The organism is Streptomyces sp. NPDC090741 (assembly GCF_044769045.1).
Classification (GTDB): Bacteria; Actinomycetota; Actinomycetes; order Streptomycetales; family Streptomycetaceae; genus Streptomyces.
Genome location: NZ_JBIVXF010000005.1, coordinates 1 through 56892 on the forward strand (window position 1 = coordinate 1; position 56892 = coordinate 56892).

Consider the following 56892-nt stretch of genomic DNA (forward strand, 5'->3'; position numbering starts at 1 on the left):
CCCCCCCCCCCCCCCCCCCCCCCGGCGGCGGCCCCCCCCCCCCCCCCCCCCCCCCCCCCCCCCCCCCCCCCCCCCCCCCCCCGGCCCCCCCCCCGCCCCCCCCGGCGCGCCCCCGCCCCTGTCTTGTATACGAAAAGCGGGTCAGCGCATCTTCCCACCGCGCGGCATCCGCATGCCCTTGGGCATCGGGCCCTTCGGCAGCGGCATGTTGCTCATGAGATCGCCCATGGCCCGCAGCTTGTCGTTGACCTGCGTGATCTGCGGACCGGACAGTACGCGCGGCAGCTTGAGCAGCGTCGTACGGAGCTTCTTCAGCGGAACTTCGCCCTCGCCGGTGCCCACGATGAAGTCGTGCACCGGGATGTCCGGCATGATCCGGGCCAGCTTCTTCTTCTCGGCTGCGAGCATCGGCTTCAGCCGGTTCGCGTTGCCCTCGGCGATCAGCACGACGCCGGCCTTGCCCACGGCCCGGTGGACGATGTCCTGGCTCCGGTTCATCGCGACGGCCGGGGTGGTCGCCCAGCCCCGTCCCACGTTGTCCAGTACGGCCGCGGCCGCGCCCGGCTGTCCCTCCATCTGCCCGAAGGCAGCCCGCTCGGCCCGTCGTCCGAAGACGATCGCCATCGCGAGGAACGCCACCAGGAAGCCCAGGATGCCCAGGTAGGCCGGGTGGTCGATCAGGAAGCCGATCGCAAGAAAGACACCGAAGGTGACGATTCCCACGCCCGCGACGATCAGACCGACCTTCGGGTCGGCCTTGCGCGTCATCTTGTACGTCAGGGCGATCTGCTTCAGTCGCCCGGGGTTCGCAGCAGTCTCTGCGTTTGACTTCCTCGCCATAAAGCGAAGTTTACGTGGCCTGCGAGGTCCGGGTCGCCGCGGCCTCGAGTACGTGCTCGGTTTCGACCCGGTCCTTGGCTCTGCGGCGGTCCTCGAGGACGGCGCTCCATGCGTTGCGGCGGGCGCCGCTCATGAGCAGCGACTCGAAGCCCCGGAAGGCGTCGGTGAACGACGGAATGGCAATGGCGCGTACGGGCGCGGCCTGCATGATGTCGATCCCTTTCACGGTGCTGGGCGGTTCGGGGACGTTCTGGGCGCACGACGGAGCGCGGCAGCGGTGTGCGCCGGCGTGCGCGGTGCGTGGAGCCATCGTCACTGACTGGTGTTACCAGGGCATGACCGGTCGGTCAAACGGTGATGAAACATTTACGCGGCCCGCCGGACTCTCGTTACAGAGAGCCTAGGGGCCGCGTCGATGCGGTGTTACCCGGTGGTAAGACTTTGTGCGTGAGTTCACACAGTCCGGTTGGTAGTGCGCGTCACACCGTGACTCAGACTCGGCTGCGCTTCTCCATCGCCTGCTGGTAGAGGCGCCCGGCCCGGTACGAGGAGCGGACCAGCGGGCCCGACATCACACCGGAGAAGCCGATCTCCTCGGCCTCCTTCGCCAGCTCCACGAACTCGGCCGGCTTCACCCAGCGCTCGACGGGGTGGTGCCGCGGCGAGGGCCGCAGGTACTGGGTGATGGTGATGAGCTCGCAGCCGGCCTCGTGGAGGTCCTTCAGCGCCTGCGTGACCTCTTCGCGCTCCTCGCCCATGCCGAGGATCAGGTTCGACTTGGTGACCAGGCCGTAGGCGCGCGCCCGGGTGATCACGTCGAGCGAGCGCTCGTAGCGGAAGCCGGGGCGGATCCGCTTGAAGATCCGCGGCACCGTCTCCACGTTGTGCGCGAAGACCTCGGGGCGGGAGGCGAAGACCTCCTCCAGCAGCTCCGGAACCGCGTTGAAGTCGGGGGCCAGCAGCTCGACCTTGGTGTGGCCGGTCTCGCGGCCCGCCGTCTGCTCGTGGATCTGGCGCACGGTCTCCGCGTACAGCCAGGCACCGCCGTCGGCCAGGTCGTCGCGCGCGACGCCGGTGATGGTGGCGTAGTTCAGGTCCATCGTGACGACCGACTCGCCGACGCGGCGCGGCTCGTCCCGGTCCAGGGCCTCGGGCTTGCCCGTGTCGATCTGGCAGAAGTCACAGCGCCGGGTGCACTGGTCGCCACCGATGAGGAAGGTGGCCTCGCGGTCCTCCCAGCATTCGTAGATGTTGGGGCAGCCGGCCTCCTGGCACACGGTGTGCAGTCCTTCGCCCTTCACCAGGGCCTGCATCTTCGTGTACTCGGGACCCATCTTCGCCCGGGTCTTGATCCACTCGGGCTTGCGCTCGATGGGGGTCTGGCTGTTACGGACCTCCAGGCGCAGCATCTTGCGTCCGTCGGGTGCGACTGCGGACACGACCGGCTCCCTGTGACTTCGATTCTTCGGCGCCCACCAGGGTACGCCCGTAATTTCATACGCTCTTACGTCGGCCAACCTGGAGGTGACCGGCCGCATTCCCCCGGTCGTCAGCCCGCGGCGGGCTCGGTCTCCCTCGGCCGCAGCTCCGCCTGCTCCAGTACGTCCTTCAGGTGGCGTTCGACGACCGGCAGCAAGTCGCCGATGGTGACCTCGCGGCCCAGTTCGTACGAGAGCGAGGTCACACCGGCGTCGCGGATCCCGCAGGGCACGATCCGGTCGAACCAGGTGTTGTCCGGGTTCACGTTGATCGCGAAGCCGTGCATGGTGACGCCCTTGGCGACGCGGATGCCGATCGCGGCCAGCTTGCGGTCCTCGCGGCGCTGGCCGGCGTTGGAGGGGGCGTACTCGGGGCCGTTCAGACGCGGGTCGAACTCCTCGTCCGTCAGCCGCGGGTCGAGGTCGAGGGAGAGCCCGCCTATCTTCGGGCGGTCCTCGATCGGGTCGCCCAGCACCCAGACCCCGGAGCGGCCCTCGACCCGGGTGGTCTCCAGGCCGAACTCGGCGGCGGTGCGGATCAGCGCCTCCTCCAGCCGGCGCACGTGCGCGACGACGTCGACCGGGCGGGGCAGTTTCATGATCGGGTAGCCGACGAGCTGGCCCGGTCCGTGCCAGGTGATCTTGCCGCCGCGGTCCACGTCCACGACGGGGGTGCCGTCGAGGGGGCGCTCGCTGTCGGCGGTGCGCCGGCCCGCGGTGTAGACGGGCTGGTGCTCCAGCAGGAGGCAGGTGTCGCCGATCTCGTCCGTGAAGCGCGCGGCGTGGACCCGCCGCTGCTCCTCCCAGGCCTGGGTGTACTCGACGTAATCGGGTCCGAAGCCCAGATGGACAAACCCAAGCTCAGCCACCGCAGCGCCTCCTCGTTGAACCTGCCGTGTGCACGTATCGCACCAGCCAAGGGTACGGCGGCCGGTTTCCGCCCCCTCAGTGGCCCGTCGGCGAGGGGTCTGCCGGGCCGGGCGGGGCCTCCTGCGGGCCCGGCGGAAGCGGCCTCGGCCGCCGGGACCGGCCCCGCGCCGCCGGCCGGTCCGGGTCCTCGTCGGCCGTCGGCAGCCGCCGGTGGCCCTCCGAGTGGTCGTTGACCCAGCCGCACACACCGCACGCGTACCGCCCGTCCAGCCCCGCGATGTACGTGCCGCACCTTCGGCACTCGGCCTCGGTCAGCTCGGGCGCGGGCAGCGGTGCGGGCAGTCGTGCGGTGGCGTCGGCGGAGGGCTCCGCCGCGGGGGGCCTGGTCCTGCGGGTCATGTCGCGCAGCGTACGCGGACGGAGGGGGTCAGTCCGTAAAGGGCCCTACCGATTCTGCACACGATCGGATGAATGTGGGACAGAGGGGGCGGCATGAGCGGAGTTCGCCGCTACATTCACGCCGTTCACAGGGCCGGGACTCCGGTCCGTCACGTCAGGAAACCGTGGAGCCGATGACGGAACGACCTGCCCAGCGCGTCCCCAACCGGCAGCTCGCGGCGCTGATCGCGGAAGCCGGGTTCTCCAACGCCGGCCTGGCCCGCCGCGTCGACCAGCTCGGCCTGGAGCACGGTCTCGATCTGCGGTACGACAAAACCTCCGTGACCCGGTGGCTGCGCGGGCAGCAGCCGCGCGGGACCACCCCGGCGCTGATCGCCGAGGTGTTCACCCGGCGCCTGGGCCGGCGGCTCTCCGCACAGGACCTGGGGCTGGACGCCTGCGCGCCCGTCTACGCCGGTCTGGAGTTCGCGGCCACCCCGGAGGAGGCCGTCGACATCGCCAGCGGGCTGTGGCGCAAGGACTCCGGCTCCCACGCCGAGCTGCGGAAGATCGCGTTCACCCCGGCCGGGCTCGTCGTCCCCAGCCGGGACTGGCTGATCGGGCGCGCCGACGAGCGCGTGGGCCGCGGCGCGGATCCGGCGGCGGCCGCCGCCGCGGCCGCCGCCCGCGTCCCGGTCCAGGGGCGCGGCTCCGTGCCCCGGCAGCGGCAGATCGACCGGGGACCCGGCCAGCGGGTGACCAGTGGGGACATCGCTGCGCTGCGCTCGGTCAGCGAGCTGTTCCGGACCCTGGACCACACGTACGGCGGCGGGCACGCCCGGCAGGCCCTGGTGCGCTACCTGGAGCACGAGGCCGAACCGATGCTGCGCGGCACGTACGGGGAGACCACCGGGCGGCGGCTCTTCGCGGCCGCGGCCGACCTGACCCGGCTCGCGGGCTGGACCTCGTACGACATCGCCGCGCACGGGCTCGCCCAGCGCTACTTCGTGCAGGCCCTGCGGCTGGCTCAGGCCGCCGGGGACCGGCCGTACGGCTCGTACGTGCTGGTGACCATGAGCCGGCAGGCGGTCTACCTCGGCCACGGCCGGGAGGCGGTGCAGCTGGCCCGCGTCGCGCAGCAGGGCGTGGGCTCGGGGCCGCCGCCGGTGGTGCAGGCCCTCCTGCACTCGGCGGAGGCGCGCGGGCACGCGGTGCTGGGCGAGGTCCGGGCCGCGACGGCCTCGCTGGTGCGGGCCGAGCGGGCGCTGGGCGCGGCCCGGCCGGGGGACGACGTACCGCACTGGGCCCGGCTGTTCGACGAGGGGCAGCTGGCGGACGAGTTCGGGCACTGCCACCGGGACCTCCAGCAGTACCGGGCCTCGGCGCAGCACGCGGAGCGGTCGCTGCAGCTGAGGGCGCCCGGGTTCGCGCGCTCGCGGCTGTTCTGCCGGGTGGTGCTGGCGACGGCGCGGCTGGGGCTGGGCGAGCTGGACCAGGCGTGCGCGCTGGGCGCGGAGGCGGCGCAGCAGGCGATGGAGATGCGGTCGGTGCGTGCGGTGGAGTACGTACGGGACTTCGAGCGCCGGCTGGAGCCGTACCGGGACGCCTCGGCGGTGCGGACGTACCGGGACCGGGTGGCGGCGCTGTCCTGAGCCGCCCGGGGGTCGGGGCGGGCCCGGTTCCGCGGGGGAACCGGGCCCTGGACCCGTGGTGGTTACGCGTGATGGTTACGGCGTGCCGATTACGGCGTGCCGATTACGCGTGCCGGTTACCTGTGGCGGTTCTCAGGCCACCGCCGCGACGGCGGGCTCCGCGCTCGCCGGGAGCCGGATGCCGAAGTCGCGCAGGGCGGCGGTGGCGGCGCGGCGGGCCGAGTGCAGCGCCCCCTGGACGGTGTTGGAGTCGCGGTGGTCGCCGCACACGTACAGCCCGGCCAGGACCCGGACCGGCCTGCGCAGGTCGTACGGCGGCGGCATCGCGGGGACGGCCTCCGGGGCGTGGTGGACGGCCAGCAGCTCCCAGTCCCGGGTGCCGGTCTCGTACAGCCGGGCCAGGCGCGAGGCGACCGTACGGGCGGGCGGCGGCGGGCCGAGCACGGTGGTGGTGACCAGGCTCCGGCTGGCCGGGGCCCGCGTCGGATCGACCGCGCTCATCACGGCGGTGTGGGCGACGGGCCACCTTGGATCGCCGTCGAGCAGGAGCGAGCCGTCCCACGGGAGCGGGGCCGCGGTGGCGTGGTGAATGACGGTGACCTCGTGGAACGCCGGCACCCGCAGCCCCGGCAGCAGTTCGGCGGCGGCCCGCGCGCCGGTGGCCAGGACGGCGGAGCGGCAGCTGAAGTCGCCGTGCTCCTCGGTGGTGACCAGTTTCGTCGCCACCGACCGGACCCGGACCCCGGTGCGCACCGTGCCGGGCGGCAGGGTCGCGGCGAGGAGTTCGGGCAGGGCGGCGGCCCCGCCCTCGGGCACGGCGAGCCGGCCTCGGGCGAAGGTACGCAGGGCCAGGTCGGCGACCCGGCTGGAGGTGGTGAGCTCCGGATCGCGGAGCAGCGCGGTGAGCAGGGGGCGCAGGGTCGCGCCGAGGGCGCGGGAGCGCAGCGCGGTGAGCGCGGTGCGCTCGGGGCGGGCCAGTACGCGTTCCACCGGCAGTGCGGCCAGCCGGCCGAGGTACGCGCTGAGCCGGGCCTGGTCGAAGGATCCGCTGGCCAGCGCGCGGGCCGGGGTCAGCGCCCCGGCCCGGGACTGCCGGCCGTCGGTGTGGACGAGCACCCCGGGCGCGAAGGGGCGCAGGACCAGGCCGGCCAGGCCGGGGGTCCGGTCGAGCTCCGTGTACGAGGTGTTGAGCAACTGTCCGATCCGGTCCAGCCGGAATCCGTCGACGTGCTCGGTGGCCATCCGGCCGCCGGGATCGCCCGCGGCCTCCAGGACGGTGACCGTGACCCCTGCGGCGATCAGGTGGTGCGCCGCCGCGAGTCCTGAGACCCCGGCTCCTACGATGACGACGTCCGCGTGCTGTGCGGTGCGGTGCGAGTTGGTGAGCACGTGCCCCTCCCCGAGGTCGGCGCGGCTGTGTGGGAATCCTCCTTCCCCCAACGGGCTCCAGGGGAACCCTAGTTCGGTGGGGTATTACGGCCAACTCCGGTCGCACACCGGTCGCATCCGGGTCACAAACGGTCGCACGGGGGCGGGGGCGTGCCGTGGGGCGGTCCGGGCGGGCGCGGGCCTGGCGGGCGGGCTCGGGCGGGCTCGCGGGCGAGTACGGGCTAGCGGGCGAGCGCGGCCCGGATCGAATCGTCGATCCCCGGGTGCCGGAAGGTGAAGCCGGACTCCAACAGCCGGGTGGGGCGCACCCGCTGACTGCCGAGCACGTCCCCGGCGAACTCGCCGAGTACGACGCGCAGGGCGGGGGCCGGTACGGCGAACAGCGTCGGCCGGTGCAGTACGCGGCCCATCGCGGCGGTGACCTCGCGGTTGGTCAGCGGCTCGGGGGCGGTCAGGTTCAGGGGGCCGGACAGCCCGGGGGTGTCGATGGCGTGCCGCAGCGCGGCGATCTCGTCGTGCAGGGAGATGAACGACCAGTACTGGCGGCCGTTGCCGAGCCGGCCGCCGATCCCCGCCTTGAAGAGCGGGAACAGCTTGCCCCAGGCCCCGCCCTCGGCGGCGACGACCAGTCCGGTCCGGGCGAAGACCGTCCGTACGCCGGCCAGCTGTGCGGGGGCGGCTGCCGCCTCCCACTCGATGCACACCTCGGGCAGGAAGCCCTGTCCGGCGGGGGCGTGCTCGTCGACGGCGCGATCGCCGGTGTCGCCGTAGTAGCCGACGGCGGTGCCGCAGACGAAGACGGCGGGCGGCACGTCGAGCGCGGCGATCGCACGGGCCATGGCCGCGGTTCCCGCGACCCGGCTGTCCCGGATCTCCTTCTTGTACGCGGCGGTCCATCGCTGTTCTCCGACCCCGGCCCCGGCGAGGTGGACGACGGCCCCGCAGCCGGCGAGCCCGGCGGGGTCGACGTATCCGCGCCGCGGATCCCACTCGGCCTCGTCGGGCGCGGAGGGCGTACGCCGTACGAACCGCACCACCTCGTGCCCGTCCGCCCGCAGGGACCGTACGAGGGCCTGACCGATGAGCCCGCTCGCCCCGGTGATCGCAATTCGCATGCCCCCATGATGCAGCTCCGCCACCGCGCCCCACCCGCTCCCGCCCCGGCTGCCCGCGGCGCGGCGCGGCGCGGCGCGGTCAGGACGTGCCGAGCCAGGTGCCGGCCGCGTAGGTGACGGCCATCGCCAGGGCGCCGCCGGTGACGTTGCGCAGGATCGCCCGGGCGGCCGGGGCTCCGCCCAGGCGGGCGCTGATCACCCCGCACAGCGTCAGCGCCGCCAGTACCGCCGCCACCGTCACCGGCACCCGCTCCGACGGCCCCGGCAGCGCGATCGCCAGCAGCGGCAGCAGCGCCCCCACCGTGAACGCGACCAGGCTCGCGAACGCCGCGTGCCAGGGGTTCACCAGCTCGTCGGGGTTGATCCCGAGCTCCACCCGCGCGTGCGCCTTCAGCGCGTCCCGCTCCGTCAGCTGCACCGCCGCCTCCCGCGCGAGGTCGTGGCCCAGTCCCCTGGCCTCCAGCAGCCCGGTCAGTTCCGCCAGCTCCTCCTCCGGCTCCTCCGCCAGCTCCCGCCGCTCCGTCTCCAGCGCGGCCCGTTCCGAATCCCGCTGGGAGCTCACCGAGACGTACTCCCCCGCCGCCATCGACAGCGCCCCCGCCAGCAGTCCGGCCACCCCCGCCGCCAGGATCGACGCACGCGAGGTGGTCGCCCCGGCCACGCCCACCACCAGGCCGGCGGTGGAGATGATCCCGTCGTTCGCGCCGAGCACCCCCGCCCGCAGCCAGTTCAGCCGCGAGCCGATCTCCGCGCTCTGCTCCGCGCCGCCCGCTCCCGCACCGCCCGCTCCCGCACCGCCCGCATCCGCATCCGTCACGGGACCACTGTCGGCGTCCGGCCCCCGCACGGCCACCCGGCGGGCCGGTCCGGCGTGCGCGCCCCCCGCCCGCGTACCAGGGTGGAGGGGTGAGACGCCGACGGGAGGAGCCTGGCTGGCTGCACGGGAAGCCGCCACCGCGCTGGGCGCGGCTCGCGCCCCCCGTGGCCCTGGTGGGGCTGGTGTTCGCGCAGGCCGCCACCCCGGGCGACATCGAGCTGGGCTACTTCCTGGCCGGCCTGCCCCCGGTCGCGGCCTTCGCGTACGGGGCGGCCGGCACCGCCGTCTTCGCCGGGATCGTGCTGCTGCTGCTCGGCGTGTCGTCCCTCGGGGTCGGGCACGCGCAGGGCGCAGACCTGGCCACGGTGGCCGTGGTCGCGCTGCTGAGCGTGGTCATCGCCTGGGTCCGGCGGCGCCGCGACGCGCAGCTGGTGAGCGTACGGACCGTCGCGGAGGCGGCCCAGCTGGCGGTGTTGCCGCCGGTACCGGACCGGGTCGGCCCGGTGCGCTGCGCCGGGCTGTACCGGGCCGCCCAGCGCGGCACTCTGGTCGGCGGCGACCTGTACGACGTACGGGTCGGGCCGTACGGGGTGCGGGCGCTGGTCGGGGACGTGCAGGGGCACGGCCTGGCGGCGGTCGGCACGGTGGCCGCGCTGCTCGGCGCCTTCCGGGAGGCGGTGCTGGACGATCCGGAGCTCGTTGGGGTGGCGGCCCGGCTGGACCGCAGGCTGCTGGCGGACACGGCGGACACTGCGGGCCCGGCGTCCCCGGCCGGCTCGGCAGACGGGTCCGGGGAGCATCCGGAGTTGTTCGCGACGGCGCTGCTGCTGGAGTTCCCGCCCGGGCTGGACCTCGTACGGATCCTCTCGTGCGGGCATCCGCCGGCGCTGCTGCTCCGTGCTTCCACGGTGTCGGAGGTGTCGGTGGAACCGGGCCCTCCGTTGGGGCTCGGGCTCGCCGGTCCGGACCTGGCGGTGGTGGCCGACGTACCGCTGCTGCCGGGAGACCGGCTGCTGGCGCACACGGACGGGGTGACGGAGGCCCGGGACGCGGCGGGCGAGTTCTACCCTCTGGCGGCCCGGGTCCCGGCTCTGGAGCGGGACCCGGCGGGGCTGGTCGAGGCGGTGTGGCAGGACCTGGTGGAGTTCACCGCCGGCGGCCCCCGCGACGACGTGGCCCTGCTGGTCCTGTCCCTTCCGGAGGCCTGATCGGCCTGATCGGCCTGATCTGCGGGCGCGGGGACCTACCCCCGACGGGTGTCCGCCGGACACCGGTCGGGGGCGGGGGCGGGGGTGGGGCTCAGGCTCCGTTGCTGACGATGAAGGCGCGGACCAGCTTGCACGTCACGTTCGACGGGCGGTGGACGCCCGTGCGGACCGCCATCGTGCGGATCTTCCGGTTGGTGGCGCGGCGGGCGTCGTACGTCCCCGAGTCGAGCAGGGATATCGCCAGCCGCATCGCCTTCAGACGGCGGTTGTGGCTCTCGTACCACTCGCGGGGCAGGCCCGCCGGCAGCGGCTTCTTCTTGACGGGCTCAATGGTCATGGCAGTGGCCATCTACAGCCTCCCAAACGGTAGTTGGCTTCCTGTCGTTCTCCCTCGATTTTACCGGGGACCACTGACAAAAGCCCCTGGCCAGACCGGCCTTGGCTAGGCTGGCGGCCATGGAGATCTGGATCAATCCCGCCTGTTCGAAGTGCCGTGGCGCGCTGACCCTGCTGGACGCGGAGGGGGCCGAGTACACGGTGCGCCGCTACCTGGAGGACGTGCCGTCCGAGGCCGAGATCCGGGAGGTCCTGGGCAGGCTCGGCCTGGAGCCGTGGGACATCACGCGCACCTCGGACCCGCTCGCGAAGGAGACCGGCGTACGGGACCTGCCGCGCGAGGAGACGGACGCGGCCCGGGGGCGCTGGATCGCCCACCTGGCGGCGCACCCGAAGCTCATCCAGCGCCCGATCATCACGGCGGACGACGGCACGGCGGTGGTCGCCCGCTCGGAGGAAGCGGTCCGCGAGGCCCTGTCCCGCCGCCCCTGAGCGGCGAGCGGCGCCCGTTCCTCATCTCGGCCTCACCCCCTCACCCCATAAGGTGTGAAACCAAGCAAAGGGGATGTACCTCAGCAAAGGACCGCGCCAAAGGACAGCGATGACCGACGAGCAGACCCGGCCGGACCAGCCGGACAAGCCGGACCGGCAGGACCGGCAGGACCAGCCCGACCCGCAGGACGCACAGCACCCGCAGCAGCTCCCCCGGCCCCACCTGCCCCCGCCGCGCCGGGGTGCCGACTGGATGTTCGGCGGGGTCTACGGGACCGTGCTCGCGTCCGGCCTGCTGGCCGCGCTCGACCAGGCGGGCGGCGAGTCCACCCCGTTCTACGACGCCAGCTGGGTACTGGTCACCGCCGGCGCGGCCGCGCTCGCGCACGGCTACTCGCACCACATGACCAGCCATCAGGCCGGCTCCGCCGCCCACCGGTGGCGGGTGCTCTCGCGGGCGCTGTGGAACGAGTGGCCGATGATCGTGGCCACTCTGCCCACCGTCCTGCTGCTGGTCATCGCCGGGGTCACCCACTTGGACTCCCACACGGTGACCGCCGTCGGACTCGGCCTGAACACCGCGCTGCTGTTCGCGTGGGGCTCCTTCGTGGCTCTGCGCGTCGGCTACCGGCTCGGCTCTGCCCTGCTCATCGGCATGGCGGACGCCACCATCGGCCTCGCCATCATCGTGGCCAACGCGGTCATCAAGTAGCCGGCGAACAGCCCCGCCGGCGCCCGGACCCTCAAGCCGGGAGTTGGGACTCCGCCTCCGACAGGATCTCCGTCAGGCGGGCCGCGAACCGTGCGTCGCGGGGGTCCGGCACACCGGAGCGGGCGGCGGCGAGCAGCGCGTCCAGGGCGCGGCCGTACGCGCCCGGTACGTCGGTCCAGTTGGGCAGAGAGAAGACGCCCTCGGCTCCGCGCAGCTCCAGCCCCACCCCGGCCGCCGCCGTCGGCGCGCCCAGGCTGAGTACGGCCGTGCTCGCGGCGCCCGAGGCGTGGCGCAGGGCGAGCTGGACCACGTCGGAGGGCCCGCGGGTGGCGGAGACGGACGTGACGTCGCCGAGGACCGGGATCAGGACGGACAGGGCGTGCGGGCCGACGTCCCACAGCCCGCCCTTGGCCTTGCGCCAGGGCGAGGCGGCGTACGCGCTGGGCGTGCCGTCGGGCGGGAACACGGCGCCGAGCCAGTGGGCGCTCGCCGTGAACCACCCCGAGCGGGCGGCCTGCTCGGCGACCCAGCCGGCGGCCGGCTCGGCGAAGCGGAGGGTGAGGAAGACGACAGAGGCGACGCCGTGCCGGGCGACGGCGTCGGCCACGGCGCGGGCGTCCTCCACGGTCGTGGCGACGGGCTTGTCCAGCAGCAGCTGGCAGCCCGCGGCGGCGGCGCGCACCGCCAGCGGGGCCTGTACGTCCGGCGGCAGGGCGAAGGCCACGACGTCGCAGTCGGCGAACAGCGCGTCGGGGTCTTCGTACACCTTCACGCCGTACTCGTCGGCCAGCTCGGTGGCGGCTTCGGGGCGTCGGCCCCACACTCCGGCGAACTCGGAGCCGGCGTGCGCGGCGAGGGCGGGGGCGTGGGTGCGGTGGGCCCAGGGGCCGGTGCCCAGCAGGCCGACCCGGGGACGGGCCGGCGGGCGGGGGGAGTCGGTGGGATCATCGGCCGAGGTCAAATCGTACGAAATGCTCACCTGCTCAGTCTGCCCCACTCGGACGGGCGTGCTGCCACCAACCCGCACAACCCGCCCGACCTGCGGCGTAAACCCCGGTAACACGGGGTTCACACACGGGCAACGGAAGAGAAATCGCGAGCGGGCACGCTGCGGTCCACACCGCAACGCACCGCAGTACGACAAACACAGCGGCACGAACACCGCAGTACGAACACAGCACGACCGACGCAGCACCCGCAGAGTCTGTGCCGGAGCGACGCACCGAAGGATGGGGCCCGTGAGCTACAAGGCTGAGTACATCTGGATCGACGGCACCGAGCCGACGGCGAAGCTGCGCTCCAAGACGAAGATCCTGGCCGACGGCGAGGCGCTGTCGATCTGGGGCTTCGACGGATCGAGCACCAACCAGGCCGAGGGCCACGCCTCCGACCGTGTGCTCCAGCCGGTGTTCTCCTGCCCGGACCCGATCCGCGGCGGCGCCAACCTCCTCGTGCTGTGCGAGGTCATGAACATCGACATGACCCCGCACGAGTCGAACACCCGCGCACTGCTGCGCCCGGTCGCCGAGCGGTTCGGCGACCAGGAGCCGATCTTCGGCATCGAGCAGGAGTACACCTTCTTCGACGGCATCCGGCCGCTCGGCTTCCCGGTGGGCGGCTTCCCGGCCGCGCAGGGCGGCTACTACTGCGGTGTCGGCTCGGACGAGATCTTCGGCCGCGAGATCGTCGAGAAGCACCTGGACCACTGCCTCGCGGCGGGTCTGGCCATCTCCGGCATCAACGCCGAGGTCATGCCCGGCCAGTGGGAGTTCCAGGTGGGCCCGGTCGGCCCGCTGGAGGTCTCGGACCAGCTGTGGATCGCGCGCTGGCTGCTGTACCGCATCGCCGAGGACTTCAACGTCTCGGCGACGCTGAACCCGAAGCCGGTGAAGGGCGACTGGAACGGCGCGGGCGCACACACCAACTTCTCCACGAAGGCGATGCGCGAGGACTACCGCGCCATCATCACGGCGTGCGAGGCGCTGGGCGAGGGCTCGAAGCCGCTGGACCACGTCAAGAACTACGGCGCCGGCATCGACGAGCGCCTGACGGGCCTGCACGAGACCGCCCCGTGGAACGAGTTCAGCTACGGCGTCTCCGACCGCGGCGCCTCGGTCCGCATCCCGTGGCAGGTGGAGAAGGACGGCAAGGGCTACATCGAGGACCGCCGCCCGAACGCGAACGTGGACCCGTACGTGGTGACCCGCCTCATCGTGGACACCTGCTGCACGAGCCTGAAGAAGGAGGGCCTGGTCTGAGGACCGGCCCGCAGTGCTCCTGCGACCCGACGCCCGTCGAGCCCCTGTGGCCCGGCGGGCGTTGCGCGTTGCGCGGCGCTCGTTGCTGGTTGCGCGTTGCGCGTTGCGCGGCGCGCGGCCACGGTCCCGGTGGTTACCGGAGGTCCACTGGAGAGCCCATCGCGGAATTTGAGATTCCGCTCCATCAGGTGAGACGGGATCTGCCCTGGGCCCCCCACATCTGCTTCAATGGCGCTCATGGCCAGCCACTCACACACCTCGAACGGTCGCAGCGACCTCGAGCCGTTCTGGCCCTCCCGTCAGGATCACGATTTCGACCGGGTGTGTTGCCGCACGGAGAACGCGCCGGCCCTCTAAAGCCTTTCGGGATCCGCCAAGAGAGCTTCCCCGAGGCCTTCGGTCTGCGCGGTACGCGATGACGTACGTACGTCTCCTGCCGGCCACTTCGCGTGAAAGAGCTGACCACTCATGTCTCACACCCGTTCCCTGACCTCTGCCGCCTCCGCCGCGACCGCTGCGACCGTGCCCCTCGCCTATCCGCCCAGTCCCCGCCACCGGCTGCGCGCCGTGGACCGAAGCGAGGTCGCCCGCGTGGTCGACCTCCTGCCGCCCGGCGCCACCTGGCTGCCCGCGCCGCAGCACGCCGTCCCGACGCTGCCGGGCCAGCCGCCGATGGTCGGATACCTGGTCCTCGTACCGGCCGGGTCGGACGATCTGCAGCCGCCGATCGCCTTCGCCCCGCAGTCCGTTCCCCGGCCCGCGGCCCCCGCCCCCGCCCCCGCGACCTCCGCCGGGGACGGGCTCGTCCGTATCGACGCCGCCCAGCGCACCGCCGAGGTCGACGGACGGGTACTCGACCTCACGTACCTGGAGTTCGAGCTGCTGGCCCACCTGGTGGCGCACCCGCACCGCGTGCACAGCCGGGACCAGCTGGTGACCACGGTCTGGGGCTACGGCCACGTCGGCGACGGCCGGACCGTGGACGTCCACGTCGCCCGCCTGCGCCGCAAGCTGGGCGCGGCGCACCGCGGCGCGATCCAGACCGTGCGCCGCGTGGGCTACAAGTACGCGCCCTGAGCAGCAGACGGACGGTGGGCCCGTACTCCTGCACGGAGTACGGGCCCACCACACCACCCTCCGACTAGGCCGCGCGGCGCGCCGCGACCGCCCCCAGCAGCACGTCGATCGCCAGGAACGCGACCAGGCTGATGCCGAGCAGCGGTACGAACCAGCCGACCACGGCGGTCAGGGCGGCGAGCGGGAGCAGCATCGTCAGCGGCACCTTGCGCCAGGCGCCGCGCGGCTGGGCGCGGCCGGCCGACAGGGCGCGGTCCTTGGTGGGACGGCGCAGCCACCACATCCGGTAGCCCCAGAAGACCAGGAGCATCACCGCGACCGCGAGCGCGCCGAGCGCGATCTGGTTGGCGAGGCCGAAGGTCTTGCCCATGTGCAGGTCGATGCCGAAGCGCGTGAGCTGCGCGAGGACGGGGTAGTCGGCGAAGCGCAGTTCGTCCATGATCCGGCCGTCGGCGGGGTCGACGGCGACCGAGTCGAGGTGGACCGGCAGCTGCTTGTCCTGCTCCTTGATCACGTAGCCGTTGCCCTTGGCGGGCAGGGTGACGCGCAGCTCGTGGGTGACCCCGGCGGCGCGGGCGGCGGCCACGGCCTTGTCGATGCCGATGTCCGCGGTGGGCGGCGCCGCGGGCATCTCCATGCCCTCGGTCATGACGTGCCCGGTGTGCCCGGCGTGCTCGTCGGAGCCGGCGCCGGAGCCGGGGGCGAGGGCCGCGGACACCGAGGGGGTGGCGCCGCCGAGTTCGTCCTGGAGCTGCCCGATGTTCTCGCCCGCGTACTTCGACCAGGTCAGGCCGGTGGCGGAGAGCGCGACGAGTCCGGTGACGGCCCAGAGGCCGACGGCCCCGTGCCACGAGAGGGTCTTGCGGCGGCCGGTGGCGGCGCGGTCGGGCAGGACGAGCAGGGCCTTGCGGGAGCGGTGGCGGCCGATCCACAGGGCGAGTCCGCCGAGTGCGACGACCCAGAGCCAGCTCGCGGCGAGCTCGCTGTAGTTCCGGCCGAACTCGCCGAGCTGGAGGCTGGAGTGGAACTCGCTGAGCCAGGCGCGCAGCGGCAGCGCGTCGCCTTCGGTGGTCAGCTGTCCGTTGACGTGGGCCGTGTACGGATCCACGAACACGGTACGGGTCTGGCCCTCCTCCAGCCCCGGCACCTCCATGATCACGCGGGTGGTCGCCTCGGGGTCGGGCGCGGGCCACACGCCCACGACCTTCCCCTCCGGCACGGTGGCCCGGGCGGCCGTGAGCTGGGCGCTGAGCGGCACGGTGCTCTCGCCGACCCCGGTGACGGTCAGTTCATCGGCATAGATGATCTTCTCGGCCTGCCAGGAGGCGGCGTACAGCAGGCCGGTGGCGGCCGCGAGGAAGAGCAGCGGGGCTATCAGGATTCCGGCGTAGAAGTGCATGCGCAGGAGCAGCGGCCGCAGGGCGGCCCAGGCTCCGGGCTTCGAGGATGTGGCGGGTATGGCGGGTATGGCGGGTGTGATGGGTGTGACTGGTGTGGCGGCTTTTGCGGCGGCGTCCGGGGTGCGGACGTCCTGAACCTCGTCAAGGGACATGTGGGTCCTAGGTATTGGCGCGTTGGCGCAGACATGGGTGAACCGGCCCCAGGTCTCGCCCCCTCGCCAATGCAGGAGGTGCGCCGGCCGGTCAGGCGGCGCGGGCAGGACGGCCGGGGGCCGTGGCGCGGGTGTCCCGCCACCCGGGCGGACCGCGGCGCACGAGGGCGTGGGCGGGCACCGCTCCGCGCAGCCCGCGCGGGGGTTCGCACGAGGGCCGGGGCGCGGGCGGCGCCGGTACGGGGGCCACCCGGGCCCGGAGCAGCGCGAACGCGCGGGCGAGCGGCCGGGTCGCCAGCAGCGCGGCGGCACCGAGGACCGGGGCCAGCCGGAACACGGCGGCCTCCCCCCACGCCAGCCAGGCGGCGCAGAACAGACCGGCGAGCACGTGCGCGGCGATCATGCCGAGGCCGCCGTGCCCGGCCATGTCGGCCATCCTGCCCGTCCCGCCCATCCCGCTCATGTCGGCGAGGCCGTGCGCGTCCGCCATGCCGCTCGTTCCGGCCATGCCGTTCATGTCGGCCATCGGGGCCATGTGGTGGTGCCCGGGCATGGGCGTGGCGAGCGGGGCACCCTTCGTGGAGTGGCCGCCGTGCCCCGTCTGACTGCCCGAGAAGACCAGGTGCAGTACCCCCTGCACGGCGAGCAGCGCCGCGCTGATCCCGACGGGCCCGCGGCGGCGCCCGGCGCCGAGCCATGCGAGCCCGCCCGTCACCCCGAAAGCACCCAGAAGGCCTATCAGGGGAATATCTACGCCAGACATGTATGAATGCCCCACAGCACCCAATGCGGTGCACACCGCCGCGAACATCGCGGCCCGTGCGGCGCGCAACGGCGCGGGGGATTCGAACATGGCGGGAACATGCTCGCACGGGCCCCGGCTCCGCCCGCCGGGGGGCCGTATCCGATCATGACCGGATGAATCCATTGCCATGGCCGCCGCCGTCCGTCGGCGCGCTGTACGCGGGCGGGGTCCAGCTCGGCGCGTACGCGCTGGAGCGACGGGGCGCGGCGGAGCGGGAGCGCGTGCTGCGGGGCTGCTCGACGAATGTCGACAATCTCGCCGCCGGCCGCTGGGAAACCCTGCTGAGCAGCGCCTTCGTCGTCGAGGAGCCCATGCCGCTGCCGTACGCGCTGCTGCTCGTCGCGGCCCTCGGGTACGCGGAGTACGCGTACGGGGCCTGGTGGACGGTCGGGGTGTTCCTCTTCGGGCACGCCACGGCAACGCTCCTCGTGTTCGGCTCCCTGCGCGGGACGGCCGACGCGCCGACCCGGCGGGCCCTGGACGTGGGCACCAGCTACGGCTTCAACGCCGTGCTCGGCACGCTGACCTCCGTACTGCCGCGCGGCCCGGTCCGTACGGCCGCCCGGGTGGGGCTGCTGGCGCTCGCCGTACGGCCGGTGCTCAAGCGGGAGCGGACCTTCACGGACGCCGGGCATCTGGCGGCGCTGGGGATCGGGGTCGGGCTCTCGCTCGCCCTCGATTACCTATCCGGGACGAAACATCTGAAAATCGGGTGAATGCACATCATCCGCACCACCCGCACCACCCACTCCGTACGCACACCGCTGGAGCCGCCACGATGACCACGACCACCCCCTCCACCACCGTCGCCAATCTCCGCGACCTCGGCGGCACCCCCCTCTCCGGCGGCCGCACCGTCCGCCCCGGCCTGGTCCTGCGCTCCGGCCAGCTCGACCGCCTCGACGTGGACGCCGACCCGGTCGTGGCCGCGCTGGGCCTGCGTACGGTCATCGACTTCCGCACCGACGCCGAGCGCGCCGCCCACCCGGACCGGATACCGCAGGGCGTCCGCCTCCTGGTCGGCGACGTCCTCGCCGACAAGCTGAGCTCCGGGAAGATCCCGGCCGCCACGCAGCTCAAGGACCTGCTGTCCGACCCGGCGATGGCGGAGGAGCACCTGGGCGGCGGCAAGGTGCAGGCACTGTTCGCCGACACCTACCGGTCCTTCGTGTCCACCGCTTCCGCGCAGGCCGCGTACCGGACCCTGCTCACCGAGCTCGCGGACCCGCAGGCCGGCCCGCTGCTGTTCCACTGCACCGCCGGCAAGGACCGTACGGGCTGGGGCGCGACCGTCGTCCTGTCGCTGCTCGGCGCGGACGACGAGACCCTGATGGCCGAGTACCTCTCGGTCAATCCGGCGGTCAAGCAGGCGTTCGCACCGATGATCGAGGGCTTCACCGTCGCCGGCGGCAACCCGGACATCGCGCTGGGCCTGATCGGGGTGTTCCCCGAGTACCTGGAGGCGGCGCTCGAAGAGGTCGGCACGCGCTACGGCTCGATGGAGAAGTACGTGCGCGAGGGTCTCGGCGTCCCCGACGAGGCGGTCGAGGCGCTCCGCGCCCGCCTCACGGCGTGACGGTCCCACCCGGACCCGACCCGGACCCGACCCGGACCTGACTCGGGTCCGACCCGGATCCGACCCGAACGTGCGACCTGGGGACGGGTGACCATCCGACGATTCGCTCGTTCTGCTGAACGTGACTGCGCCGGACACCGCCACCCGCCACCCGTCTCCCGTGCCGCCCGACGTCGAGCTGGCCGAGGCCGCCATCGTCGAGCACTACCCGCGGCTGGTGCGGCTCGCCTATCTGGTGCTGCCGCCCGCCCTCGGCCGCAACCGGCGGGTGCTCACCGCCCATTCGCTGGCCCAGCGGGCGCTCCCGCGGGGGCGGCGCGGTGCCGGTGCGGAAGCCGCCGCCGCAGCCGTACAGGGCGGGGTCCCGGGCCAGCGCGGGACCCCGGGCGCCGATTCGGGGTACGCGTACGTGCGGCTGAGGGTGCTGCGCGCCGCCCTGGAGGCCGGGATTGCGCTGACCTTCCGGGCGCTGCCCCGGCGGGCGCAACTGCCTCCGCTGCTCCCCCAGGTGTGGGGGCTGCGGCTGTTCCCCCGGTCCGGCGGGGCCGAGGAGCTGGCCCTGGACCAGTGGCTGGCCACGCTCGACGGGCCCGGCCGGGCGGCCTGCGTACTGCGCGCCCTGGAGCGGCTGCCGGAGCCGGAGGTGCTCCGGGTGCTCGCCGAGGCCGGGGTCGCGAACCCCGCCGCCGCCGTCGCGGAATCGGGGGATCCGGCCAACGACGCCCTGTTCGCGTCCCCCGAGTTCGACCCGTGCGTACTCCAGGCGCGCCCCACCGACCTGCTGCGCCGGCGCCGGTTCTCGCGGGCCGCGCTGGCCGCCGCGGCCGCCCTCGCCGTGTGCGGGGCGCTGCTCGCGCTGCCCGGCGGCGGCTGGGGCGCGGACGGGGCCGCGGCCCCGCCGTACGCCCTCAACGCGGCGGCGGAGCAGGCCCTGGATCCGGGCAAGCTGGTCCGGGTCGCGCCCACCGCCTGGCGTACGTCCTCCCGTACGGGCTTCTCCACCTGGCCCGCCCGCGGCGACCGCACCGACGACGCCGAACTGCTGCGCCGGGCGCTGGCCGTGTGGGCCCGGCCCGGTCCGACGGTGGTCGCCTCGGCCACCCCCGGCACCCCGCCCGGTCCGCCGATGGGCCCGCCGCAGCTGCTGTTCGCGGGCACCGTCGACCAGGCGGTCGTGGTCCTGCTGTACGACGGACTGCGCGTGGTCCGGTACGCCGAACCCCGCACCGGGACCTCGGTCGCCGCCCTCGACTTCGCCCGGACCGACGCCGCCTCGGCGGAGTCCGCGACCGCGCTGGTGCTGAGCCGGGTCGACGGCAACGTCCGCTACCTGACCGCGCCGTGGGTCACCGGCGCGGGGCTGCGGGACCTGCTCAAGCCCGGTGAGGCCCCGGCGACGCTGAAGCTGGGCCAGGACGGGATCACCCCACCGGTGGCGAGCCCGGCCCCGGCGGGCAACTGCACCGGCTGGAACGCCCTGGCCCTGACCGGCGGCGGCGCCACCCGGCTGATCACCGACCTCGGCGAGCTGACCCCGGCCCGGCTGACCTCGGGCGCGCCGGGTGCGGAGCGCGACGTGGCGGAGGGGGCGGAGCTCGGCGACTGGTCACGGATCGCGTGCCTGCTGCCGTCGGTCCGCTCGCACGGCGTCCGCAGCGTCAACGCCTGGACGTACGCGAAGCAGCCGCTGCCCGAGGGCGACGGCACGGCGACCTGGCTGTGCACCCGGGCCGAGACCTGGGCGGGTACGGAGGACCGGGTGCAGGCGCAGTTCCTGGCTCCGGGCGCGCCGCTGGCGGCGCAGGCGGCGAAGGCGGAGGGCTCCCCGGCGTGCGGGGCGCGGGAGCCGCGGGTGCTGGCGGGCGTGCTGTGGAAGTCGAAGGCCGGCCAGTGGTACGTGCTGGCGGCGGGCAGTGCGCAGTTCGCCTCGCTGTCGGTGTCGGGCGGCGGGGTGAACGGGTCGGGGAACGGCAACCGGCTGGCGGTGAAGGCACCGGCGGGCGCGCAGGTGGAGCTGGCGGGCAAGCTGACGGACGGTACGAAGGCGGGGGTGCTCCGGTAGCCCCACCAGGACGTGGGTGAATCTTCAACCGTCAGGAACGGTCGGGGAGTTGGCGGAATCCGGACATGACTGCCACCGGGCACACATGGCATGATCGGATTCCGGTTACCTCTCGGTAACCCGCCCACACCCCTCACGTACTGAAGGTTCCCCCACGTGCGCATGCTCGCCCGACGGCTCCTGCTCCCCGGCCTGACCACACTCGCGCTCACCGCCACCGGCTGCTCCTCCACTCCCCACACCGGCGCCGCAGACGCGGCCGCCCCCGCCACCCTCGCGCCCTCGGGCGACGGCACGTCGCAGCAGCTCGACGTCGCCGCTGCGCCGCAGGGGACGCCGACACCGGCGGCCGTGGCCCGCGCCGGCGGGAAGGGCAGGACGGAGCAGTCGTCGCTGAAGGTCGCCTCGTACGACCAGGCGACCGGACGGGCCGTCATAGCCAAGGCCCCGCAGGGGCCCGCCCCGTCCTCCTCGCCGAGCAAGAAGCCGGAGCCGGGCAAGACCCCCGGCACGGGCAAGTCCCCGGAGCCGGGCAAGTCCCCCGAGACCGACAAGCCCGTCGCGGTCGGCGACGTCATCGCCAGCGCGCCGGCGCCCGGCGCCCCCAACGGCCTGCTGGCCAAGGTCACCGAGGTCGTCGGGAAGACCGACCGCGGCACCGAGGTCAAGACCGCCTCCACGACGCTGGCCTCCGTCCTGAACGACGACAAGGCCGACGGCAAGGTCCCCGTCGACCCGTCCTCGGTCACCGTCGAGCCCCTGATGAAGGGCGTCACCTTCTCCTGGGCCAAGACCGGGGGCGTGAAGTTCGGCCCCGAGGGCGCGAAGCTGCCCCTGGGCAACCTGCGGCTCGACGTGAACGCCGCCGTGGACACCGCCCCGGACGCCCCCGCCTCGGCCGGCGCCTCGGTCTCCGGCTTCGTCCAGCTCGCCCCCCAGGTGGAGTTCTCGTACGACGGCAGCGCGGGCGGCGGCTCCGGGCCGCACGGCGCCTTCCTCGGCATGAGCGGCGACTGGTCCTCGCAGTGGAAGCTCCAGGGCCGCGCCGCCGCGAGCACCGGAGCGCCCAAGCGGATCCCGTTCGCCAAGCTGCACAGCGCTCCGGTCATCCAGGTCGGCCCGGTGCCGGTCGTGGTCAACCTCGACCTGACCTGCTACGTCCAGGTGGAGGCCGACGGCCACGTGACCCTCGACGTCCAGCAGGACGTCAAGGGCGACTTCAAGGTCGGCGGCAGCTACGCCCTGGGCAAGGGCTGGACGCCGGTCAGCCAGTCCAACGTCAAGAGCACGCCGGTCACCGCGACCGTCACCGCCTCCGGCAAGGTCAAGGGCGCGCTCGGCGCCGAGGCCTCCGTCGGCCTGTACGGGGCCGTCGGCGTCAGCGCGGACTTCGCCCCGTACCTGCGCGGCGAGGCCGAAGCCAAGGCGAGCGCGTCCAGCGACGGCAAGACCTCCCTCAGCGGCGACTGGGCGCTGTACGGCGGCTTCGACCTGAGCGGGAACCTGCACCTCCAGCTCTCCCTGTTCGGCACGCCGCTCTTCGAGCGCAAGATCCCGCTGGGCGCCCTCAACCGCGAGTGGGCACTCGCGAGCGGGCACGCCGGGCGGTAACCCGGATCCTGGAGTCCCCCGGGCGCGGCATGCCCGCCCGGGGGACTTCTGCATGCCCGGGGGTCCTCGGGCCGGAACTTGATGGCCGCAGAGGGGTTTTCCTCTCCCCTACCCCTCAGTACATTGACACCATGTCTAATACGCCGCACGCGCCCGCCCCCGTGGCGGCGGAACACATGGAGCTCAAGGCCCGGAACGTGTCCTTCGGCTGGGAGGACACCCCGCTCCACTGGCTGCCCGGAGACCCGTTCGCCACGCACACCATCAACGTGCTGCACCTGCTGCTGCCCGCGGGCGAGCGCTGGTTCGTGCACGTCTACAAGCAGGTGCTCCCGTACATCAAGGACGAGCAACTGCGTGCGGACGTCGTCGGGTTCATCGGCCAGGAGGCCATGCACGCCGCCGCCCACGACGACGTGCTCCCCCATCTGAAGCGGCTGGGCCTGGACCCGACCCCCTACACGGCGCAGGTGGACTGGCTCTTCGAGAAGCTGCTCGGCGACCGGACGCTGCCCCCCGGCAAGGCCCGCCACTGGTGGCTCATGGAGCGGGTCGCGCTGATCGCGGCGATCGAGCACTACACGGCGTTCCTGGGGAACTGGGTCCTCAACGCCGACGAATTGGACCGCCGGGGCGCGGACCCCGTGATGCTGGACCTGCTGCGCTGGCACGGCGCGGAGGAGGTGGAGCACCGCTCGGTGGCCTTCGACCTCTTCATGCACGTGGACGGCGGCTACCACCGGCGGGCCCGGACCTGGGCCACCGCGTTCACGGCGCTCGTCTTCCTGTGGCAGCGGGGCGCCCGCTTCTTCATGGAGAACGACCCGGAGCTGACCGCCGCCAAGGCCTCCCTCGGCCAGTTCTTCCGGGCGGGCCGGCAGGGCACGCTGCCCTCGGCGGGCGCGATGCTCAAGTCGATCCCGACGTACCTCTCCCGTACGTACCACCCCTCCCAGGAGGGATCGACGGCCCAGGCCGTGGCCTACCTGGCCTCCTCCCCCGGCGCGAACGGCGGTGCCACGGCATGAGCCGCGCCCTGAAGCTGGCGGCGGTGGCCGGCGCGGCGCTGCTGGCCCGGCGCGCCCTGCGGGGGCGCATCGCCCGCTCCCCGCTGTGGCCCCTGCCGGCGCTGGAGACCCCGATCTCGGGCCACTCCCCGCGCCGTTGGCTGCCCGCCCTGATCGTGTCCCGTACGGAGCCCGCGGACGGGGTCCTGATGCTGACCCTCGAATCGGCGGAGCTCCCGCCGTGGAGCCCGGGCGCGCACGTGGACGTACAGCTCCCCTCGGGCCTGGTCCGCCAGTACAGCCTCTGCGGCGACCCGGCGGACGCGGGCCGCTACACGATCGCGATCCGGCTGGTCGAGGACGGCCGCGGCGGCTCCCGCGAGGCGCACGCCCAGCTGCTGGAAGGAGCGGAACTCCCCGTACGCCCGCCCCGCAACCGCTTCGCGCTGGAGCCGTCCTCCTCGTACCTCTTCGTGGCGGGAGGAATCGGCATCACGCCCGTCCTCCCGATGCTGGGGGCGGCCACCGCGGCGGGCGCGGACTGGACCCTCCTCTACGGCGGCCGCAGCCGCGCCTCCATGCCGTTCCTCGCCGAACTGGAGTCGTACGGCTCCCGGGTCACCCTCACCCCGCAGGACGAGGCGGGCCTCCCCGACCTGGCCGCACTCGCCGCGGCGGGCCCCGACACCCTGGTCTACTGCTGCGGCCCGGCCCCCCTGATGGCGGCGGTCGAAGCGGCAGCCCCGCCCGGCACCCCGGTCCACCTGGAGCGCTTCACCGCGACCCCCGCGACCGGCGCCTCCCACCCCTTCACGGTCGAACTCCACCGCTCGGGCCGCACGATCGAGGTCGCGGCGGAGGAATCCACCCTGGCCGCGGTCCGCCGGGAGCTCCCCGACACCCCGTACTCCTGCGGACAGGGCTTCTGCGGCACCTGCCAACACCGCGTCCTCGCAGGCCGGGTCGACCACCGCGACACCCTCCTCACGGACCGGGAGCGCGCGGACTCGATGCTCCTGTGCGTCTCCCGCGCCCAGGGCGATCACCTGGTCCTCGACCTCTGAGCGTTGCCGCAGGCCCAGTAGGGTGTGGCGCATGACTACCGGGACGCGGCGCAGGATGGGTGTCGAGGAGCGGCGGCAGCAGCTGATCGGGGTGGCCCTGGAGCTGTTCAGCCTCAGGTCGCCCGACGACGTGTCGATCGACGAGATCGCGGCGGCCGCGGGGATATCGCGGCCGCTCGTCTACCACTACTTCCCTGGCAAGTTGAGCCTGTACGAGGCCGCACTGCGGCGGGCCGCCGACGAGCTCGCCCAGCGGTTCGTGGAGCCTCGGGAGGGGCCGCTCGGGGCGCGTCTGCTGCGCGTCATGGGCCGGTTCTTCGCGTTCGTCGACGACCACGGGCCCGGTTTCTCGGCGCTGATGCGCGGCGGCCCGGCCGTCGGGAGCAACCGGACCAACGCGATGATCGACGACGTCCGGCAGGCCGCGTACGAGCAGATCGTCACGCACATCGGCATCGAGAACCCGCCCGCGCGGCTGGAGCTCGTGGTGCGGTCCTGGGTGTCGCTCGCGGAGTCCACCGCGCTGATCTGGCTGGAGGGGCGGAAGATCCCGCGGGCCGAGCTGGAGCTGCAGCTCGTGCACGACTTCGCCGCGCTGGCCGCCGTGAGCGCCGCGTACGACGCGGAGATGGCCGCCATCCTCGGCCGGATCCTCGCGGACGAGCCGGCCGACGGGCCGTTCGGGGAGCTGGTGGGGCGGCTCGTGGGACTGGTGCCCCCGAGCGTGGAGCCCGCCGTTCCCAACTCTCGGTGATCATCCGCGTGATAATGCGCCCGTGATCATTAATGACGGGATCTTGTTCCGGCGTGCCGCGGAGAAGGACGCCGCCACGTTGGTGGCCCTGTACGACCAGGCCGCCCGGTGGATGCGCAAGCACGGGATCGACCAGTGGAAGCCCGGGGACAAGGACGCCGCGCACTTCCTGGCGAAGATGCGCGAGGGCGAGGTGTGGCTCGCCGGGGACGCCGACGGGCGGATCATCGGCGGGTACGAGCTGTGGTGGTCCGACGAGGAGGCCTGGGGCGTGCAGCCGCCGGTCGCCGGCTACGTGCACCGGCTGATGGTGGACCGCGAGAGCGCGCCCGCGGCGGCCGGACGGCGGATGCTCGAACATGCCGAGCGCCGGATCGCCGGTTCCGGGCTGCCGCGGGCGCGGCTGGACTGCGTCTCCACCAACCCCCGGCTGCTCGCGTACTACCGGGGTGCGGGCTACCGGGTGGTCGGGGAGTTCCCCCACAAGGAGGACAAGGCCGGTCGCGTGTACGGGGTGATCCTGCTGGAGAAGCGGCTCGATCAGCTCACCGTCGTGTGAAGACCGCGACCGTGCGGGGCGGGGTCGTGAACTCTCCCGTCCTCGCGTCGTACGCCGCCTGCTTGACCGCGGGGTCGGAGCCGGCCGCCTGGACCGGGTGCAGGGCGTATGCGGTGCCCGCGAGGGCCGGGATGCGCTGGGCCCGGGCGGCGGGGGTGGCGTTGAAGACCACCACCAGGTCCCCGAGGGTCATCGTGATCACTCCCGGGGTCTCGTCCGTGCCGGAGAGCGGGAAGGCCAGCGCCGCCTGGACCGCCTCGGGCGTGGTGAGGGCGAAGGCCGGTTCCGTCGTACGGATCCGCAGCAGGTCGCGGTAGGCGGCGGATGCGCCCGTGATCTCGGCGCAGCCCGCTGCCTTGGCGCCGGCCAGCAGCGGCTTCGCATAGAGCCACTTGGCGCCGTTGTCGGCGGCCGGGGGCAGACCGCGCCCGAAGCCGTTGCCCTCGCGGCAGTCCCAGGGGATGGCGTTGAACCAGTCGCCGCTGTCGTACGAGTTGCGGTCCAGCGACTTCGAGCGGAGCAGGTCCGTACCCGCCTGGGACAGCGAGGGGCCCTGCGAGAGGGTGCCGACGGCCATCGCCAGGACCTGCATCCGGGCCTGGTCCGCGGCCGAAGTGCCCTGCGGCAGCTTGTACGCCAGGGCGTCGGCCAGGGTCTCGTTGTCGTGGGCGTCCGCGTACGCCAGGGCGTCGCCGGGAGCCGCCGCGTACCCGGCCGGGGAGCCGTTGTAGTCGACCTCGGATCCCTTGGTGTGCCGCCCCGCGCTGTCGGTGAAGGCGTACGAGGCGAGGTTGCCGGACAGTCCGACCTTGATCAGGTCCTGGGCGTGCAGCAGTCGCGCCCGCTGCTGGTCCGCGGTGCCGTTCGCGGGCGAGGCGTTCGGGGCCGTGAACAGGCCGGAGGCGAAGCCCTGGACGCGCGGGTCCTCGTCGAAGGGGCCGCCGCCGCGGACCGCGTCGCGCGAGCGGTCCGAGAAGGTGGCGATGCCGGTGCCGGCCATGTTCTTCTGCGTGGCCTGGACGAAGCGGGCGTCGTCCGCGACCTCGCCGAAGTTCCAGCCCTCCCCGTACAGGATGATCTTCTTGCCGTCGACGCCGTCCTTGGCGACGGTCAGCGCGTCGAGGGCCTGGCGGACGGCCAGGATGTTCGCCTTCGGGTGGTGGCCCATCAGGTCGAAGCGGAAGCCGTCGACCTTGTACTCCTTCGCCCAGGTGACGATCGAGTCCACGACGAGCCGGCCCATCATGGCGTTCTCGGGAGCCGTGTTGGCGCAGCAGGTGGAGTTGGCGACCGAGCCGTCCGCCAGCAGCCGCTGGTAGTAGCCCGGCACGATGCGGTCGAGGACCGACTTGTCGGACTGGCCGGACGCCACGGTGTGGTTGTAGACCACGTCCATGACGGTCCGCAGGCCGGCGCCGTTCAGCGACTGGACCATCCTGCGGAACTCGACCGTACGGGCCGTGCCGTTCGGGTCGCTCGCGTACGAGCCTTCCGGGACGGTGTAGTGCAGCGGGTCGTAGCCCCAGTTGTACGCGTCCTTCGCGGCGGCGGCGGCCACGCAGGCCTGCTGCTCGGGCGAGTCCGGCGCGTACACCTTCAGGTCGCAGGCGGGTTCGGTGCGGTCGGAGGCCTTCTCCGGGATCGTGCCGATGTCGAAGGCGGGCAGGAGGTGGACGTACGAGGCGCCGGACGCGGCCAGCGCGCGCAGGTGCTGCATGCCCGCCGAGCCGGTGTCCGTGAAGGCCAGGTACTGGCCGGGGTGGGTGCTCGTACGGTCCGCGACCGAGAAGTCGCGGATGTGGAGCTCCTGGATCTGCGCCGAGGTGAAGGGGACGGGCGCGGGCTTGTGCAGGGCGCGCCAGCCGGGCGGGGCCAGCTTCGGGTCGGCCAGGTCGACGGCCAGGCTGTACGTGGAATCCGTGGTCAGGGCGGTGGAGTACGGGTCGGTGACGAGGTTGCGGACCATCTGGCGGGTGCTCGGGGCCCACACCGTCACGTCGTAGCGGTAGGGCTTGCCGGTCCAGCCGCGCTCGCCGCGCACCGACCAGACGCCGGTGGTGTCGTCGCGGCGCATGGGGACGGTGCGGCCGTCGAGTTCGAGGGCGACCTGACGGGCGGTGGGGGCCCAGACGGAGAGGGTGGGGCGGCCGTCCTTGAAGACCGGGCCGAGGGCCGCGGTGTTCGCGTACAGGTCGTCGAGTACGCCGGCGAGCTGGACGCCGGTCGCGGCGAGTACGGCGCCATTGGCGGCGCGGGCGCTCGCGACGAGCTGGCCGCGCAGGGCCTCGCGTACGCGGTCGCGGTCGCGGGGGTCGACGGAGTAGGCGGAGTACGTCGCGAGGTGCGGGAACTTCTGCTTCTGGGCGGGGGTGAGTTCGGTCCTGGCCAGGCGCAGCCACGCGGCGCCGTCCGCGTGCAGGACGCCGTCCCCGGCGGTGACGGTGCCTTCGCGGGAGGCGAGGAGCTGGACGGAGGCGGCGGCTGCGGGGGCGTTCCAGGCGAGGGTGGAGCGGTCGATCCAGACGGCCTCGGACTTGGTGAGGTCGAGGGCGGCGGAGGAGCCGGCGGGCTGCGGCAGGAGGTACGGGGCCCGGCCGCCCAGCATCCAGACCTCGTGGCCGGTGGCCTTCAGATCGAGGGACTGGTCGGAGGGGAGGTCCTTCTCGTCGCCCTTGTGGAGGATGTAGCTGAGGCTGGTGGCGCCGGCCGCGAGCGGGACCTCGTACACGGCGCCGTAGGAGTCGGTGCGGGTGGGCGGCAGCGGCTTCGACCAGTCGGTCGGGGTCGCGGCGCCGGTCCAGACGTGCAGGCCCCAGCCGTCGTAGGCGCCGTCGGCACGCTGGTAGTGGAGGACGGCCTTGGCCTGGTCCTGGGGCGGGTAGGCGGGGCGGTCGGTGGTGGCCGCCTCCTTGCCCTGCTCCAGCCAGACCTCCCCGCTCCTCGTCACGTCGAGGGTGCGGTCGGTGGCGACGTCCTTGTTGCCGTCCTTGTCGATGACGAGGTAGCCGAGGGAGGAGGCGCCTGGCTTGAGGCGGACGTACGCGAAGGCCCCGTACGCGTCGCGGCCGGTGAAGTCGTGCCCGGCGGGCCAGGGCGTGGCTTCGCCGTCCGCGAGGTCGCCCCAGGCGTAGAGCCGCCAGTTGGTGTAGTCGCCGTCGGGGCGGCGGTAGTGGACGACGGCGTAGTCGCGCTGGGTGGCGGTGGGGACCGGGATGGGCGGGGCCTGGCCGGCGACGGACTCGGCGAGGGCGCTCGCGGTGCGGCCGCAGGAGTCGACGGCGACGGCTTTGTAGCGGAGGGCGGTGCCGGCCGGGGCCGTGACGTGCTGGGTGACCTTGTACGGGGCGTGGTCGGCGGAGCCGAGGACCTGCCATTTCCCGGTGCCGGTCTGGGCGGCGAAGACGACCCGGTTCAGGCCGCCGCCGGTGACGTCGGCGGAGAGCTCGACGGCGCCGGTGGCTGCCGCCGGGGCTTTGAGGGTGATACCCGGAGCCGTGGCGGGTGTGGCGAGCGGCGCGAGCGCGCGCAGTACGACGGAACCGAGGGCCGGGACGACCACGCGGATACCGGCTGCCGTGGCCTGTGACGAACCCGAACCACCGTACAGGGCACGGAATTCGGTACCTGCCGCGCTGCCGACCGGCATGTCGATGGTGACCGGCTCGGGAGCGTTGTTCACCGCGACCGCGTACTCGGCCTTGGAGCGGGCGTCGGTGCGCGTGAACGCGTAGACCGAGTCGTGGGCGAGGCGCTCGGTCTGCACGCCGTCCCGCAGGGCCGGGTGGTCCTTCGTCAGCTTCGAGAGAGCACTGATCTGCTTGTAGAGCGGGTGTCCCGGATCGTAGGCATCGCTCGCGTGTGTGCGCACCGTTCCGAGCTGGTCGTCGTCCAGGTAGTCGGCGACCCGCGTGCCGAACAGCGGCTGCCGGGCGTCCTTGTCGCCGCCCGCGCCCGTGAAGCCCTGCTCGTCGCCGGAGTAGACCACCGGGTTGCCCCGGGAGAAGAACATCAGCTCGTTGGCGAGCCGGTACCGGTCCAGCAGCTCCTGCTCCCCCGCCCCCGGCCGGTCCTGCTTCAGGAAGCTCCCGAAGCGGCCCATGTCGTGGTTGCCGAGGAAGGTGACCTGCTCGTACGCGTTCGCCTTGTCCGTGGTGTACCGGTAGTCGTCGGCCAGTACGGAGCCCAGCCGCGAGGCCCCCGCGCCCTGGGAGGCGTACGCGCGGATCGCGTCCTGGAGCGGGAAGTCGAGGGTGGCGTCGAGGCGGCCCTGCGTGACGTACGGGGAGGTGACGGCGGTGTCGGCGGAGTAGACCTCGCCGAACATGAAGAAGTTCTTCCGGCCATGCTGGGCGGCGTACTTGTCGAGGGCGGTGGCCCACTGCGTCCAGAACCCGGTGTCGACGTGCTTGACCGTGTCGATGCGGAAGCCGTCGATCGAGAAGTCCTTGACCCACTTCTCGTAGATCTTCTCCATCCCGCTGACGACCTCGGGCCGCTCGGTCCACAGGTCGTCGAGGCCGAAGAAGTCACCCTGGCCGGAGGATTCCCCGGCGAAGGTGGAATCGCCCCGGTTGTGGTACATCGTCGGGTCGTTGAGCCAGGCGGGAGCCTTCAGGTTCTTCTTCGCGTCGGGCACGAAGGGGGTCCGCGGGAAGGACTCGGCATCGACCCGCGGGAACTTCCGCTTCCCGTCCGCGTAGTCGGAGTCCTCGAACGGCACCCCGTCCTTCGTCAGATAGGGGAAGGCCCCCTTCGACAGGTAGGAGTACGACTGCTCCCGGTAGTCCACGACATCGGCGGTGTGGTTGGTGATGACGTCGAAGAAGACCTTCATCCCCTTCGCGTGCGCCTTGTCGATCAGCCGCTCCAGGTCGGCGTTGGTGCCGAAGTGCGGGTCGACCTGCGTGAAGTCGGTGATCCAGTACCCGTGGTACCCGGCGGAGACGTCGGCCCCCTTCCCCTGCACCGGCTGGTTCTTGAAGATCGGCGCCATCCAGATGGCGGTGGTCCCGAGCCCCTTGATGTAGTCGAGCCGGTCGGTCAGCCCCTTGAGGTCGCCGCCCTGGTAGAAGCCCTTGTCCGTCGGGTCCAGCCCGGTCTCCAGCCGGCTGCCCGTCAGGCCGCCGGTGTCGTTGCGCGGATCGCCGTTCGCGAACCGGTCCGGGAGGACGAAGTAGAACTGCTCCCGGGTCAGGTCGTGCCGCGCGGGCTCGGCGGCCAGTTTCGCGTCCGACGGCGGGGCGGGCGGCGCGGCGGCCGTGGCCGGGAGGGCGGGCAGGAGCGTCACGGCCAGGGCGGCGGCGAGCACTCCTGCGGCGGGGCGTATCAAGGCGGGTCTCCTTGGTTACGTGTCGCGTGGATGAGGGCCGCCCGGCGGATGGCGGGGTTTGTGAACGCCGGGCGACCCTGGTCGGTGGGGTGGGTGTGCGGGGTCAGTTGCGCCAGGTGTCGCTGAGCACGGCCTTGCCGCCCGCCGGGACGGTCGCGGTGCGGTTGGCGCCGCTCTCCCAGGTGACGTTCCCCGCGGCGTCCTTGCGCACGTACTTGTACGAGAACGCGGTCCCGGCCGGGAGCGACACGTCCAGCTTCCAGACGGGGTAGGCCGCCGGGTCGAGCTTGAGGGCGCCGGCGGTGTTCCAGGCGCCGAGCTCGGCGCGGTCCCCGGTGACGTAGACGTTCTGTCCGGGGACGGTGGTGGCGTTGACGGCGAAGGCGGCGCCGGCCGCGGCCGTACCACCCGTACACGTACGGGCGTTGACGTGCAGGGCGAGTGCGGTACCGGCCCCGAGGGTGGCGGTGAACTGCCCGGCGGAGTTCACGCTGACGGTGCGCCCGCTCTGGACGTCGCAGTAGTCGCCCGCCGGGAGCGAGCTCTGGAAGGTCCGGGTGAGGGCCGCGCCCTCGTGGTTGATGGCGACGTACGCCTTGGCCCCGCGCCCGAAGGCGATCTGGTCGGCGCCGTTGTCCCACCAGTTGGTGACGGCCTGGCCGCGGGCCGCGTTGCGCAGGCCCACCATGGAGGAGATCTCCCGCCAGGCGTGCTGGCACTTCCACCCGTCGGAGTAACAGGCGCTCACCGAGCCGCCGTTCGGCGGGCCGGCGTCCTTGTCGGTCCACTCGTACCCGGAGTGCACGTCGGGGGACCCGTACGGCCAGGCCAGCATGAAGACGCTCGCCAGGGTGTAGGCGGAGCCGTCCTTGTAGTTGAGGGTGTCGCCGACCCGCTCGGTGTCGTGGTTGTCGACGAAGACGGCGGACTGCCCGCTCGGCATGTACCCCCAGGCCTCGCCGAAGTTCTTCAGGTGGGCGAGGTTCTCGTTCTGGAAGACCCGCTTGAGGTCCCGGGCGTAGCGGAACTCCTGCACGTCGCCGTTGCCGAGGTACTCGGAGGGCGAGACGGCCTCACCGGCGCCGTATATCGCCTCCTGCTTCCAGTAGGCGGAGGGGTTCGTCAGGCGGGACTTGATGTTGGCGAGGTCGGCGGCGGGCATGTGCTTGGCGGCGTCGATCCGGAAGCCGTCGACGCCGAGGGACAGCAGGTCGTTCAGGTACCCGGCGATCCGCCCGCGTACGTAGTCCTCGCCGGTGTCCAGGTCGGCGAGCTGCACGAGCTCGCAGTTCTGGACGTTGGCCCGGTCCTGGTAGTTGGAGATGGTGGCCCGGCAGTCGTCCATGTCGGAACCCGAGTAGGTCCCCGGGTACCCGTACTTCGTGTACGAAGACCCACCGGTCCCCACACCGTCGCCGGCGGCCATGTGGTTGATCACGGAGTCGGCGACGACCTTCACCCCGGCGGCGTGGCAGGTGTCGACCATGGCCTTGAAAGCGGCCCGGTCGCCGAGCCGCCCGGCGATCTTGTAGCTGACGGGCTGGTACGAGGTCCACCACTGGGGGCCCTGGATGTGCTCCTGGGGCGGCGAGACCTGGACGTACCCGTACCCGGCGGGCCCGAGCGCATCGGTGCAGGCCTTGGCTACGGAGTCGAAGCGCCACTCGAAGAGGACGGCCGTGACGTCCCTGTCGCCGGGCGTCGCAGCGGCGGCCTGCGGCGCCGGGCCGGTGAGGGCGGCTGCGGCAAGTGCGGTGGTGGTGAAAAGAGTTGCAGCTCTGACGGCTCTGGCAGGCATGTGGGGGGCCTCCTGGCGGGAGAGGTGGGGATTGCAGAGACCGTAGGGGCCAGGTAAGAGCCCTGCAAGAGTTTGCGCAAGAGATTGCAGAATTGTTTCCGGGGCGTGTCCTGCCGGACAGGTGGGTCAACTAGACCCGACCCGCACCCGCACCCGCACCCACACCCACACCCACACCCGCGCACTCCCGCGAGAGCGGCGCGTCCTCGGCAGCGGCACATCCCCGCCACTTCCCGACCACCCCCGGCCCCGTACCCGCTCCGGGACCACCGATCCGGCCACAGCGGACGCCCCGCGCCGCCGGGGGACAGGGCGGTCCGACCCTCAGCGAAAAGGCAATCCCCGCAGGTGGAAGGGGGGTTGTCCGATTTTCACCCCATGGCCATTTCCGCTCGATGATCATCTTGCACCGGCCGCGTAGTTTCACCATGCACCGGAAAGATCATCATTTCCGCGACTCAGGGAGACCTCAGGTACATGTCGGAGAAAAGCGCGAAGAGTGATGTGGGCAAGGCCTATATCAACGACGTGTTCATGCGCCACCCGCTCACCACGCGGAACCAGGACGAGCTCGAAATCCCGGCCAAGGCCGAAGCCATCCTGGAGCGGAACAAGCAGCGGGGCGCGCTGAAGAGGACTCCCGAAGGCGGGGGAGAGCCGATCAGCCCCATCGGGTTCTCGTTGAACAAGAAGCGCTACGGCGAGTTTCCCGAGGACGAGAAGACGGCGCAGGAGCGCGGGTGGCGCGCGTTCATGAACATGGGCGTACCGGTCGTCGAGGAGCGGAGCGACATCACGCAGCCCCCGCCGGACATGATCTCCAAGCAGACGTACATCAACGGAACCGACCCCGTCAAAATAACCGTCACGGACACGGTCGAGTTCTCCATATCGAACACCGTCAGCTGGTCGCTCCAAGGCGAGGTGAAGCTCACCTTCGGGGCGAAATCCATCGCATCGCTGCAGCAGGAGATGCAGAAGAGCATGGCGATGCAGCAGTACCAGAAGACCACCCTGAAGAACAGCAAGGACAATCAGGGCGTCGACCAGGAGTCCCAGACGGAGGCGACGAGCACGACGCAGGCCACGACCACCGCCACGGGCACCGGTGAGCTGTGGGCGGACCTGCTGCTCGGCGTCACCGCCTCCGTCAGCGGTTCGCTCACCACCGAATGGAAACACCAGTCGTCGGTCAGCCTGGAAGTGATGAGCCGGGCGGACGTCATGGCCACGACCCGCCGCCAGGTGAGGCAGTTCGACTACGAATTCCCGGTCACCTTCGGCGGTTGGGTCGCCCTGTACTACCCGAAGCCGGTGGAGGTCAGGGGAACTCCCCCGCAGGCCAAGGAGCCGAAGTACTCCCGGGTCGTCGCATGGAAACTCGGCGACTCCGTCGAGGACCGCAGCAACTTCGATCTGGCCGATGAAGGCAAGAGGTTCATGCAGAAGGGGTCGGCCGAAATCGTGGCCGTCCGCACCGGGGAACACCGGGTCTTCCAGCCCGAGACACTCGACTACGAGAGCCAGAAACAGCCTCTCTGAAAAGGCGACCACCCACCGGGCAGGCCAGAACAGCCACATCAGGAGGAACTCTCGTGTCATTCGGAAACATCTTCGACGGCGGCGGCAGCGGAGCCGACTCCGCCAAACAGTCCGGTGAAGCACTGGGCAAGGACACCCCCGGCGCCGGCGACGTCTCGGAAGCCGTGCGCAAAATGGAGAGCGAGCGCGACCCGTGGCTCGTGCGCCAGACGGCGCACGGGGCGTTCGACGTCATGGGTTTCCTGGGTCCCCTCTTCCAGAAATTCCATGACGCGTCCGCCGATCAGCGTCAGGTCGCCGAGAACCCCGGTTCGACGTCCGCCATGGCCTCGTCGACCCTGAAGGCGGCCGGACCGCCGAAGGTGAGCATCGGCGAGGACGACATGCCGAAGCTCGAAGACCTGTCGAAGCTCATGGCCACCAGGCGGAGCTTCGCCCTCATCGCAACGGGCCTGGGCGCTTCCGAGGGCCTCGCGGTGGACCCCTCGCAGAACACGGCGTACGTCGCCGACCGGGGCGGCCAGAAGCTGTCCGCGGTGAAGATCGCCACCGGCGCGCAGCGCGTGGTCGCGAGCGGCCTGGGCGACATCAACGATGTGAAGCTGGACGGGAAGGGCAAGGCCTACGCCACCGACTACGCAGGCGCGCGCCTGCTCGCGGTGGACCTGTCCACCGGCACCTCCAGCACGGTCGCCAGCGTCCCGGGCGCGTACGGCCTCGCGCTGGACGGGGCGGGCAAGGCCTACGTCGTCAGCCACAGCGAAGGGAAGCTGATCGCGGTCGACCTGCAGAACGGGCAGAAGACCACGGTCGCCACCGGCCTGCCGGTCGGCGCCGGCGCAGTCGCGCTGGACGGCAAGGGCAAGGCGTACGTCGGCCAGAAGGACTACGGCTACAACCTGTACGAGGTCAAGCTGGCCGACGGTGCGAAACGCCTCCTGACCACCCTCCCCGGGGCGAGCGCCATGCGCGTGGAGCTCACCGGCGACGGCAAGGCGTTCACCCTCGACCACGTGAACGGCCGCCTGTACGAGATCACCCTGGCCGACGGCTCGCAGCGCGTGGTGGCCAGCGGCCTGGCGAACTGCCAAGGCCTCGCACTGGACACCGCCAACGGCCAGATCTACGTCAGCAACCGTGAGACCCAGCTGTGGCAGATCACCCAACGCGACACCCAGCCCATGGGCGGCGTAGGCAAGGTCGCGGGGTAGCCGAGCGGGCATGAGCGGCCCCGGCCACGTGGCCCGTCAGGGGTCGCTCATGCCCATAGAGGGTCAGCTGTTCAGGAAGGCGGCCGCCTCGGCGGCGTTGTCGGCGACGCCCACCGGCACCCAGGCCCCGGTGTCGTCGCGCTCCAAGAGCAACCGCGGTGCCTCGGGCGTGAGATGCGCCGCGTTGGCACCGGGAGCAAGCGGAACGACGCGGCGTCGGCCGGTGATCTGCTGGTTTGACGCCCGCCTGCGGTCGCGGCGGTCTGTCCAGTCGGCGAGCGATTCGTCTCCCATACCCGGTCCCCTATCGCCACTGACCTCCGGGCAACACGTGCCCGGGGTCGTCCAACCACGGTGTAGCAGTCTGCGGTGTGACGGTGAGACCAAACCGGCCGACAGCCGGCGCACCTTGCTCCTGCCACCACTGCACCGCGGCCTCCACCGCGCCCCACAGCAGGCGGGGACCGTGCTGGTACACGATGCCCGGCCCATACTCCGTCGGCCAACGTACAGCCGCCCATGAGCGGTCCGTAAGGCTGTAGAACCATGCGGCCAGGGATCCGTCCTCCTCCCTGAACAAGGTATGGGTGACACCGGAAACAGCGAGGCCGATGCAGAATCCGGCGTCAGTGAGCTGATCGGGCTGCACGACCGTGCCCGTCGGCCCGGGCCACTCGCTCACGTAGTCGGCGTGGTCGGGCCAGACGGTGCGCTGCGCGCGGGCCTTCATGAATTCCACCCCCGTGACGAACCGTCCCGAGGCGGCGCAGTCTCCGTCGACGGTCAGGCGCAGCACGGCGTCCCGTGAGTCGTAGTGGGTGCCATACGGGGCGACGATGATCCCGCCCGTCCGCACTCTGTCCAGCATCGCTGCGGGGATGCTCCGGACGCCGAAGGTGAACAGGACTCGGTCGTACGGAACGTCAGACGAGCAGCCGTTCAAGGCGTCACCAACGGCGACGTCCGCATACAAGCCGTGGCGGTACAACCGTTCACGGGCCTGGGCGGCCACTGTCGGGTCGACGTCGATGGTGGTCACCATCCGGGCGCCGCAGCGGTGAGTGAGGAGTGCGGCGGTCTCCCCGGTCCCGGTACCCGCGTCCAGCACCTGCATCCCGGCCTGGGCGTCCAACTCCCGCAGGAGCGTGAACAGGGTGGTGGGCTGCGATGACGACGACGTGGCCAGGGTGCCGGGCCCGGGTCCCGCGTGCCGGCCGTCGTCCCACTGGGTCACGAGGGACACGTCCGAATCGGCGTACTCGTACCAGGCGGCAGAGTCAGTGCGGCGGTCGACGACCACGGCGGTCCTGGTACCACTGTCATACGGCCACATCAGGTCGGGGAGGAACGCGGCCCTGTCGACGGCAGCGAACGCCGGCACCCAGTCGGACGTGAGAGCGCCTGAGTCCATGAGGCAGCGCCCCAGCTCGGTACGGCCGGGGCGCTCCTGACGTGCGGACGGGATCATCGCTACTTGCCGTGCTTCCCGCCACCGGGAGGTGTGGACGTGTCGGGGCTGGGAGTGGTCGGCGGCGCCGGGACGGAGATGGGGGCGCTCCCACCACCGTGGCCGCCACCGCTGCTGCCGCCGGAGCTTCCGCCACTCCCGCTCCCGGATCCACCGTTCTTCGACATGATCGTTTTCCTCTCGTCGGTGGTGCAGTGTCCGGCCGGGCGGGTCGCCGGGCCTCGTGCCCTTGCCAGTTACGGGGTCGGACGCAGTGACCGGGCCGGCACCGTCCGGTACCCGACGCAGCGCGCGCAGTCACACGGCGGGAATCGCTCGGGGGAAGCCAGGACGACCACCGGATCGCCCTCATGCACCGCGGACTCCTGCCCCCACGTCCGCCCTGCATCCCGAGACACTCGCACCGTCATCAACACGCGCGGCTCATCGCCGAACGAGTTCTGGACCGAGTTGCTGCTCATTGCCGGGCGCACCCCTCTCGCCGCTCCCGGCCCTCTCCGGACCAGGCACGAAACGATGTTCCGTTCCTCGTCGGAGCGTTGCTACCGCGTTCTCGGGACGTTTGGGACGCCTCATCGCTACCGTTCGATCCGTCCCCTACGGCCGATGGAGACGAACTGTGAACCATGCACTCCGCCGCGCGATGGCGAATGCCAAGATGACCGAGAACCAGCTCGCAGAGGTTTGCGGGGTCGACGCGAAGACGGTTGGCCGGTGGATCACCGAGCCGAACCGCGTCCCCCATGCCCGACACCGATGGGTGGCCTGCGAGGCATTAGGCGAGGAGGAGACTGCCTTGTGGCCCAACGCCATCCGGTCAGCACTCGGCAGCGGACCGGACCGGGAGATAGTCCAAGTCTTCCCCTACCGCTCGGCGGCGCCGGCCAGTCTGTGGCGCTCCCTCGTGACGAAAACCCAGCGCGACCTCCTCTTCGCCGGGTACACCAACTACTTCCTGTGGCTGGAACAGGCGAACCTGGCCGGCGCCCTGCGCCGCAAGGCTGAGAACGGGTGCCGCGTACGCTTCCTGATCGGCGACCCAGACAGCCCGGTTACGGCCGCGCGTGAAGCCGAGGAAGGCGTGCCGCTCACGCTGTCCACACGCATCGCCGTCACTCTGAACGAGCTTGAGAAGCTGCGAGACGTCAGCACCATCGAAGGCCGTTTCGAGACCGGCCACGTGAATCTCTCCGTCTTCCGCTTCGATGACGAGATGATCGTCACCCCGATTCTGGCCCGCAGAGTGGGGCACGATTCACCGATGATGCATCTGCGACGCAGGCAGGCTGACGGGATGTTCGACCGCTTCGCGGCCCACGTCGAGGAGTTGTGGAGCCGAGGACGCGAGATCCGGGAGGTCAGGAGCGATGGCGAGGCGTGACTACGAGGACGACCCCGGCGCGCCCGAGGCCAACAGCCTGGTGCCGGCCGCTTCGGCCGTCGTCGTCGACGGCGACGGCCGGGTCCTGCTCCAACGCCGCACGGACAACGGGATGTGGGCCCTCCCCGGCGGCAAGATGGAACTCGGTGAGTCGATCGGCGACTGCGCCATCCGGGAGACCTACGAGGAAACCGGAGTAACGGTCGAGATCATGGGCATCGTCGGCACTTACACCAACCCCGGCCATGTCTTCGCATACGACGACGGCGAGGTGCGGCAGGAATTCTCGATCTGCCTTCTCGCCCGCCCCGTCAGCGGCTCTCTCCACACCTCGGACGAGTCCATCGAGGTCGCATGGTTCACGCCGGATGAAACGGACGCTCTTCCCATGGTCTCGAGCATCCGCAAGCGCATCAACGACTGGCGAAGCGGACACGGCCCGGTCGTGAGCTGACTGGTTGGTCATGGCACGTTCCTGTGCGTGATCGATGTACGGAACGACGGCTGGTCGTTCGCAACAGCGCGAGTGCCGGCCCGCTGGCCCGAAAGGGGGGCGCGAATGGGGCGCGGAGTGCCGAAACGATACAGCTGCGGGCATTGGGGTGAACGCCCGTTCCCAGTGGGGCTCACGGATGGTTGGGCCGGGCGGCGCGCGGACCGAACAGCGCGTCCTTCCGATGATCCTAAGGGGAGTCATGCGCATTCGTTCTGCTGTCACCGCGTCCGTCCTGGCCGCCGGCATCCTGCTCGGCGGGGCCGGTAGCGCCCTGGCCGGCGGGGTCGACGGGGTCGACGTCGACTACTTCACCGGCGGCCGCGCGGGCCACGCGTCGAACTGCTCCACGTTCGCCGCGGTGCCGCACAACCTCCCGGCGTTCGCCGGCCCGGTCTACAACTCGTCCTGCGAGAAGAACGGCGAGAAGGAGTGGCTGACGGGGCAGCACATCGGCGCCTGATCCCGCGCCCCGCGCCGCAGGGGCGGCCCGACGGCAACGTCGGCCGCCCCCGCGGCGTCCCGGTGGCCGGTGCCCGGCCCTACTCCTGCGGGACCTGGGCCGTTGAGCCCCTCACCACCAGTTCCGGTTGGAAGATGTACTCCGTGCGTTGGACCGGGGTGCCGGCGACCGCCTCCAGGAGGGCTCCCACCGCCGCCGTGGCCATGGCGCGGACCGGCTGGCGGACCGTCGTCAGCGGGGGGTCCGTGAAGGCGATCAGCGGCGAGTCGTCGAAGCCGACCACCGAGACGTCCTCGGGCACGCGCAGGCCCCGCTCGCGGACCGCGCGGATCACGCCGAGCGCCATCGGGTCGCTGCCGCACACGATGCCCGTGCAGCCGCGGTCCAGCAGGGCGCCGCCCGCCGCGTGGCCGCCCTCCACCGTGAACAGCGTCCGCTGAATCCGGCCTTCGGCCAGAGCCTGCGGCACCGCGGCGACGAACCCCGCCTCCTTGCGGGCCGACGGGACGTACCGCGTCGGCCCTATGGCCAGGCCGATCCGCCGGTGGCCCAGGTCCGCCAGGTGACGTACCGCCATGTCCGCCGCCGCCCGGTCGTCCGGCGAGATGAACGGCGCGTTGATCTGTTCGTTGAAGCCGTTGATCAGGACGAACGGGATGCCCCGCGACGACAGTCGCTGGTAGCGGGACGGGTCCAGCGACGAGTCCGCGTGCAGGCCCGACAGGAAGACGATCCCCGTGACCCCCCGCTCCTCCAGCTGCTCCACCAGCTCGTCCTCGGTGGCCCCGCCCGGCGTCTGCGTGCACAGCACCGGCGTGTACCCGTGGCCGGCCAGCGCCTGCTCGATGACCTGCGCGAACGCCGGGAAGATGGGGTTGGTCAGCTCCGGGATCAGCAGCCCCACCAGCCCGTTGCTGCGGCGGCGCAGCCGTACGGGCCGCTCGTAGCCGAGCAGGTCCATGGCGGCCAGCACCTTGTGCCGGGTGCCGGCCGCCACGCCCGCCTTGCCGTTGAGCACACGGCTGACCGTCGCCTCGCTGACCTGGGCCTGCGCGGCGATGTCCGTCAGCCGGAGCGGGGAGGTCACCCCTGCCACCACACCGCCGTGTCGGCGCCCAGGACTCCCGGGTCCGCCGGATCCGCCGCGTCGCCGCTGGCCAGCAGCACCGTCCCGGGCGGGGACATCCGTACGGGCTCCCCCGTCGTGTTGACCGTGCAGACGAAGTCGCCGCGCCGGAACGCCAGCACGCCCTCCGGCGCCTCCAGCCACTCCACCGCGTCACCCGCGCCCAGGTCGCCGCGCTCCCGGCGGATCCGCAGCGCCGCCCGGTACAGCTCCAGGGTGGAGGCCGGGTCGCCCGTCTGGGCCTCGACGCTCAGCCCCGCCCACTCGGCCGGCTGCGGCAGCCAGCTGCCACCGTCACCGAAGCCGTACGGGGCCCGGTCGCCCGACCACGGGATCGGCACGCGGCAGCCGTCGCGCAGCCCCTCCTGGCCGTTCTCCTTGAAGAAGGAGGGGTCCTGACGCACCTCGTCCGGGAGGTCGGTCACCTCCGGCAGGCCGAGCTCCTCGCCCTGGTAGACGTACGCCGAACCCGGCAGCGCCAGCATCAGCAGCGCGGCGGCGCGCGCCCGCTCCAGGCTGCCGAAGCGCGTGCGGTGGCGTACGACGTCGTGGTTGGACAGCACCCACGTCGTCGGCGCCCCCACCGGACGCATCGAGTCGAGCGAGTCGTCGATGGTGGCGCGCAGCGCGGCCGCGTCCCATCCCGTGCTCAGGTAGTGGAAGTTGAACGCCTGGTGCAGCTCGTCGGGGCGCAGGTACAGGGCTGTCCGGTCCGCGCTCGGGGTCCAGGCCTCGGCGACGCCGATGCGGTCGCCGGCGTACTCGTCCAGCACCTTGCGCCAGGAGCGGTAGATCTCGTGGACCCCGTCCTGGTCGAAGAAGGGCAGCACCTGGTTGCCGAGCAGCTTGAGCTGCTCGTCGCGGCCGAGGTCGGGCAGGCCGGGGGCCTTGACCAGGCCGTGGGCGACGTCGATCCGGAAGCCGTCCGCCCCGAGGTCGAGCCAGAAGCGCAGGATCGAGCGGAACTCGTCCTGGACGGCGGGGTGTTCCCAGTTGAAGTCGGGCTGCTCGGGGGCGAAGAGGTGCAGGTACCACTCGCCGTCCGGCACCCGGGTCCACGCCGGGCCGCCGAAGATCGACTCCCAGTCGTTCGGAGGCTCCGAGCCGTCGGCCCCCTGCCCCGGGCGGAAGTGGAAGCGCTCGCGCAGCGGGGTGCCGGGGCCTTCCCGCAGCGCCTGCTTGAACCATTCGTGCTGGTCGGAGCAGTGGTTCGGGACGAGGTCCACGATGATCCGCAGGCCCAGCCCGTGCGCCTCGCGGATCACGGCGTCGGCGTCGTGCAGGGTGCCGAACATGGGGTCGATGGCCCGGTAGTCGGCGACGTCGTAGCCGGCGTCGGCCTGCGGGGAGGCGTAGAAGGGGCTGAGCCAGACGGCGTCGACGCCCAGCTCCTTGAGGTAGGGCAGACGGCTGCGGATGCCTTCGAGGTCCCCCATGCCGTCCCCGTTGGAGTCGGCGAAGCTGCGCGGATAGACCTGGTAGATCACCGCTTCTCTCCACCAGCCGGGCCGGGTGCCGGTGGTGGTGGGAAGGCCACTGTCCGAAGTCAGTGCGTCGGCGAGGTGCTGGGTCATGTCGTCCTTGGAGAGATCGGGCCGGGGGTGAGAGGGGGCAGGCAGGGAGGTCAGCCCTGGGTCGCGGGAGGGGCGTCAGCCCTTGGTCGCGCCTGCCGTCATCCCGGCGACGAGGTGACGCTGGGCGAAGAGGAAGAAGATGGCCGCCGGGATGGCGATGAGCACGGAAGCGGCGCTCATCGCACCCCAGTTGGAGGTGTACTGCGTGACGAAGGTCTGCAGGCCGCCGGCGAGGGTGAGGTGTTCGTCGCCGACCATGAAGGCGGAGGCGTACGCGACCTCGCCCCAGGCGGTGATGAACGAGTAGAAGCCGGTGACGGCGAGGCCGGGCTTGGCCAGCGGCAGGATCAGGCGCCAGAAGGTGCCGAAGGGGTTCAGCCCGTCGACGCGGCCGGATTCGTCGATCTCGATCGGGATGGTGTCGAAGAACCCCTTCATCATCCAGGCGCAGAACGGCACGGCGATGGTGAGGTACGTGATGATCAGCCCGAGCGGCTGGTTGAGCAGTCCGAGCTGTCCCATGAGGTCGTAGAGCGGGACGATCAGGATGGCCATCGGGAACATCTGCGTGATGAGCAGGGTCCACATCAGCGGCTTCATGCCGGGGAACTTGAACCGGCTGACGGCGTAGCCGGTCGTGGCGGCGATGAACACACCGAGGACGGTGGTGATGCCCGCCACGAGCACGGAGTTGCCGAACCAGGTGAAGAAGGAGGTCGACTCCACCAGGTAGCGGTAGTTGTCGAGGGTCGGTTCCTTCACGAAGTCCGTGGAGATGGCGTGCTTCGCGGGCTTGATCGAGGTCAGCAGGACCCACAGCACCGGGAAGACGGCGATCACGGACGCCACGATCAGGGTGACGTGCAGTCCGGCGGAGGCGAGCGGGGAGCGCTCGCCCCGCTTGCGTACGGGAACGTTGGTCGTCGTCACGGTCACCACACCTCTCCCTGCTTGCGCAGCGAGCGCCGGTAGACCAGCGCGAAGATCATGAGCAGGGCGAGGATGAGCACGCCCCAGGTGGCGGAGCCCGCGAAATCGCGCGGGCTGGACACGAAGGCCTCCCGGAAGGCCTGGGTCACCAGGATCTCGGTGGAGTCGCCCGGTCCGCCCCGCGTCAGCAGGAAGATCACCGGGAACATGTTGAAGGTCCAGATGGTGGAGAGCAGGATCACCGTCATGCTCACCGACCGCAGCCCGGGCAGGGTGATGTGCCGGAACCGCTGCCAGGCCGTGGCGCCGTCCATCTCGGCGGCCTCGTACAGCTCCGCCGGGATCGACTGCAACCCGCCGAGCAGGGCGACCATCATGAAGGGGACGCCGAGCCAGACGTTGACGGCGACGACCGAGAACTTCGCCCACGTCGGGTCGTCGAGCCACGGAATCGCCGAAATGCCGCCACCGTCGAGGATCTTGTTCAGGATGCCGCTGTCGCGGTTGAACAGGAACCGCCAGGCGAAGACGGAGACGAAGCCGGGGACGGCCCAGGGCAGGATGAGCGCCATCCGGTAGGCGGCGCGGCCCCGGAACTCCCGGTTCAGCATGTTGGCCAGGGCCAGTCCGAGCGTGAAGGTGATCGACACGCACAGGACGGTCCACACCACCGTCCACACCAGCCGCTGCAGGAACACCGGGTCGGCCAGGACGTCCGCGTAGTTGTCGAGGCCGACGAACTTGTACGTGGCCTCGATGTGGTTGGCGCCGATGGTACGGGCGACGTTGCGCTCGTTGGCGTCGGTCAGCGACAGGTAGACGCCGCGGGCGAGCGGCCAGCCGATGATCACGCCGAGGACGAGCACCACCGGGGCGATCATGGCCCAGGCGTACCAGTGGGTGGCGAGGGCGCGCCCCAGGCCACCGTGCTTCGCGCTGTCAGTCCTGCGGCTCCGGCCGCGGGCCGCGACGGAGTCTTCCCCGTCGCCGCCCGCGGCCTTCGCCACCGACTGGCTGGTGTGAGCAGCCATCGTCTTGTCTACTTCCAGCCCTTGAGGATCTTGCGGAACTCGACGCCGGCCGCCTTGGCCGCGTCCTCCGGGCTGGAGGCCCCGGTGATCGCCTTGGTGTATTCGACCTTCAGCGGCTCGAAGAGGGAGCCGTTCTCCGGGATCCAGGCGCGCTCGACGGCCTTGTCCACGGCCGGCTTGAAGAACTGGACCATCTCGCTGGACTTGACGTCCGGCTGCTCGTACGCGGCGGTCCGGGTCGGGAGCAGGCTGAGCTCCTTGGTGGACTGCACCTGCACGTCCTGCGAGGTCATGTACTCGACGAAGGCGTGCGCGGCGGCGCGGTTCTTGGAACCGGCGTAGACGGCGAGGTCGTGGCCGCCCTGCGGGGCGCCGGCCTTGGCGGAGCCGGCCGGGACGGCGGCGACGCCGAGGTTGGCCTTGTCCTTGAACTGGTCGCCGGCGTAGGTGTCGGCGACGGCCCACGGACCGTTGATCATCATCGCGGCTTCGCCCGACTTGAAGGCGGTCTGCATGTTGGTCCAGCCGTCGGTGGCGTTGGTGATCGCCGCACCCGAGGTGACCAGGTCGCGGGCGGTCTTGAACGCCTTGACGCCGGCCGGGTTGTCGACGGTGACCGTCTTGTTCTTCGCGTCGACGAGGTCGCCGCCCTCGCCGTAGATGAGCGGCAGGAACCAGTACGAGTCGTCGCCGCGCAGGTAGAGGCCGGCCTTGCCGCTCTTCGCCTTGATCGCGGCGGAGGCGGTCTTCAGCTCCTCCAGGGTCTTGGGGGGCTGGACGCCGGCGTCGGCGAGCATCTTCTTGTTGTAGAAGAGGCCGAGGGTGTCGATGACCTGCGGGACGGCGTAGGTCTTGCCCTCGTACTTGCCGCTGGCCGCGGCCTGCGGCAGGAACTCGGCGTCGACCTTCTTGGCCGTCTCGGCCGGGACCTCGTCGAGGTAGCCGAGCGAGGCGAAGTCGGCGACCCAGCCGACGTCGGCACGGATCACGTCGGGGGCTTCGGAACCGCTGCTGAAGGCGTTCTTGACCTTGTTCTGCGCGTCGCCGTACGGGACGTTGACGTACTTGACGGTGACCTTCGGGTGCTTCGCTGTGAACGCCTCGGCGATCTTCTGGAAGCTGGCCTTCTCGGCGTCGTTCGAGGTGTCCCACCACGTGACCGTGCCGGAGAGCTCCCCGCCGGCCTTGGTCTCGCCGCCGTCCTTGGTGTCACCGCCGCAAGCCGTCGCCGCGAGCGCCAGGGTCGCGACCAGCGCGGTGGCCGCTATGCCACGCCGCATATGAACTCCTTCGATGATCCCGGCCGCGCCCTCGCGGTCCCGAGTTGCAGGGAACGTAACAAGCCTGAAAGCTGACCGAAAGACCTTGCGGCAATTTTCTGCAAGAGATGGTGATCGTTACATCCGTGTGTCCGGACGGTTGCCGCAGCTTGCTGTTCGTTCGAACGTCCTTCGGGTGGGCAGGCCCGCAACCAGGCCGCAACCAGGGGGCATGTACGCGCGTTGACCCCGATATGACCCATGAGCTGACCGCCTCCCGGCTTGCAAGCGCTTCCAGCAACGCCACCGCAAGCGGACGCTGGTGGCGCGATGCCGTCATCTACCAGGTATACGTGCGGTCCTTCGCGGACAGCGACGGCGACGGCATCGGCGACCTCCAGGGGGTGCGCTCGCGCCTGCCCCACCTGGCCCGGCTCGGGGTCGACGCCGTGTGGCTCACCCCCTTCTACGTCTCCCCGCAGGCCGACGGCGGCTACGACGTCGCCGACTACCGCGCCGTCGACCCCCTCTTCGGGGACCTCTCCGACGCCGACGAGCTCGTCCGGGCCGCCCACGCGCTGGGCCTGCGGGTCATCGTGGACGTGGTGCCCAACCACACCTCCGACCGGCACGCCTGGTTCCGGGAGGCCCTCGCCCACCCCGCGGCCGAGGCCCGGGCCCGGTACCACTTCCGCCCCGGCCGCGGACCCGGCGGGGAGCGCCCGCCCAACGACTGGGAGTCCGTCTTCGGCGGCCCCGCCTGGACCCGCACCCCCGACGGCGCCTGGTACCTGCACCTCTTCGCGCCCGAGCAGCCCGACCTGAACTGGGAGCACCCCGAGGTCACGGAGGAGTTCGCCTCCGTCCTGCGCTTCTGGCTCGACCTCGGCGTCGACGGGTTCCGCATCGACGTCGCCCACGGCATGGTCAAGGCCCCCGGCATGCCAGACATCGGGCGCGGCGCCCAGGCCACCCTGATCGGCACCGAGCCGCTCCCCTTCTTCGACCAGGACGGCGTGCACGCGATCCACCGTTCCTGGCGGCGGCTGCTCGACTCCTACGACGGCCCGCGCATCGGCGTCGCCGAGGCCTGGGCGCCGACCTCCGAGCGGCTCGCGCTGTACGTGCGGCCCGACGAGCTGCACCAGGCCTTCAACTTCCGCTTCCTGAACTGTCCGTGGGACACCCGCGCGATGCGGACCGTCATCGACGAGTCCCTGGCCGCCACCGCCTCCGTCGGAGCCCCCACCACCTGGGTGCTGTCCAACCACGACGTCGTACGCCATGTCACGCGGTACGGCGGCGGCCCACAGGGCCTGGCCCGCGCCCGGGCCGCCGCGCTGCTGATGCTCGCCCTGCCCGGGTCCGCGTACCTCTACCAGGGCGAGGAGCTCGGCCTGCCCGAGGTCGCCGACCTCCCCGACGCCGTGCGCCAGGACCCCGCCTTCCTCCGCTCCGCCGGGCAGGACGGGCTGCGCGACGGATGCCGGATCCCGCTGCCCTGGTCCGGCGAGCAGCCCCCGTACGGGTTCGGGCCGGCCGGCAGCTGGCTCCCGCAGCCCGCCGACTGGGCCCCCATCAGCGTCGCCGCCCAGACCGGCGACCCGCACTCCACCCTGGAGCTGTACCGCGCCGCCCTTGAGCTGCGCCGCGCGCTGCCCGGCCTCGGCTCCCCCGACGCGGGCCCGCTGACCTGGCTGCCCGCGCCCGAGGGCGTGCTCCTCTTCACCCGGCCCGGGTTCGCCTGCACCCTCAACAGCCGCTCCGAGCCGCTGGAACTCCCCTCGCCGGGACGCCCCGTACTCTCCAGCGCGCCGGTCGAGACGGACGGCCGGACCGTGCTCCTGCCGGCCGATACGTGCACGTGGTGGGCGTTTTGACGTCCTCTCCCTCGTGCGACGAGGGGGATTCCTGACTCACGCTGCCTGACGGACCGGCGGTCCGTCAGGTCTTCCGCGATCGGCGCCAGCCGGGTTGAGACCAGCCCGGACGAGCATGACGCGTGCGGAGTTCTCATCTCTCGGCGAGACAGCTCCGCACGCGGTGCACGTGTAGATGCGTGTCCTGCCGCTGCCGGGCGATCTTCTTGTGCGCCTTCGCAGCCTGCCGCTTCGCCTTGCGGTAGCCCTTCGAGGCGTCCTGCCCACGCCTGGGTTTCCGGCGGGCCATCATCCGCTGGTACCCGGCCAGCTTCCCGGCTGCCCTCTTGCCGTACTCGGAGTGCGGGAGGTCGTGATCGTCGCTGCAGGTGGTCGCGGTCTCCTTCACGCCCCAGTCGACACCGATCGCCGCGCCGGTCGAGGGCAATGGCCGTACCTCTGCCCGGACGACGAAGGAGGCGTACCAGTGGCCGAGGCTGTCACGGTAGACGCGGACGCTGGACGGGTTGAACCGGGGCGTCCCCGTCCGCTGCCTGACCGGCAGCCGGGCCTTGATGTCCTTCAATCCCTTGGCACGGGCCTTCGCGAAGTCCTTGACTGTCTGCTGTTGCGGCACGCTGCCGCCCTCACGCAGCCACTCATGCTCTGCGCGCCAGCCTGTCAGCAGCTTGTCCAGCCGCGCGGAGCCACACTCATCTCCGCTCTTATGTGCTGCCCGCGACTTGGCAACGCACTGGTTCCACACCCAGCGGCACCGGTCCCACTCCCCCAGGAGGGCTGATAAAGCGGCGGACGACAGGCGAAGCCGGAAGCCGTACCGGGCGTACCCGGCCTCGCTGGCTTCCTCCGGTACCGTCACAGCGCCAACGTAGACGCGCCGTCCTGTTCGCTCCCGGGAACGCCCGCGCCTCATTCGAATGAGTGAACGCCTCATAGTGGCCGCCGTTTCGTCAACTCCGAGATCCTGCATCGCTCGGGGGTGCTCGCAGCAGTCCCAGTCGCCCCCCTCCCCGGCCTGGAGGCGGGGGCGCATCTGCTCGCTTCAGTGACGTGGGACCGGTACAGTCCAATCCCGTGACCGCACGGCTAGCCGACATCGCAGCCCAGGCGGGGGTCAGCGAAGCCACAGTCAGCCGCGTGCTCAACGGCAAGCCCGGTGTGGCCGCGGGCACCCGTGAATCGGTGCTGGCCGCCCTCGACGTACTCGGCTACGAACGCCCGGTGCGGCTGCGCCAGCGCAGCGCGGGACTCGTCGGTCTGATAACCCCCGAGCTGGACAACCCCATCTTCCCGGCGCTCGCGCAGGTCATCGGCCAGGCGCTGACCCGGCAGGGGTACACCCCGGTGCTGGCCACGCAGACGCCCGGCGGGTCCACCGAGGACGAGCTCACCGAGATGCTGGTCGACCGCGGGGTCTCCGGCATCATCTTCGTCTCCGGGCTGCACGCCGACACCACCGCCGACATGGGCCGCTACGACCAACTCCGCGGGCAGGGCGTCCCGTACGTCCTCATCAACGGGTTCTCCGACAAGGTGCAGGCCCCCTTCGTCTCCCCCGACGACCGCGCCGCGATGCAGCTCGCCGTGACCCACCTGACCGCGCTCGGGCACACCCGGATCGGGCTCGCGGTCGGACCGAAGCGGTTCGTGCCCGTCCTGCGGAAGATCGAGGGCTTCCGGCTCGGGATGAAGGAGCGGCTCGGCCTCGGCGAGGCCGAGGTCGAAGAACTCATCCAGCACTCGCTGTACACGCTGGAGGGCGGGCAGGCCGCGGCCGCCGCGCTCATCGCGCGCGGCTGCACCGCCATCGTGTGCGCCAGCGACATGATGGCGCTCGGGGCGATCCGGGCGGCCCGGCAGCAGGGGCTGCGCGTGCCGCAGGACGTCTCGGTCGTCGGCTTCGACGACTCCCCTCTCATAGCGTTCACCGATCCGCCGCTCACCACCATCCGGCAGCCGGTGCAGGCCATGGGGCAAGCGGCGGTCCGTACGCTCCTGGAGGAGATCGGCGGTACGCCGGCCCCGCACAGCGAGTTCGTCTTCCTGCCCGAGCTGGTGGTCCGCGGATCCACCGCCTCCGGTCCGCAGCAACGTAGGGGACCGTCTACTCCCCAGGGGTGAGCGGCTGCGCCCGAGACCGTCCCGAGGGATGATCGGAGGCGAGAACGCATCTGGCAGACTCTTTCCCCATGGGTGAATCGAGCGTGAAGACACTGGAAACCCGGACGGAAGTCTCATCACCCCACGTGACCGAGAGTGATACCCGTCCGGGGGCTCAGCGCGCTCTCCTGTCCCGGCTGCGCGCCGCGCGCCGGCCGCGCATCTGGTTCGAGATCCTGCTCATCGGGGTCAGTTACTGGACCTACTCGCTCATCCGCAACGCGGTGCCCGAGCAGAAGGCGGCCGCCCTCGCGAACGCCGACTGGCTGTGGGACCTCGAACGGACCCTCGGCATCGCGGTGGAGCGGTCGGTCAACCACGCCGTCAACTCGGTGACGTGGCTGATCGTCGGCATGAACTACTACTACGCCACGCTCCACTTCATCGTGACCATCGGCGTCCTGGTGTGGATCTACCGCTTCCATCCGGGGCGTTACGCGGCCACGCGGATGGTCCTCTTCGCCACCACGGGCGTCGCCCTGCTCGGCTACTACTTCTTCCCGCTCGCGCCGCCCCGGCTGATGAACGGGCAGAGCTTCGTGGACACCGTGCTGGTCCACCACACCTGGGGCTCCATGGCCTCCGGCAACCTCAAGCACATGTCGAACCAGTACGCGGCCATGCCCTCCATGCACATAGGGTGGTCGCTCTGGTGCGGACTGACGATCTTCGCGGTCGCCTCCGCCCCCTGGGCCCGGATCCTGGGCCTGCTCTACCCGGCGGCCACCCTCGTGGTCATCGTGGCCACCGCCAACCACTTCTGGCTGGACGCCGCGGGCGGCATGCTCTGCCTCGCGTTCGGCTACACGGTCTCGCGCGCCTGGTACGGCTCGATGCCGCACCGCCTGCCGCGCGAGCCCGAGGAGACGGGCCCGCATCCGGCTTCGGCCGCCCTGCTGAACCGGTTCCGCAGGGCCTAGAGCTCCCTGCCGTACGTGATCCGGCCGCCCGACATCGTGAGCCGGATCGGGGCCTCGGCCAGTTCGTCCGGGGCCGTGTCCACCGGGTCCAGCGCGAAGGCGGTCAGGTCCGCCCGGAAACCGGCCGCGATCCGGCCCGCCACCCGCTGCTCCCCGGCCGCGAGCGCGGCGTGCGAGGTCATGCCCTCCAGGGCCATCAGCCCCGTCAGGGCGGGCCCGGCGGCGGCCGCGCCGAGCGGGCTGCGGGCGATGGCCAGGACCCGGCGGGCGTCGTGGTGGGCGATGGGCCAGTCGGAGCCCAGCGCCAGCACGGCCCCCGCGTCGCGCAGGTCCCGGCAGCGCCAGGCCCGGGCCGCCCGGTCCGCGCCCAGCCGCTTCGACCACTCGTCGCTGTGGTCGGCCCGGGTGTACGCGGTGTGCGGCGGCTGCATCGAGGCGATCACCCCGAGCTTCGCGAACCGCTTCAGCTGGTCGTCGGGGACGGTCTCGATGTGCTCGATCCGGTGCCGCATCCGGGCCTCTGCGCCCAGCGAGGCCACCGTGTCCAGGACGTGGCGGACCGCCGCGTCGCCGATGGCGTGGGTCGCGGTGCGCACCCCGGCCGCGTCGAGGGTCCGTACGGCCGCCGAGTAGGCCTCGGGATCGGGCCAGAAGGCGTCCGTGCCCCGGCCGTGGCAGTCGGCGTGCTCCAGCCAGGCGGTGCCGCCCTCGACGGTGCCGTCCATGAAGAACTTCACGCCGCCGACCTGCCAGTGGCGGCCGCGCAGCCCCTGGATCCCGATCAGCTCCGCCAGCTCCCGCGGTGTGGCGCCAGGCATGCACCAGGGCGCCAGGTTCAGCCGCAGCGGCAGCTCGCCCTCGTATTCGACGCCGGTGAGCAGGGCCGGTACGTCGCCGTCGCCGAGGTCCATGACGTGGGCCCCGGTGAGTCCGGTGGCGGCCATCTCGCCGAGCAGGGCGGTGAGCCGGGTGCGCCGCTCGGCGGCCGAGGGCTTCGGGGCGAGGGCGCCGACCAGGGCCATCGCGGCGTGCTCGACGAGGTGGCCGGTCGGGCGGCCGTCCGGATCGCAGACGATCTCCGAGCGCTGGTCGAACGTACGCGGGCCGGTGACGCCCGCGGCGTCCAGGGCGGCGCCGGAGGCGAGGGCGGAGTGGCCGTCGTACAGGCGCAGGAAGGCGGGGGCGCCGGCCAGGGCCTCCTCGATCAGCGCCCTTGTCGACGGGGCGGCCGCCGAAGGCGTTGTGGTCGAGGCCGTGGCCGAGGACCCAGCCGGCCGGGCGCGGGGCGGTGCGCAGGGCGGCCCGGAGCTGGTCGAGGTCCCGGACGGCCGAGAGGTCGGTTCCGGTGGCCATCTCGATGCCCCAGACGGGGTGGCTGTGGGCGTCGGTCAGGCCGGAGGTGAGGGTGGCGCCGCCGAGGTCGAGCACCTCTGTGGCGGGGCCGCGCCAGTCGCGTACGTCGGCTTCGTCGCCGACGGCGAGGATCTCGCCGCCGCGGACGGCCACCGCGCGGGCCTCGGGGCGGCCGGGGTCGAGGGTACGGACGCGGGCTCCGGTGAGGACGGTGTCGGCAGCGGGCACGGGGCTTCTCCTCGGGGTCGCGGTGAAGCCCGGTCAGTGCGGGGTGGGCCAGGCCTTCAGGAGCTCGCGGGCGGCTCCGCTGTTTCCGAGCTGGTAGACGGCGACGGCGGACGGGCGGACGGTGAAGGCGTCGAACGGCTCGGCCTCGATGGCCTTGAGGTCGTCGAGGGTGGCGAAGCCGACGGTGATGTGGGCGGTGTACCGGCCGGGCCCGATCTGGGCGGGGACGTAGCCGTCGACCCAGTCGAGGGTGCTCCGGCTGATGGACTCGCCGGGGTCGGTGACGAAGGCGGCGGGCGTGCCGCCGGACCCGGTGAACGGGGTGATCGCGGCCAGCAGCGCGGCCTGGAAGGCGAGGACCTGCGGACCGGGTCGCAGCAGGATGACCGCGAGGCCTTGGCCGGGCACGCCCCAGTCGGCGTGTCCGATGGCGACGGCCCGGTAGGAGAGGGTGCTCGTGTCGGTCGCGGCCAGGGTCCGGTGGACGGCGTCGTACGCGTGGTCCAGGTCGGTGGTGGGACGTAGCGCTGGAGGGTGGTGACGTGCGGCCGGTGGGAGGCGTCCAGCGCGAACCCGTCCGGGACGCTCTCGCGCATGCGGGCGTTCCAGGCGTGGGCGCGGCGCAGGGTCGTCTCGTCCGGGTCGACGAGCACGTCGACGGCGGTCAGGTCGTTCAACGCGTCCTCCGGGTCAGAACAGGGTCGTCCAGTCGTTCTTCATGCTCACGACGGTCCAGCCGAGCTGTTCGGCCGTGGCGAGCGAGGCCTCGGCGCCCTTGGTGTAGGCGTACTCGCGCTGGTCGTCGTCGTGGCGGACCAGCAGGGCGAACGCGGCGCTGGCGAGCATCTCGATGTCGACGCCGGCGTTGCCGCCCGCGAAGGCGGGCAGCCGGCCGGTGTGGGCGAAGATGTGCTCGGGCTTGCCCGGCCCCAGGTCCAGGCCGCCCAGGAGCTCGCGGGAGCGGACGATCCTGCCGCCGGTGTAGGTGTAGGCGGCCGCCGAGCCGATCACGTTCTCCTTCGGGATCCCCCAGGTCTCCTCGGCGAAGACGCGCATGAAGTCGCGGCCGCCGCCCGAGCACACGAACACCCTGAACCCGTGGCCCCGCAGGAGGTCGAACAGCTCCGGCATCGGCCGGTAGACCAGCTCCACGTAGGGGACGCCGAACCGCGGGTCCCGCACCGTCCGGGTCCACTCCCGCACCCGCGCGTCGAACTCCTCGGGCGTCGTGCCCGCCCACGAGCGGGCGAACGCCTCCAGCAGGGTCGCCACCGTCCCGGGCTCCTGCGTCGCCAGGCGCTCGAAGAACCCCTCGTCCCGTTCCGCCAGCGCCTTGTACGGCTGCCGCTCCGCGAGCGAAGGATCGGCTCTCACCTCCTCCTCCCAGGTACGGAAGACGAAGTCGAACTGCGGGGGCAACGGCTGCTCGACCCACAGCGTGCCGTCGTTGTCGAACGTGGCGATCCGGTCCGCCGGCTCGACGAACGCAGCACCCGGTGTCGTCGCCCTGTGGACGTAGTCCACGACCGCCTGCCTGGCCGGGCCCTCGTTCCAGCTCGCCAGCACCTGCTCCGTCACGGACCACTCCTCGGCTCGGACTCGGAGATCGCGTCGTTTGCGAACGCCGACGCGACGGCGTCCGTGAGGCAATGGTCGCTCCGGACGGCGGCGGGCGCTTTTCAGGAGCGGGGACGACCTGCCGTGCGCGGCCCCCGCCATCGCTCCAGCAGCCCGCGCCGGGCAGGGGTCACGGCCGCCGCGGATGCCGGTACGGGGCCCGCGCTCGCGTCGATCCGGTCCAGGGCCTCGGTGAGGGTGCGGACGTAAGCCTCGTCGGCGAGGATCCGCACGCTGTCGTAGGGGTGGCTGAGACGTTCCTCCGCTGACAGGATCCGGCGCAGCAGGGGCGCCGCCGCGGCGGCCGGGGCGCCGATCGCGCCGAGACGGCGGACGGCTTCGCGGGTCGGCAGGGCGGGCTGCCCCGTCCAGTCCGGGTCCACCTCCGCCAGCAGCACCGGTACGGCGGGTTCCGGGTCTCCGGTGATCCGCCAGTACGCGTGCGCGGCGGCGACCCGGGTCCACGCGCCGGGCGATTCCATCAGGCCGCGCACGGTGTCCGCGTGCGCGGCGGCCGACGGGCCGAGATCGGCGAGGAAGGGCAGACCGTGGCCGGCGGTCCCGGATCCCACGGCCGCGCCGCACACGTCGAGGGCGAGGGAGGGGTCCCCGGTGACCCGCCAGTGCGCCCAGGCGGCCATCCGTGGATGGTGGCGGCCCGCGCGCTCGGCCCGGCCGGTGGCGTACTCGGCCAGCCGGTCCGCGGCGACGGCCGCGGCGGGGCCGATCCGGCCGAGGACGCGCAGGGTGTCGTAGGCGTACGGGGTCTCCAGGTACCGGACCACCTCGGGCATGGCGGGCGCGGCGGCCGGCCCCCAGGCGGCGAGGAGTTCGAGCATGAAGCCCGCCTGGTACGGGGGCGGCTCGCTCCGCAGGCCGGGCAGGATCGAGGGAAGCAGGTCCGCGGCGGGCAGGGCGGCGAGGTGGGGGGCCCAGGGGCGGTCGTACGGGAGCCGGTTGTCCTTCGCGATGCGCCCCAGCGCCGGCAGCGCCCGGACGTCACCCATCCCTGCCAGGGCGAGCGCGAGCTCTTCGACGTTCCCGAGCCGCGTGGCGAGGGCCTTGGCCAACCGATCGGCGTGCCCGGAGACGGCGGAGCCGGCCTGGGCCACCGTCTTGGCCGCGTCCCAGCTGCTGCCCAGGGGATTGCAGGCGGCCTTGACGACGGCCTCCCAGCACTCCGGATCCGGCCGCCGGTAGCGGACAACGGCCTTGACGGCCGAACCCAGTGTTCTCACGCGGTCGCGTAGGTGACGAAGCCGTTCCAGGCGGCCGGGGTGACGGCCAGGCGGGCGTCCTCGGGACGCTTGGAGTCCCGGACGAGAACCGTCCCGGGGGTCCGGGCGACCTCGACGCAGTCGGCTCCGTCGGCGGTGCTGTAGCTGCTCTTGGTCCAGGCGACCTCGATGCAGTTGGGTCCGTCGTTGGTGCTGTAGCTGCTCTTTGCCCAAGTCAGTACGGAAGGGCCCTCGGCCGATGGCTTGATACTCATGTCTCCCCCAGGACCTTCTCGATGAACGTCAGCGATTCACGAGGCGTCAGAGCCTGTGCCCGGATCACGCCATATCGCATGTCGAGGATCTGGACCTCTTTGGGATCGGTGATCAAACGACTGGCCATCTGAACGTCGTTGTGCCCGACCGTCGTCCCGTCCCTGAGTCGCATAACCTTGAACGAAGCGGCGAGTGCGGAATGCTCCTCCACCGCGATGGGCATGACCTGGATCTCCACGTTCCGCAGGCTGCCGACCTCCAACAGGTGCTCCAGTTGGCGACGCAGCACCATCTTGCCCCCGATGGGCCGCCTGAGGACAGCCTCTTCCTGCACGACGCTCAGCAGCGGGGCCGGATGCTGCCGGAGGATCTTCTGACGCTCCATCCTCGCCGTGACCAAGCGCTCAATCTCATCCTCCGAGAACATGGGGCGCCTGAGGCCGAATAGGGCGCGAGCGTACTCCTCTGTCTGGAGCAGACCCGTCACCACCACGTATTCGTAGGATCCGATCTCGACGGCCGCGGATTCCAACTTGGCCAGATCCCGAACCTTCTTGGGATAGTGGGCCTTTTCGACGTCCACCTTCATTGCGGCGATCTTCCCGCCCGCGCCAAGAACCTCGTCCGCCTTGTCCAGGAACTCCGGACGCGGAATGCGGGTGCCACTCTCGATCTTGCGGGTCAGGTCCGCCCCGTAGCCCATCTGTTCAGCGAAAGTGGATCGGTCGAATCCGCCCGCCTCCCGCCACATTTTCAACTGGCGTCCCACCGCCGCGACGACCGCCCCTGATTCGTCATCCGGGTCGAGTGCCCAGCTCGACTCATCGGTGCCCTCTGCGCTCACTGCCACCTCCGTTGGCCTTCAACTCCGTTCAGGCTACGCACGGGTGGCCGCGCCGAGTCACGTGAATCAGGAAATCCGTTTTCACCGGATCGAGGTTTCCACGACCCGGTGGGCCAATATCCGGAACCGCTCGACACCTAAAGATAAACAACCGGGGGAAATGACCTCTCCCAACCTCCCCCCTCCCCCTCTCACCCGGATGGGTGAATCACCCCAACCTGGCTGGCGCATATGACAATTCACCAGGCAGTCTGGCTCTGGACAACCCCCATAAACGCGAACGGCCCTCGTACGGGACGGCAATCCCGCCCGAGGGCCTCGCCGCTGAGGAAGTAGGACCCTTCCCGTGGCTGAACAGCAGCTTAGCGCGCCCTCGTGCGCTCCGTACCGCATTGCGAGGCCCGGTGTCATGCACGAGAAAGACCGGCAGCCCGAGCGCTACGTCAAGATCGGCAACCACCTCGCCCAGCACAGCGAGTTGAGCCTGACGGCGATCGGCCTGTCCACGTACATCCAGTCCCTGCCTACCGGCGCCGATGTGTCGATCAAGGCCCTGGCGCAGCGGTTCACCGAGGGCGAGACCCGCATTGCTTCGGCCCTGCGGGAACTGGAAGCCCACGGCTACCTCTCCCGTACCCGGGAGCGGCTCCCTTCGGGACAGATCGTGACCCGTACGGTGTCGTACAACAACCCGCCCGCCAGGCGGCTGAAGGCGGCGAAGCGCCCCGGACAGCCCCCCGCGACGGCACCCGCACCGGCCCGGATGCAGGCTCCGGACCCCGACCCGGAGCCTGAACCGGAACCCCGACCCGAACCCGCCCCGGCCGCCTCGGAAGCCGAGCTCCAAGCCCGCGAGCTGCTCGCCCGCCTGCGGCTGCGCGATCCCCGGCTGTTGCTGTCCGAGCGGGACACCGTACGGCTGGCGCCCTCCGCGGCCGTCTGGCTGGAGCGCGGGGTGCCGCCGAGCGCCGTCGCGGCGGCGCTGACGCGTTCCCTCCCGATGACGGCGATCCACTCCCCCGCCGCGCTGCTCGCCCACCGCCTGCGGGAACTGGTGCCGCCCCGGCTGCCGGACCCCGGCGCGGCGCGCCCCGTACCCCCGGACCGCGAGGTGCATCCGCTGCGCACGTGCGACGGCTGCGACCGCGCGTTCCGCTCCCCCGTCCCGGGCCGCTGCCGC

General features: G+C 71.9%; 49 protein-coding genes and 2 pseudogenes (1 of these 51 only partly in view). 23 read left to right on the top strand and 28 right to left on the bottom strand.

The genetic code is table 11. The annotated features are described in order from the left end of the window. Positions 1–141: 141 nt before the first annotated feature. From ACIQU4_RS14770 to ACIQU4_RS14790, 5 genes are all read right to left on the bottom strand, one after another. Positions 142–840 (bottom strand): DUF4191 domain-containing protein, encoded by a 699-nt coding sequence (locus ACIQU4_RS14770; protein ID WP_403729662.1) that lies wholly within the window; start codon positions 838–840, stop codon positions 142–144. 10 nt (positions 841–850) lie between these two features. Beyond that, positions 851–1048: a hypothetical protein gene (locus tag ACIQU4_RS14775; RefSeq protein ID WP_030156182.1), complete on the bottom strand. Its 198-nt coding sequence runs from the start codon at positions 1046–1048 to the stop codon at positions 851–853. A gap of 283 nt (positions 1049–1331) precedes the next feature. Next, positions 1332–2279, bottom strand: coding sequence for a lipoyl synthase (lipA, locus tag ACIQU4_RS14780; RefSeq protein WP_403729665.1), 948 nt, complete (start codon positions 2277–2279; stop codon positions 1332–1334). 110 nt (positions 2280–2389) lie between these two features. Continuing rightward, entirely contained in the window at positions 2390–3187 is a 798-nt protein-coding gene (gene lipB, locus ACIQU4_RS14785) for a lipoyl(octanoyl) transferase LipB (RefSeq protein ID WP_403729668.1), read from the bottom strand. 76 nt (positions 3188–3263) lie between these two features. Further along, entirely contained in the window at positions 3264–3587 is a 324-nt protein-coding gene (locus tag ACIQU4_RS14790; RefSeq protein WP_403729671.1) for a hypothetical protein, read from the bottom strand. Positions 3588–3760: 173 nt separating this feature from the next. Between ACIQU4_RS14790 and ACIQU4_RS14795 the strand changes: the two genes are divergently transcribed. Next, on the top strand, positions 3761–5218 hold the full coding sequence (locus tag ACIQU4_RS14795) for a regulator (protein ID WP_403729674.1): 1458 nt from the start codon (positions 3761–3763) through the stop codon (positions 5216–5218). Positions 5219–5350: 132 nt separating this feature from the next. On the opposite strand, the gene ACIQU4_RS14800 is transcribed toward ACIQU4_RS14795, so the two are convergent. The 3 genes from ACIQU4_RS14800 to ACIQU4_RS14810 form a co-directional block, all read right to left on the bottom strand. Next, positions 5351–6607, bottom strand: coding sequence for an FAD-dependent oxidoreductase (locus tag ACIQU4_RS14800; RefSeq protein ID WP_403729677.1), 1257 nt, complete (start codon positions 6605–6607; stop codon positions 5351–5353). A 221-nt stretch (positions 6608–6828) separates the two neighbouring features. Further along, entirely contained in the window at positions 6829–7722 is an 894-nt protein-coding gene (locus ACIQU4_RS14805; RefSeq protein WP_403729680.1) for a TIGR01777 family oxidoreductase, read from the bottom strand. Between the two features lie 79 nt (positions 7723–7801). After that, positions 7802–8467 carry a VIT family protein gene (locus ACIQU4_RS14810; protein ID WP_403730922.1) on the bottom strand — a complete coding sequence of 222 codons (666 nt, stop codon included), beginning with the start codon at positions 8465–8467 and terminating at the stop codon, positions 7802–7804. A 161-nt stretch (positions 8468–8628) separates the two neighbouring features. On the opposite strand from ACIQU4_RS14810, the gene ACIQU4_RS14815 reads away from it, so the two are divergent. Next, on the top strand, positions 8629–9747 hold the full coding sequence (locus tag ACIQU4_RS14815; RefSeq protein ID WP_403729683.1) for a PP2C family protein-serine/threonine phosphatase: 1119 nt from the start codon (positions 8629–8631) through the stop codon (positions 9745–9747). Positions 9748–9838: 91 nt separating this feature from the next. Here the strand turns inward: ACIQU4_RS14815 and ACIQU4_RS14820 are convergent, their stop codons facing one another. Next, the gene (locus ACIQU4_RS14820; protein ID WP_403729686.1) at positions 9839–10084 is read right to left on the bottom strand and encodes a hypothetical protein; all 246 of its coding nucleotides are present in this window, start codon (positions 10082–10084) and stop codon (positions 9839–9841) included. Between the two features lie 119 nt (positions 10085–10203). Here ACIQU4_RS14820 and ACIQU4_RS14825 point away from each other — a divergent pair, with 119 nt between their 5' ends. Further along, a complete protein-coding gene (locus tag ACIQU4_RS14825; protein ID WP_403729689.1) occupies positions 10204–10575 on the top strand; it encodes an ArsC/Spx/MgsR family protein in 372 nt (123 codons plus the stop codon). 109 nt (positions 10576–10684) lie between these two features. After that, on the top strand, positions 10685–11287 hold the full coding sequence (locus ACIQU4_RS14830) for a hypothetical protein (RefSeq protein WP_403729692.1): 603 nt from the start codon (positions 10685–10687) through the stop codon (positions 11285–11287). 31 nt (positions 11288–11318) lie between these two features. Here ACIQU4_RS14830 and ACIQU4_RS14835 read toward each other — a convergent pair whose 3' ends face one another. Further along, positions 11319–12260, bottom strand: a complete 942-nt coding sequence (locus tag ACIQU4_RS14835) for a Gfo/Idh/MocA family protein (RefSeq protein WP_403730924.1) — start codon at positions 12258–12260, stop codon at positions 11319–11321. A gap of 265 nt (positions 12261–12525) precedes the next feature. Between ACIQU4_RS14835 and glnII the strand changes: the two genes are divergently transcribed. Together glnII and ACIQU4_RS14845 are read left to right on the top strand one after the other, a co-directional pair. Next, positions 12526–13545 (top strand): glutamine synthetase, encoded by a 1020-nt coding sequence (glnII, locus tag ACIQU4_RS14840; RefSeq protein WP_403729694.1) that lies wholly within the window; start codon positions 12526–12528, stop codon positions 13543–13545. Between the two features lie 468 nt (positions 13546–14013). Next, positions 14014–14622, top strand: coding sequence for a winged helix-turn-helix domain-containing protein (locus ACIQU4_RS14845; protein ID WP_403729697.1), 609 nt, complete (start codon positions 14014–14016; stop codon positions 14620–14622). A 64-nt stretch (positions 14623–14686) separates the two neighbouring features. On the opposite strand, the gene ACIQU4_RS14850 is transcribed toward ACIQU4_RS14845, so the two are convergent. Together ACIQU4_RS14850 and ACIQU4_RS14855 are read right to left on the bottom strand one after the other, a co-directional pair. Next, complete coding sequence (locus ACIQU4_RS14850) at positions 14687–16174, bottom strand: PepSY-associated TM helix domain-containing protein (RefSeq protein ID WP_403729700.1); 1488 nt, start codon at positions 16172–16174, stop codon at positions 14687–14689. Positions 16175–16265: 91 nt separating this feature from the next. Continuing rightward, complete coding sequence (locus tag ACIQU4_RS14855; protein WP_403729703.1) at positions 16266–16889, bottom strand: hypothetical protein; 624 nt, start codon at positions 16887–16889, stop codon at positions 16266–16268. 203 nt (positions 16890–17092) lie between these two features. On the opposite strand from ACIQU4_RS14855, the gene ACIQU4_RS14860 reads away from it, so the two are divergent. The 8 genes from ACIQU4_RS14860 to ACIQU4_RS14895 all read left to right on the top strand — a co-directional run bounded on the left by ACIQU4_RS14860 (position 17093) and on the right by ACIQU4_RS14895 (position 25612). Then, positions 17093–17695, top strand: coding sequence for a rhomboid-like protein (locus ACIQU4_RS14860; protein ID WP_403729706.1), 603 nt, complete (start codon positions 17093–17095; stop codon positions 17693–17695). A gap of 62 nt (positions 17696–17757) precedes the next feature. Next, positions 17758–18555 carry a tyrosine-protein phosphatase gene (locus ACIQU4_RS14865; RefSeq protein ID WP_403729708.1) on the top strand — a complete coding sequence of 266 codons (798 nt, stop codon included), beginning with the start codon at positions 17758–17760 and terminating at the stop codon, positions 18553–18555. A gap of 121 nt (positions 18556–18676) precedes the next feature. Beyond that, positions 18677–20617, top strand: a complete 1941-nt coding sequence (locus ACIQU4_RS14870; RefSeq protein WP_403729710.1) for a hypothetical protein — start codon at positions 18677–18679, stop codon at positions 20615–20617. A gap of 156 nt (positions 20618–20773) precedes the next feature. Then, positions 20774–22228: a hypothetical protein gene (locus ACIQU4_RS14875; RefSeq protein ID WP_403729712.1), complete on the top strand. Its 1455-nt coding sequence runs from the start codon at positions 20774–20776 to the stop codon at positions 22226–22228. A gap of 131 nt (positions 22229–22359) precedes the next feature. Beyond that, positions 22360–23256, top strand: coding sequence for a metal-dependent hydrolase (locus ACIQU4_RS14880; RefSeq protein WP_403729714.1), 897 nt, complete (start codon positions 22360–22362; stop codon positions 23254–23256). Then, entirely contained in the window at positions 23253–24299 is a 1047-nt protein-coding gene (locus ACIQU4_RS14885) for a PDR/VanB family oxidoreductase (RefSeq protein WP_403729717.1), read from the top strand. The genes ACIQU4_RS14880 and ACIQU4_RS14885 overlap by 4 nt, the downstream gene beginning before the upstream one ends. A 31-nt stretch (positions 24300–24330) precedes the next feature. Then, positions 24331–25053: a TetR/AcrR family transcriptional regulator gene (locus ACIQU4_RS14890; RefSeq protein WP_403729720.1), complete on the top strand. Its 723-nt coding sequence runs from the start codon at positions 24331–24333 to the stop codon at positions 25051–25053. 22 nt (positions 25054–25075) lie between these two features. After that, positions 25076–25612, top strand: coding sequence for a GNAT family N-acetyltransferase (locus tag ACIQU4_RS14895; protein WP_403729723.1), 537 nt, complete (start codon positions 25076–25078; stop codon positions 25610–25612). Here ACIQU4_RS14895 and pulA read toward each other — a convergent pair. Both pulA and ACIQU4_RS14905 read right to left on the bottom strand, forming a co-directional pair. Then, positions 25599–30941: a pullulanase-type alpha-1,6-glucosidase gene (gene pulA, locus ACIQU4_RS14900; RefSeq protein WP_403729725.1), complete on the bottom strand. Its 5343-nt coding sequence runs from the start codon at positions 30939–30941 to the stop codon at positions 25599–25601. The two genes, ACIQU4_RS14895 and pulA, sit on opposite strands and share 14 nt — an antisense overlap. A gap of 103 nt (positions 30942–31044) precedes the next feature. Then, the gene (locus ACIQU4_RS14905; protein ID WP_403729728.1) at positions 31045–32739 is read right to left on the bottom strand and encodes a carbohydrate-binding module family 20 domain-containing protein; all 1695 of its coding nucleotides are present in this window, start codon (positions 32737–32739) and stop codon (positions 31045–31047) included. Between the two features lie 477 nt (positions 32740–33216). On the opposite strand from ACIQU4_RS14905, the gene ACIQU4_RS14910 reads away from it, so the two are divergent. Both ACIQU4_RS14910 and ACIQU4_RS14915 read left to right on the top strand, forming a co-directional pair. Continuing rightward, the gene (locus ACIQU4_RS14910; protein WP_403729731.1) at positions 33217–34281 is read left to right on the top strand and encodes a gluconolaconase; all 1065 of its coding nucleotides are present in this window, start codon (positions 33217–33219) and stop codon (positions 34279–34281) included. A 53-nt stretch (positions 34282–34334) separates the two neighbouring features. Next, complete coding sequence (locus ACIQU4_RS14915; RefSeq protein WP_403729734.1) at positions 34335–35492, top strand: hypothetical protein; 1158 nt, start codon at positions 34335–34337, stop codon at positions 35490–35492. A gap of 63 nt (positions 35493–35555) precedes the next feature. On the opposite strand, the gene ACIQU4_RS14920 is transcribed toward ACIQU4_RS14915, so the two are convergent. Continuing rightward, positions 35556–35786 (bottom strand): DUF6087 family protein, encoded by a 231-nt coding sequence (locus ACIQU4_RS14920; protein ID WP_403729736.1) that lies wholly within the window; start codon positions 35784–35786, stop codon positions 35556–35558. Between the two features lie 10 nt (positions 35787–35796). After that, complete coding sequence (locus tag ACIQU4_RS14925; protein ID WP_403729739.1) at positions 35797–36792, bottom strand: protein-L-isoaspartate O-methyltransferase; 996 nt, start codon at positions 36790–36792, stop codon at positions 35797–35799. A 787-nt stretch (positions 36793–37579) separates the two neighbouring features. Between ACIQU4_RS14925 and ACIQU4_RS14930 the strand changes: the two genes are divergently transcribed. From ACIQU4_RS14930 to ACIQU4_RS14940, 3 genes are all read left to right on the top strand, one after another. Then, positions 37580–38341 (top strand): XRE family transcriptional regulator, encoded by a 762-nt coding sequence (locus ACIQU4_RS14930; protein WP_403729742.1) that lies wholly within the window; start codon positions 37580–37582, stop codon positions 38339–38341. Next, entirely contained in the window at positions 38328–38795 is a 468-nt protein-coding gene (locus ACIQU4_RS14935) for an NUDIX hydrolase (protein ID WP_403729745.1), read from the top strand. Before ACIQU4_RS14930 ends, ACIQU4_RS14935 begins: the two co-directional genes overlap by 14 nt. A 241-nt stretch (positions 38796–39036) precedes the next feature. Then, positions 39037–39297, top strand: a complete 261-nt coding sequence (locus ACIQU4_RS14940) for a hypothetical protein (protein ID WP_403729748.1) — start codon at positions 39037–39039, stop codon at positions 39295–39297. A gap of 79 nt (positions 39298–39376) precedes the next feature. Here the strand turns inward: ACIQU4_RS14940 and ACIQU4_RS14945 are convergent, their stop codons facing one another. From ACIQU4_RS14945 to ACIQU4_RS14965, 5 genes are all read right to left on the bottom strand, one after another. Beyond that, the gene (locus tag ACIQU4_RS14945; RefSeq protein ID WP_403729751.1) at positions 39377–40393 is read right to left on the bottom strand and encodes a LacI family DNA-binding transcriptional regulator; all 1017 of its coding nucleotides are present in this window, start codon (positions 40391–40393) and stop codon (positions 39377–39379) included. Next, a complete protein-coding gene (locus ACIQU4_RS14950) occupies positions 40381–41997 on the bottom strand; it encodes a glycoside hydrolase family 13 protein (RefSeq protein ID WP_403729754.1) in 1617 nt (538 codons plus the stop codon). The genes ACIQU4_RS14945 and ACIQU4_RS14950 overlap by 13 nt, the downstream gene beginning before the upstream one ends. A gap of 75 nt (positions 41998–42072) precedes the next feature. Continuing rightward, complete coding sequence (locus ACIQU4_RS14955) at positions 42073–42927, bottom strand: sugar ABC transporter permease (protein ID WP_403729757.1); 855 nt, start codon at positions 42925–42927, stop codon at positions 42073–42075. A gap of 2 nt (positions 42928–42929) precedes the next feature. Then, positions 42930–43958, bottom strand: coding sequence for a carbohydrate ABC transporter permease (locus tag ACIQU4_RS14960; protein ID WP_403729760.1), 1029 nt, complete (start codon positions 43956–43958; stop codon positions 42930–42932). Between the two features lie 8 nt (positions 43959–43966). After that, a complete protein-coding gene (locus ACIQU4_RS14965; RefSeq protein ID WP_398908756.1) occupies positions 43967–45238 on the bottom strand; it encodes an extracellular solute-binding protein in 1272 nt (423 codons plus the stop codon). A 233-nt stretch (positions 45239–45471) separates the two neighbouring features. On the opposite strand from ACIQU4_RS14965, the gene ACIQU4_RS14970 reads away from it, so the two are divergent. Further along, on the top strand, positions 45472–47097 hold the full coding sequence (locus tag ACIQU4_RS14970; RefSeq protein WP_403729765.1) for an alpha-amylase family glycosyl hydrolase: 1626 nt from the start codon (positions 45472–45474) through the stop codon (positions 47095–47097). A gap of 36 nt (positions 47098–47133) precedes the next feature. Here the strand turns inward: ACIQU4_RS14970 and ACIQU4_RS14975 are convergent. After that, positions 47134–47956, bottom strand: a pseudogene (locus tag ACIQU4_RS14975) (RNA-guided endonuclease InsQ/TnpB family protein). Positions 47957–48171: 215 nt separating this feature from the next. On the opposite strand from ACIQU4_RS14975, the gene ACIQU4_RS14980 reads away from it, so the two are divergent. Together ACIQU4_RS14980 and ACIQU4_RS14985 are read left to right on the top strand one after the other, a co-directional pair. Then, positions 48172–49218 carry a LacI family DNA-binding transcriptional regulator gene (locus ACIQU4_RS14980; protein ID WP_385576797.1) on the top strand — a complete coding sequence of 349 codons (1047 nt, stop codon included), beginning with the start codon at positions 48172–48174 and terminating at the stop codon, positions 49216–49218. 68 nt (positions 49219–49286) lie between these two features. After that, on the top strand, positions 49287–50177 hold the full coding sequence (locus ACIQU4_RS14985) for a phosphatase PAP2 family protein (protein WP_403729768.1): 891 nt from the start codon (positions 49287–49289) through the stop codon (positions 50175–50177). On the opposite strand, the pseudogene ACIQU4_RS14990 reads toward ACIQU4_RS14985, so the two are convergent. The 6 genes and pseudogenes from ACIQU4_RS14990 to ACIQU4_RS15015 all read right to left on the bottom strand — a co-directional run bounded on the left by ACIQU4_RS14990 (position 50174) and on the right by ACIQU4_RS15015 (position 55712). Next, positions 50174–51758, bottom strand: a pseudogene (locus ACIQU4_RS14990) (amidohydrolase). The gene ACIQU4_RS14985 and the pseudogene ACIQU4_RS14990 overlap by 4 nt on opposite strands. 33 nt (positions 51759–51791) lie before the next feature. After that, entirely contained in the window at positions 51792–52166 is a 375-nt protein-coding gene (locus ACIQU4_RS14995) for a hypothetical protein (protein WP_403729770.1), read from the bottom strand. A gap of 282 nt (positions 52167–52448) precedes the next feature. Next, entirely contained in the window at positions 52449–53336 is an 888-nt protein-coding gene (locus ACIQU4_RS15000) for an HAD family hydrolase (RefSeq protein WP_403729773.1), read from the bottom strand. 101 nt (positions 53337–53437) lie between these two features. After that, a complete protein-coding gene (locus ACIQU4_RS15005; protein WP_403729776.1) occupies positions 53438–54613 on the bottom strand; it encodes a hypothetical protein in 1176 nt (391 codons plus the stop codon). Beyond that, the gene (locus ACIQU4_RS15010; protein WP_403729779.1) at positions 54610–54867 is read right to left on the bottom strand and encodes a DUF397 domain-containing protein; all 258 of its coding nucleotides are present in this window, start codon (positions 54865–54867) and stop codon (positions 54610–54612) included. The genes ACIQU4_RS15005 and ACIQU4_RS15010 overlap by 4 nt, the downstream gene beginning before the upstream one ends. Continuing rightward, complete coding sequence (locus tag ACIQU4_RS15015) at positions 54864–55712, bottom strand: helix-turn-helix domain-containing protein (RefSeq protein ID WP_403729781.1); 849 nt, start codon at positions 55710–55712, stop codon at positions 54864–54866. The genes ACIQU4_RS15010 and ACIQU4_RS15015 overlap by 4 nt, the downstream gene beginning before the upstream one ends. Before the next feature lie 409 nt (positions 55713–56121). Here ACIQU4_RS15015 and ACIQU4_RS15020 point away from each other — a divergent pair, with 409 nt between their 5' ends. Then, positions 56122–56892, top strand: the 5' portion of a protein-coding gene (locus tag ACIQU4_RS15020; protein ID WP_403729784.1) for a helix-turn-helix domain-containing protein. The gene runs 33 nt beyond the window's last position; the window shows 771 of its 804 coding nt (coding positions 1–771); its start codon is at positions 56122–56124; the stop codon falls past the right edge of the window.

Coding starts and splice junctions, on each gene's coding strand:
- ACIQU4_RS14905 (WP_403729728.1), bottom strand. CDS start 32,739: ATGCCTGCCAGAGCCGTCAGAGCTGCAACTCTTTTCACCACCACCGCA.
- ACIQU4_RS14795 (WP_403729674.1), top strand. CDS start 3,761: ATGACGGAACGACCTGCCCAGCGCGTCCCCAACCGGCAGCTCGCGGCG.
- ACIQU4_RS14820 (WP_403729686.1), bottom strand. CDS start 10,084: ATGACCATTGAGCCCGTCAAGAAGAAGCCGCTGCCGGCGGGCCTGCCC.
- ACIQU4_RS14960 (WP_403729760.1), bottom strand. CDS start 43,958: ATGGCTGCTCACACCAGCCAGTCGGTGGCGAAGGCCGCGGGCGGCGAC.
- ACIQU4_RS14790 (WP_403729671.1), bottom strand. CDS start 3,587: ATGACCCGCAGGACCAGGCCCCCCGCGGCGGAGCCCTCCGCCGACGCC.
- ACIQU4_RS14850 (WP_403729700.1), bottom strand. CDS start 16,174: ATGTCCCTTGACGAGGTTCAGGACGTCCGCACCCCGGACGCCGCCGCA.
- ACIQU4_RS14950 (WP_403729754.1), bottom strand. CDS start 41,997: ATGACCCAGCACCTCGCCGACGCACTGACTTCGGACAGTGGCCTTCCC.
- ACIQU4_RS14885 (WP_403729717.1), top strand. CDS start 23,253: ATGAGCCGCGCCCTGAAGCTGGCGGCGGTGGCCGGCGCGGCGCTGCTG.
- ACIQU4_RS14830 (WP_403729692.1), top strand. CDS start 10,685: ATGACCGACGAGCAGACCCGGCCGGACCAGCCGGACAAGCCGGACCGG.
- ACIQU4_RS14770 (WP_403729662.1), bottom strand. CDS start 840: ATGGCGAGGAAGTCAAACGCAGAGACTGCTGCGAACCCCGGGCGACTG.
- ACIQU4_RS14805 (WP_403729680.1), bottom strand. CDS start 7,722: ATGCGAATTGCGATCACCGGGGCGAGCGGGCTCATCGGTCAGGCCCTC.
- ACIQU4_RS14910 (WP_403729731.1), top strand. CDS start 33,217: ATGTCGGAGAAAAGCGCGAAGAGTGATGTGGGCAAGGCCTATATCAAC.
- ACIQU4_RS14890 (WP_403729720.1), top strand. CDS start 24,331: ATGACTACCGGGACGCGGCGCAGGATGGGTGTCGAGGAGCGGCGGCAG.
- ACIQU4_RS14970 (WP_403729765.1), top strand. CDS start 45,472: ATGACCCATGAGCTGACCGCCTCCCGGCTTGCAAGCGCTTCCAGCAAC.
- ACIQU4_RS14880 (WP_403729714.1), top strand. CDS start 22,360: ATGTCTAATACGCCGCACGCGCCCGCCCCCGTGGCGGCGGAACACATG.
- ACIQU4_RS14935 (WP_403729745.1), top strand. CDS start 38,328: ATGGCGAGGCGTGACTACGAGGACGACCCCGGCGCGCCCGAGGCCAAC.
- ACIQU4_RS14920 (WP_403729736.1), bottom strand. CDS start 35,786: ATGGGAGACGAATCGCTCGCCGACTGGACAGACCGCCGCGACCGCAGG.
- ACIQU4_RS14985 (WP_403729768.1), top strand. CDS start 49,287: ATGGGTGAATCGAGCGTGAAGACACTGGAAACCCGGACGGAAGTCTCA.
- ACIQU4_RS14865 (WP_403729708.1), top strand. CDS start 17,758: ATGACCACGACCACCCCCTCCACCACCGTCGCCAATCTCCGCGACCTC.
- ACIQU4_RS14775 (WP_030156182.1), bottom strand. CDS start 1,048: ATGCAGGCCGCGCCCGTACGCGCCATTGCCATTCCGTCGTTCACCGAC.
- ACIQU4_RS14860 (WP_403729706.1), top strand. CDS start 17,093: ATGAATCCATTGCCATGGCCGCCGCCGTCCGTCGGCGCGCTGTACGCG.
- ACIQU4_RS14965 (WP_398908756.1), bottom strand. CDS start 45,238: ATGCGGCGTGGCATAGCGGCCACCGCGCTGGTCGCGACCCTGGCGCTC.
- ACIQU4_RS15010 (WP_403729779.1), bottom strand. CDS start 54,867: ATGAGTATCAAGCCATCGGCCGAGGGCCCTTCCGTACTGACTTGGGCA.
- ACIQU4_RS14845 (WP_403729697.1), top strand. CDS start 14,014: ATGTCTCACACCCGTTCCCTGACCTCTGCCGCCTCCGCCGCGACCGCT.
- ACIQU4_RS14940 (WP_403729748.1), top strand. CDS start 39,037: ATGCGCATTCGTTCTGCTGTCACCGCGTCCGTCCTGGCCGCCGGCATC.
- ACIQU4_RS14825 (WP_403729689.1), top strand. CDS start 10,204: ATGGAGATCTGGATCAATCCCGCCTGTTCGAAGTGCCGTGGCGCGCTG.